This window comes from Paenibacillus sp. TY11, from assembly GCF_059772165.1.
In genome coordinates this window covers 57,672-115,342 of the sequence record NZ_JCBAIQ010000018.1, presented here as the reverse complement: position 1 = coordinate 115,342, position 57,671 = coordinate 57,672, and the positions used below count along the sequence as shown (strand labels likewise).

Here is a 57,671-nt window from a genome sequence, read left to right as displayed (position 1 = left end):
TTTCGTCATGATGGCACTGTCAATTATTAAGTGCTCAATGCTTTGACATGATGCCCAACAATGCAATTAGCCTGGCTTGTAAAGAGCTCTTTGAAAAGTTGAAGATTAAAATTGCTTATATGTGGTAACTTTTTTTCAATTTTTTACGTCTTATGTAATGAGTACAAAACTGATCTTGATTGAGGTGAGCCACTTGAACAAAATTACAAAGTATATCCTAGCAGCAATTGGCATCATTTTGGCCTATGCCGTTGGAGCATGGCTTTATCAAAAAGGAAGTCAAATTTTATTCAATCAAACAATTCATGAAAGCGAATATAGAGGGATCGTCATCACATCATTCCTCCTCTATTTGTTTATTATGGTACCAGCGATCTTTTTAGGCGCTTATGCCATCAACCGAGCAACAATTAACGTTGCATTGAAATGGCTCCTTACTATCATTGTATCCATTCTTGTGGGTCTTTTCTTTCCCTTCTTAGCATCTGGAGGACAAATAACATCCCCAGAAGGAAAGTTATTGTTATGCTTTTTTATCCCACCGGCGTTTATCTTAGGAATCATTTATAATTTGCTATTTTCGAAAAAAATACAACAGACTCAGTAAACGTAACAGAAGGCCCTACAAAGACGTAGGGCCTCTTTATTATTACAGAATTTTTCGAGACGTGGATACACCTGTGACATCCATTGGTGGTAACAAAGCCATTGACGTTTTGCCATGATCCCGAGGGTCGAAGAGATAAATATTTTGATAACCACCAGAGTTCGCTTGTGCGTACACTTCATAGGCCGGGAAGCCATCATGACTACCCTGTATGGAAATGGTCCCGTTTTTATAAACAAAGAGGGTAAATTCATAATCAATATTGCCGTTGAAGATATCCGGACTTGGAATGAATGGATTGCCCACACTGCATTTGCAAAGGAATTTCATATAGTCACTGCTGCTTCCCGTTAAGCTTGCAGCTGTGCGAGTAATGGTCAAACCACTATCCGATGCTTTGGCGGTTGATGTTTCTGTCTTCGCGGTCGTATTATTCAAGTAGTAAGCTGTGGTCGTGCCGACATTGCGATAGGATCCCCAGCTCCCTCCTGTATTCGTGAATTCAACATTAATTTGCTGTGCAGTACGAAAGTTTTCAGTGTTTGCAGTATTTTTGTCAAATCCCCGGTTATCACCTTTGAAAGATACAAAGTAGGTTGGTGCAGCGTATTGTACCGGGGACGGCACTTTGTCATGAGGGATAAAGGTTACCAGTCGGATATTAAAGTTAATTGCCATAATTAAAAACTCCTTCTTTATTTGTATTTTGAAAAATACGAGGGGTAATATGAGAGATCTGAGTACCCCATCTCAAATCTTTCATTCTCGCCTTTCACTTATATAGGAGTTTAAGAAGACTAAAATACAACCATACCTGAATATTTTCGAAGAAAATAATGACCCCTGAAGCCTTAAGCATTCAGGGGTCAGAGCGGCAAAACGATTACTCTCAAAGCAAGCTCAAACAAATCAATGGCGTAACCTATGCGCCGATCCGTATCGTCGGGGATGCCATCGGATATGAGGTTCGCTGGGATGCGAAAACGCGGACGGTCATTTTGCTCTCCAAAACCGGGGAAAGCAGCGCCCCGACCACTGCCAACGCTGAGGGTGGGCGCGGCTTCATGTGGGGAGTCGAAAGCAACGGCAATACGGTATACCTGGTAGGTTCCATGCACATTGCGGATGACAGCTTCTATCCGTTGCGCAGGGAGTTCGAAGAGGCATTTGCCGAGGCGGACTATCTCGGCGTAGAGATCGATATCAGCAAGTCTGCGGATGAAGCTCAGCAGAAGATGATCATGGACATGGGCATGTATCAGGACGGCACAACGCTGAAGGATCATGTATCCAGCGAGACGTATGCCAAGTGCGGCAAAATATTGAAGCAAGCCGGTTTGGAGCCAAACGCCCTGGACGCATTCAAGCCGTGGGTAGTCGAAACGACGATCAGCAGCCTAAAATCAGCCAAGGCTGAATACGAGGCGTCGGCGGGAGTCGATCTGTATTCATCCAGAAGGCAATTGAGCGCAAAATTCCGGTCATTGAGCTGGAATCCTACGAATCCCAACTCGGTATGTTCGATGACTTTTCCAAAGAGCTGCAAGAGAAAACCCTGAATGCAACGCTGGACAACTTTGACGTGCTCGACCAGACGGTGGACCAAATGGCTGAAATGTGGAAAACGGGCAATGACGAGCAGTTGCTGGAGCTGACGAACAGCTTCTCCGATGATGAGGAATACAATAAAGCGTGTGACTTATCCCATAAAGGGATCAGTTATTTACCCATAAGTGTGGCGTATATTGCCCAAATTAAGGTGTATTCACGATTTCTTCAACGCAACTGGAAGCATAGTTTGCTGTGAGTCCCCAATAGAACGCTGAATGATAACTCAAGTAGTCAGTCGGCTAATTAGTCGGCTGTCTTTTCGTTAAGCTAACAGGCAGTTTACAGTAACGTAACGGATACATTTTGGATCTTGAAACCGTCTTTATACTGAAGTAGCGAAAGGAGGGAGGGGCTTAGGCTAGCCTGGCAGGTAAGATTGTAACGAACGAAAATGGAAACTTTTTGAAAGGAGACTTGAGGTGAGATTGTTTGAACTGTTGCTTTTATTGTCAAACATCGGCTTGTTTGCATTAACAGTCGTATTAAAAAACGGACGGCGTAGAATTCCAGTATTCGTTGCAAGCGGAGCCGCCACGCTGTTACTGCTCATTCATTGGACCGTGGAAGGATACAGAGTTCAGCTATTTTTCCCCTATTGCTTGACGATCCTTTTTTTAGCTGTGACAGGTTATCGCTATTTTAAAAAAAACGGTCAAATGAGAATCCCCCGATTCCTGGTGGGTTCAGCTTATACCGCTATCGCGATCATGCTGGTCGGAACAGCGGGTCTCATGTATGCTTTCCCCGTATTTAAACTACCTGAACCGACAGGCGAATTTAAGGTGGGAACGCAAACTTTTCATTTCGTGGATACAAACAGGAAAGAGATTTTCGACGAAACTAGAGATGGTAAGAGAGAATTGATGGTTCAGGTATGGTATCCGGCTCAAGCTGGCATCGGTAAGTACGCTCCCTTAGTGCCCGATCCCCAGATTTTACGTTATATGGCCGCGGACTATGGCCTTCCCGGGTTTACTTTTCAACACCTGAAGTACGTATTCAGTCATGCTTATTCAGGGGACGAAGTCTCTTCGGCACAGACTTCATACCCGCTGATCCTGGCGAATCCCGGCAACGGTTCTTCCAGGTTTCTCCACACGTCGCATGCCGAAAATCTCGCGAGTCACGGATATATTGTGGCCGTGATCGACCACACCTACAATACATTTGCAACCGAGTTTCCGGACGGGCGAATCACGACCAGCACAACGAACGACTTATTCTCGCCCGACCAGGATTACCGGACGAGTAGAGGAATTCGCGACAAGTTGGGAAAAGTTCTAACCGAAGATGTGGCGTTCGTGCTGGACCAATTCGAGCTCATCCAATCGGGGAAGATTCCAAGTCATCTCAAAGGGAGGATGGATCTCGGTCATGTCGGGGTGTTCGGCCATTCCATCGGCGGAGCGACGGCCTATGACGCTTCTTACGATCCGCGCATCGCGGTTGGAGTCGACCTTGATGGAGGGCTTTATCGACTGCGTGACCGAGAGGGTCTGCGAAAGCCGTTTTTGTTCATCAACTCGGAAAGCTATTTCGAACAATTAAAAAGGGTGATGGATAACCGGGTATACACGGATGCAGAGCTTATCCGTATGGGCTCAACAAGAGAGTGGGAAGATCAAGTAACGGAAGATAAAAAGTTGGAGCTTGAACGGATGCGCGAAACGGTCGACGAAGGGGGACAAGTTCTCTATATCGAAAATACAGAGCATTTGAATTTTGCCGACGTCCAGTTCGTTTCTCCGATTTTCAACATGCTGGGCATTACAGGAAAGATTGCGCCCGAAAGAGCGAACTCCGTTATCAATGCCTACATATTGGATTTTTTCGATATGTATCTGAAAAATCAAGGCGGAATCTTAATGAAAGGACCGGATAGCCGCTTTCCGGAGGTGAAATTCGTAATCTTATCATTGCGCTAACGGGACACGCTAGTTCAATACAACATGCAGATTAAAACCTCCCCTTGGAAGCAAACTAGATTTAATAGCTTCTAAAGGGAGGTTTTGTTTATGAACTTAAGTGAGTTATGGAGGTTGTATGAAGCTGACAAACGTATTCAAGGGTTCAGTCCAAAAACATTAAAAGCATACTCGCTTCAGCAAAAATGTTGATGTTGGAGCTAGGCGACCTGGCTATAACGGAAGTAACGTTAACAATGCTGAAGGAATACTTGGCAAAACAAGCAGACCGATTAAAGCCAAGCAGCCTAGGCCATCGAATTCAGTTTGTTCGCTCTCTTTTCCGTTACGCTTATGAAGAGACGTATCTGACTTCGAATCCCTCTCTGAAATTAAGAGAACCAAAATTAGATAAGCGTATCCCTAAGTTCTTAATTAAGGAAGATGTTATACACTTGAAGATCTCATGCCAGTCACTCAGGGAAAGAGCGTTGCTTGAGTTTCTCTACTGTACCGGCTGCCGTGTCGGGGAGGTGGAGAAGATCAACATCGAGGATCTGAACTGGGAGAACTGCTCAGCGATCGTTAATGGCAAGGGATCGAAGCAGAGAGAAGTTTACTTTACGACAGAGTGCAAGGTATGGTTAAAGAAGTATCTGGCCAGCCGTGAGGACTCCTGTAAAGCCTTATTTGTAACCGTTACCCATCCAACAAAACGAATGGCCATACCTACGATTAGATGGGCATTAAAACGGCTTGCAGAGCGGGGAGAGATTGAAGCGAATGTATACCCACATCGCTTTCGACATACCTATGCATGCCAACTCCTTGATAACGGCGCCCCTCTAGATTTCATCCAAGGTATGCTGGGTCATGAGAAAGCATCCACCACGCAAATCTACGCGCAGCTCCGCGGCGAGCGCCGGAGAGAACTTTATAGACGATTTTTTTAGTGCTTATTGGCGGCGGATATCTTTTTTTTAATCCGCCGCTGTTCAACTAAAGGGCAGGATAGCGTAATATTTTGGTTGTAGTTATAATGTTTAATAGGGATATTTAATGGCTCCAATTCATCAGGAGTTACCAATGACCTGTATCGAAATATTCGAAAAGGGGCAAGTTGTGTGAAAAAGACTGAAAAAATTTACAACACTGCAGTTGAGGCAACTTTAGAGGTGATTGGTGGGAAATGGAAACCTGTTATTCTCTTTCATTTGACATTCGGTAAGAAACGTAATAATGAATTTAAGAGCTTGATTCCCGCAATTACTCAAAAGATGTTAACGCAGCACCTTCGGGAGCTTGAAGAAGAGGGCGTCATCTTACGTATTTCCTATAATCAGGTACCACCTAGAGTTGAGTATGAGTTGACAGACTACGGCTGGAGTCTAAAGGAACTCCTACATCTGATGTGCCGTTGGGGGGATTCGCATATAGAGAGAAAGTACGAGGGAAAGGCTACTGTTCTGGCTAATCCAATGATTACAGACGTAAATAACAGTTAGAAACCGACCCAGTACAAGGTCGGATTTCTTATTTTATACGGTAGTTTACGGGATGACTTTACGCTTGCGGAAGTCGTTGAAGATGTTCATAAACATTGCTTCGGTATCGACAAATTCGTGAAAGCCTAAACGACGAGCCTTAGTTCCGTCGGCAAAAAAATCGTAATCCCATGCAAACACGAAATCGCCGAATAGCCAAGAGGATACGTCTTTATAGGAATTCCGAGCAAGCCCATGCTTCTCAACCATTTTGTTCCAAAGCTGCTCCTTGTCCTCCATGACAACGTCCAGAGACATCTGTAACGGAGGCGCTGTTTCCATACCAAAGTATTGAGCGATCTTCGGCCATAACTCATTCCAACGGAACAGATCGCCGTTCGTAATGTTGAATGCCTGATTCGCACAGCGCTCGTCGGTCGCCGCCCATACTGTTGCCTTTGCGAGAAGCCCAGCGTCTGTCATCTCCAAGAGGCTGTTGTAAGCTCCCGACTTACCTGGAAACCGCAAAGGTATTCCAAGTTCCTTCGAAATTGAAGCGTAAATCGCTATGACCATTGCGAGGTTCATCGGATTTCCAAGTGAGAAGCCGCAGACTACAGAAGGACGGAGTGCAGACCAAGTCCAAGCCTTACCTTTTTGCCGTTGTTCTAAGAAATCTTGCTGATCAATATTGAACTCAGGAGGCATGTGGTTAGCGTCCGTCTCACGAGCAGGAGTTTTGAACGGGCCGAGATGTGCGCCGTATACCTTGTATCCCTGCATCAGACTGACATGTTTCAAGCCTGACGCGATTGGTTCGATCACTTCTACGATGTTCACTAACATGGCGAGGTTCGGTGGAACAAGTTCAGCCCAAGTTTGACGGTCTTGGTAAGCAGCATAAAAAATGTGTGTTACCCCAGTTAAATCGCTTAACTTCTCGTGAAGATCGTCTATATTGAGTAGATCCGCAGCCACATATCGAACATGGTTGCTAGATTCTCCACCGCGACGCGATACGCCGATCACGTCCCAATCAGGAAGAGAGATGAGGTAATCAATGAGGTTGCGACCGATAACACCATTCGCACCTACGACCAAGGCGACTTTGCGTGTTGTTGTAGATTCATTATTCATAGTGTTTCAGCTCCTTCTGTACTATTCTTTGTACAACATTATTTTGCATCAACTAACCATACATAGGAAGTACGCACTATAAAGTGACATAAGCACTTTAAAGTAATCGAGGTATATTCAGACGAAAAGAAGTCAGTCAACTCTCTCTTTGCTTTCTTAATCACTTATGGTAGATGGGTATACTCGGCGCTAGCTTTCAAAGGTAGTTTAAGTTAACGGGACACGTTAGTTTAATAAAACAGCGGTAGTCTAAGACTGCCGCTGTCTTTTTGTTGGCGCCAGTCTAATACTTATTTTATGGGATCTGTCGGTTTTTAAAATTCAAAAGCCGCTTGGAGCAGCAAATCTAGTCTAATACTTTATTTTCTTCTGACACTTTTTTCTTTGACAAAAGTATACTTATCCTATAGGATTAAAAATACAAAACTGACTGACTGATCAATCGGGAGGAGGAAACCCATGCAGCCACGTAAGGCGAAGCAGTCCGAGACCGTCTCGAATGACCAACCTACTGATCACGCGGGAGAAGAAACAGACCGCAGAACGCAGCTTCTTCACATTGCGTTGAAGCGGTTCGCCGAGCAGGGTTACCATCAAACGAAGATTTCAGATATCGTGGTGGAGGCGGGAGTAGCCCAAGGCACGTTTTATTGGCATTTTAAAAGCAAAGAGGCACTGGCGCTGGAGATTATCGCTACAGGCCGTGAACAACTACTGTCAGCGATCGGACAGGGATATCGTCGTGATGCGGGAACGCTGGCTGATATGGTTAAGGCTTCGGAAGCGCTATTTGTTCGGTTATTTGATTTTGCATTGGAGAACCGCTATCTGATGGGTTTGCTGCTGATCGGCAGTGGTGTCGATGAACCGGTGCGCCAGAGTATCCGAGAGACAAGGACCGCGATGGAGCTGGCATTCCGGCGCAATATGGAGAGAGCGATCGAGCTGAACATGCTGCCTGCCGAATTGGATGTCGAATTAAGGGCAGCACTGCTCATGAGCATGATCGAAGGTGTCATTATACGCTGGCTATTTGGTTCCGAGGGAACACATGACCACATCACGCAGATAACCGCTAAAAGATTGGCAGCAGAGGCGGCTAATTTTGAATTTTACGGACTATTAGGTCAAGGCTAGGCGCGCGATCAACATCGCATGAACAGGCAGTAGACGGGCTAATAATAGAGCCAAATCACATATATGAACTCAATCATTTACATCCAGACAGGAGAGAACGATACATGAAAACACGTAAAAAAGGGTTCTTGGGAACTACACTAATGGCTCTGACATTGTTCAGCCTTGTGCTGAGCGCTTGCGGTACTAAGCCAGAAGCTTCTAATACTAGCAATGGAGCGGGTAGCAGTAATGTGGCAGCGAGTAACCAGCTCGAAGCCATCAAGAAGGCTGGTGTAATTAAGGTAGGCATGATGGGCACCTATCCACCGTACAATTTTTTGAACGATAACAAGGAATTGGACGGATATGATGTGGATATCGCCAAAGAATTAGCGAAGCGGATTGGAGTGAAACCGGAGTTTACGGCACAAGAATTCTCGGGATTGGTTCCAAGTTTGCAAAAGAAAAAATTCGATGCAGTGATTAGTCAGGTGACGATTACAGAGGATCGTAAGAAGGCTATTGACTTCACAGAGCCTTATATCACAAACAATGTAAACATTATCGTAAACAGCAAAACAAATGGTATTACCAAGCTGGAGGACTTTAAAGGCAAAACCATTGGTGTCGGCTTGGGAACGAATGATGAATCTTATCTGCGGAATGAAGTACTGCCGAAGGTAGGCGATTTTGAGATTAAAACGTATGATGATGTCATTACTTCATTGAAGGATTTGAACTCTGGTCGCATTGACGCAACTATCAACAATCTGTATGCCCTCAAGCCCATTATCGACAAAAACGGGTTCCAGATTAAAGCCGTAGGCGAGCCGATTAAATCCGATCAAGCAGGTGTAGCCATTAACAAAAATACTCCTGAACTTAAAGAAGCCCTGAACAAGGCTCTGAAAGAAATGAAGGAAGACGGCACATACAAAACGATTTTCAAAAAATGGTTTGGCGAGGAGCCAAAAGAATAACGTAAGCCTGTTACAGGCGTCTGGCTCCGGTCTTGGCTTTTATGCTGACATGGGGCCAGTCGTCTGAAAGAAGGGAATATAACCGATGCTTGAATTAATGTGGGAGAACGTCCCTTTTTTATTGAAGGGCGCTTATTATACGCTGTATATTACGATTGTTTCTATGTTTTTTGGCCTAATCATTGGTTTGGTTGTTGCTGTTGCCCGGTTGAAGGGGAACCGACCTGTGCGGTGGCTGGCGCGCATGTATGTATCTATCATTCGGGGGACGCCCGTTTTGGTACAGATTGCAGTCATTTATTATGGGCTGGATGATTATGGGATATCGTTCGGATCGCTGACGGCTGCTTGTCTTGCACTCAGTATTAACACAGGGGCGTACTTATCGGAGACGTTCCGTGGAGCAATTTTAGCTGTACCACAGGGACAAACCGAGGCAGCTTATGCCACGGGAATGTCGCCCGGTCAAACGATGTGGCGTATCATTCTTCCGCAGGCGGTACGCATCGCGATTGCACCGATGGGGAATACGTTTGTTGGTATGCTTAAAGAAACATCGCTTGTGTCGGTTATCGGGGTCAGTGAATTGATGCGACAGGCACAGCTTTTACAGGCGCAGTATCTGCTCTACATGCCGTTTCTGCTCGAAATTGGCCTGATGTACTGGATTATGAGCATTGGATTCTCCGCTATACTGGAGCGGGTGGAAAAGCGTCTGGCTCGAGCTTATTAAGGTGGAGATGATAGATGATGATAACAACAAACGGATTAGGTAAACGATTCGGACAGGTAGAGGTTCTGAAAAGCATTGATTTTCAGGTTGCCGCTCGTGAAATCGTCGTATTGCTCGGCCCGAGCGGCTCGGGTAAAAGTACCTTGCTGCGCTGCCTGAACGGTCTGGAAGAGCTGTCTTCCGGCAAGTTTGAGGTGAATGGGATTGAGGTCGATGCTACGGCTCCCCTTCGTGTCCGCCAAGCAGGCATTCGTGATATTCGCAAGCAGACGGGGATGGTGTTCCAGCAATTCAATCTGTATCCGCACAAAACTGCAATCGGCAATGTCATTGAAGGACTGCTGACGGTAAAAAAAATGCCACGCGACAAGGCTATGTCCATCGGACAGCAGTTGCTGGAGCGTGTGGGGTTATCGGACAAGCAGGATGTACATCCGTCGCGTCTGTCCGGTGGACAGCAGCAACGAGTTGCCATTGCGCGTGCGCTGGCGATGGACCCGGCGATCATGCTGTTCGACGAGCCGACATCAGCGCTTGATCCCGAGCTGGTCGGGGAAGTGCTGGGTGTTATGCGAGAGTTGGCTCAAGACGGAATGACAATGGTCGTCGTTACTCATGAGATGAAATTTGCCCGCGAGGTGGCGGACAAGGTTGTATTTATGGCAGACGGTATCATTTTGGAGGAGGCAGCGCCACAGGCGTTTTTCGACGCTCCCCAGCATGAGAGAATACAGAAATTTTTGCGTCAAATCAGTGAATTTTAAAGTAAGATCGAGGATAAATCATAGATTATTAAGATGGAAAGAAGGACTTTGAACATGAAAGTATCTACAACTTGGCACGGAAAACGCGCGTTTACTTCGGAGGGACCATCCGGTTATTCCGTTGGGATGGATGCTACGGCGGCTTATGGCGGTGATGGTAAAGGTATGACACCAATGGAACTGCTGTTGGCAGGTCTGGCGGGATGTATTGGTATTGATATTACGATGATTTTGGATCGTTTCTTGTCGGACATTACTCGAATTGATATTGATGCAGAAGGTACGCGCAAGGAAGAAATGCCAACGGGCTTTACAGCGATTGATCTGAAGTTCCATGTAGATGGAGATATTCCGGATTACCGCGTGTGGAAGGCGATTCAGATGGGCAAGGAAAAGTATTGTGCAGTATCCGACTCCTTAAAAGCGGAGATTCGGATGCATCTCATTTTGAATGGAACAGAAGTACCACAACCAGCATAAATGCGGCAGTTTAGTAAAGGGAGTCAGCTTGTGTCATACACAGGGGACTCTTTTTTTCTTTTATTTGAAAATGTGACGCGAAATGAAACTTTTGCACTTCATTTTCGTGTAGAATAGAAACTAAGATATAAAAATGGAAAAGTAAACCTTTTTATGCAGTACTATGGTAGGAGGATTATAGTGAAACGAAAGCGGTTTATTATGATAGCAGCCAGCTCGGCTGTGGTACTCATCGTAATGGGCTTGGCGGTTGGATTATTATCTTTCAAGCTGGACCAAGCGGCTAATCTACTTGATACCGTCCAGCCCACAACTGCGATTTCGACTGAGGCTAAGGATGAAACGATGGAGCAGGATACTGCTCGACGTCTATTGCATTTTGTGGAGGAGCATCCAGAGAAAGCTTCGATTACGATTTTGAGAGATGGAGAAAAGCTGGCAGGCCAAGAGGAAAACCGAATGATGCCTTTGGCAAGTACAGTCAAAACGGTCATTGCGGTCGAATATGTCAAGCAAGCGGCGACGGGTAAGATTAATCCGGACGAGAGGGTCAAGTTGACTTCGCTGAAAAGATTCTATTTACCCCGATTGGACGGTGGCGCGCATCCGGCATGGCTACAGGATATGGAGGCCAAAGGGAGGATAAAGAATGAAACTGTATCTGTACGTGACGTCGTCAAGGGGATGATTCAATTTAGCTCCAACGCGAATACGGAATATTTAATGGACAAACTGGGTTTGGAAGCGATTAATCGGACGAGAGCCAACCTTGGTTTGCAAAATCATGATCCCATCTATCCGTTTGTATCCTCCCTTTTGATTCCCTATGAACGGATGAAGGAGAGCCAGGCAAAGATTTGGAATGATGCAAAGAACAGCAATTCTGCCAAAGAAGCCATCCAGGCGATGTCTGACGCTGAATTTCGTCGATATACCCGGATCATTCACAATAAGCTACGCCGTGATATTAGTGGCTCTTACAAGAATAGCGCTGCTATTACGACATGGTATGACCAGGAATATGACCGTATGAATACGGATCGTTTTATCGCCTCAACGACAGCCGAATATGTTTCCTTAATGAGTAAATTAAACCGTCGCCAAGGGTTCACAAAAGCGGAGCAAAGGTTATTGTCCGAGATCATGGAGAAGCAACTTATGGATCATCCTGAAAACCGGAAATGGCTGAAACATATTGGGCAAAAAGGTGGATCCACCGCTTATGTTTTAACGCTGGCAATGTATGCGACAGATAAGGAAGGGCATTCGACGGAGCTGGCCGTGTTTTTTGACGACTTGGACCCTATCGCAAGTGCCACCTTGCCCAACATGATAAATGATTTTAAAGAGCGGTTGCTGCATGATGAATCGTTCAGAAAAGAAATTAATCAGCATATCGGTGTACAGGTGGGGAGGTAACGCAGCTAAACGCTACGGTATAGTGCAGCGTTAGCTGCGAAGCGCAACTCCCTATCCTTATCCTATCCGTTGCCTTTTTGTTTGCGTTCCCGCAGCAATAGATATAGAAAATATGGCGCGCCAACGACGGCTGTCACGATGCCAGCGGGAATTTCGAGCGGCGGCTTCAAACCTCGTCCCAACGCATCGGCGAGGACGAGAATGAGGGCGCCGATCATCGCCGCGCCGGGCAATAGATAGCGGTGGCGGTTGCCCAACAAGCGCCGTGCCAGGTGCGGTGCCAGCAGTCCGATAAAGCCGATGGAGCCGATGGCAGCGACACAGGAGGCAGCCAAGGCCACTGATACGGCCAGCAGTCCTGTCCGCACACGCTTTACGCTAAGTCCCAGCCCAGCAGAGCTTTCCTCATCCAGGCTCATAATATCCAGCTTGCGCTGTAGCGTATAGGCGAGAGGCAACAACACGATCAACCACGGTAGTAGACCGTATACTTCGTCCCAGCCTTTGCCCCACAGACTTCCAGCTAGCCAAGTCAGCGTATCGCTCGCTTCAAGTGGATATTTGACCAGAATATAATCGGTCGCAGCCTGAAAAATAGCGCCCACCGCCAGCCCGGTCAAGGCTAGCATATTGGGGCGCATGCCTCCCTTCATCGAAAGCTGTACGAGCAGTAGCGCAGCTATCCCGGCTCCCATAAAGGCGGCTACAGGCAGCAGCGCCACTGGGGATGAGGGTAGCAGCACGATGACGAGAACCGCCGCGAAGCCGGCTCCTTTCGATACTCCAACCACGTCCGGCGAAGCTAGCGGGTTGCGGATCATGCCTTGCAGCAGTACTCCGGCTACCGCCAGTCCAGCACCGGCCATAATGGCCAGCAGGCCGCGAGGCAGCCTATAGTGGTGAACGATGAACCCTGATGAGGCATCCCGGTCAGTCAGAGCCGTGATTAGCTCAGAGGGCGTAATGTAGGTGCTGCCCACGCCAATAGCTATAAAAGAAACACCCAGCATGAGCACGAGTAAAATCCACAGCTTTTTCATCGTGAAGTCCTCCCGTTCTTGTATGCCAGATATAAAAAGAAGGGCGCACCCACCAGCGCGGTTACAATACCAACGGGCGATTCATAAGGAAAGGCAATAAATCGTCCAAGCACGTCTGCATATGTCAGCAGCAGAGCTCCGCAGATTGCAGACAAGGGGATGACCCGTTTGTAATTGTCGCCTGTAAACATCTTGATGATATTTGGCACCATCAGGCCCACAAAGCCGATGGACCCGGCTACCGCTATGGCAGAGCCTGCGAGCATAATAACTGAGGCCGAGGCCAGTAGGCGGACAAGACGTACGTTTTGTCCCAACCCCTGTGCGACCTCTGTACCGAGGCTCAGCACAGACAGCGAAGGGGCCAGCGCCAGCGCAAGGATCATACCCATGGTGAACCATGGCAGCACCAGACGCGTGTCGGCCCAAGTGGACCCGTCGATGGCTCCGGCGAGCCAATACAACACATCGGATATTTGCTCGTTGAACACGAGAAGTCCCTGGGTGACGGAGGCCAGCAGCAGATGCACGGCCATCCCGGCAAGGGCCAACTTGACCGGCGTCATGCCCGCCGTTCCGGCCAGTGCATATACGAAGGAACCGCCCGCGATGGCCCCGGCAAAAGCAAAATAAATGCTGCCGGACGATCCGATATTCGGCAGCAGCACAACCGACAGCACGACAGCCAGCGAAGCGCCCGAGCTGACCCCGAATACCTGCGGCGAAGCCAGCGGGTTGCGTGTAATGGCCTGCATCAGCGCTCCAGCCACGGCAAGCCCAGCCCCGACAATTAGGCCAATGACGGCACGCGGCAGGCGAACCGTCAGGATAATGAGCTGATCCTTGGACGGATGCTCGGTGAACAGCGCAGTCAGCATGGTGGGGATATCCATCCTGACCGGGCCAATCGCTACGCTCAGCAATAGTCCAGCCAGCAGCGCGATTATAAGTGCAAAGAAGACCGGCTTATTCAGCCGGTCGCGTGAGGCCTGTCCGATCAACGGGAGCCGTCTCCTTTACTTTGCGCGGGATACAGAAGCGAAATAGCTTGCTCCAGTATTTTCTCGGCTGAGCCGAGTCCACGGTACCGGGTCCACAGTGCCCGGTTCACTTCATAAACTTCCCCTTTTTTAACGGCCGTAATGTTTTGCCACAGTGGATTTGGCTTCCATTCTGAAATCAGCTTCTCATCGGCTTCAGCCATAAAGATTACATCCGGATCGGCTTGTGCTATCTGCTCCAAGGTCAGCTTGACAGTAGGTTCGCTTGTATTTTGAAGGGCATTATGGATGCCTGCTAGCTCCAGTAGTTGTCCATCAAAGGAAGATGCAGCATGACCAGTCAGTGAATCGGAGCGAAATACCCCTACCAGTACACTGCGTGGCTCACCAGCTTTGACTCCTTGTTCCAGCTTTTCCATTTTAGCTTTATGAGCAGCTAGAATCTGTTCACCTTTTTCCTTTTCGTCCAACGCATCGGCAATGACACCGAAGGATGTCAGGTTTTGTTCATAGGAAGAATTCCGGCTTTTCAGAACAATGGTCGGAGCGATTTCACTCAGTTCTTTGTATATATTTTTATGACGATTCAGATCGGCAATGATTAAATCCGGCTTCAAGGAGCTGATCGTTTCCAGGTTCGGCTGTTTGCGCGTGCCTACAGGCGTGAAGTCGATTTTCTTACCGAGCAGCCCATCAATATCATCGTCATTTTCCTGAGCTATCCCGACAGGCGTTACGCCCAGTTGGGTTGTGGCATCGACAAAAGAGAATTCCAGCGTTACGATTCTTTTCGGCTTACCCGTAATTTGGGTTTCTCCCATCTCATGCTTAATGATTCGGGTATCGCCTGTTGCTTGAGATGTTGCTGCGCTGTTATCTTTTGACTGGCTACCACATCCCGCCATAATGACCGTCAGTAGTACCAGGATCGCTGCAAGAAGCATGCCTGTGCGCAGTGGTTGTTTCAGTGTTGCCATATGTTGTCCCCCGTTCCAAGTATGCTTACCAGAGAAATTGATAATCATTATCAATTGACTAACTGTTGATCATTCTAGCAATCGGGAGGAGGGACGTAAACAATGTGATCATTTAAACCATTTTGGCTTATAAAGTGAATTAAGTTCATTAAAATTACCTTTATTCATCTCCCCGCTGTCGCCGATAGATACGCTCCGGTCTGCCGACGGTTCCGTACACTTGATCGTGGTGGGCGTTGCCACTTTCTACTAAGTACTCCAGATACCTTCTGGCTGTCGAACGGCTCATGCCCAGTTCAACCCCTACTGTCCCCGTGGTCAGCTCCCCCCGCCGATTCAGGAGATCAAGCACCTTGTCGCAGGTTACTTTATCAATGCCCTTGGCCCATAGCTCTCCCACTCCGTTGCCTGCCATCCGACCGGTGCCCGCGCTTTTAAGCAGATTGTCAATTTCGGATTGCTCTACCGTCGCTGGCTGCTGCTGCCATGCCTTGACCTGCCGCTGAAAACGGGCATATTCCTCCAGCGTTGCACGCAATCTTTCGAACACAAGCGGCTTCACGATAAAATCAAACACACCTGCACGGACGGCTTGTACCACGGTTTCTGTTTCTTTGGCGGCAGTCAGCATAATGACATCTGTGTCCGGATAGTGTTGCTTGATAAACGATAGCAGAGCTAGACCGTCGGTATCAGGAAAATAAACATCCAGCATAACCAAATGGGGACGCAGCACGTCCAATTGAAGTTTGGCCTCAAATTCGTTCGTTGCTATTGCGCATACGGTGAACCCGTCCACCTTTTCAATAAATCGTCGGTTAATTTCCGCAATTCGCGGATCATCTTCAATAATAAGAACCTCAATATCCGATAAAATCCGCTCATTCATGGGCGTAACCTCCTTTTGCATCATCACTCATTACTGACCTATTGAAAGGTATGCGTATTTCAAAAATGGTACCTCCACCTGTCCGTTCAAGTACTTTTATTGAGCTGCTCATTCGCTCTGCATACTCATTCACGAGAGCAAGGCCGTACCCATGTCCTGCTTCTGTTTTGGTTGATGCTCCTTTGACGAACAGCTTTTCCCGGATATTTTCCGAAATTCCCGACCCGTTGTCCGCAACCTCCACGGTTATTGCCTCCGCCGTTTCTTCAAGCCGGAACCAGACCTGTCCCTCAGGAGCGGAGTGCATCGCGACAGCTTCCATGGCGTTATCCAGCAGGTTTCCGGCCATGGCAGCGAGAAGCGACCACTCCAACGCAGGAGAAAAGGTAGAGAACACACCGCTAATAGTAGAATGTAATACAATCCCCTTGTCCAGCGCCTGTTTTTTCTTGCCGATCAGCAGGCTGGCGATGATTGAATCAGGTAAAAGAGTAGAGGAAACGGACCTGTGCACACGATACTCCTCCGATTCCTGAGTAATAAAGTCCACCGCTTCGTCATAACACTCCAACTGAAGCAGACCGGATATGAGATACAGCCGATTGGTGTATTCGTGTGTTTGTGATCGCAGCACTTCCGCGTAATCTTTGACCTCTGTCAACTGCCGCGTCATGCGAAGCAGCTCTGTTTTGTCACGCAGACTGGCAACCGTGCCAATCCTTCGACCGGATTTATCCTTAATTGGAACACAGCTAACCACTACAACCCGTTGCAGCACCTCAATTTCCTCATTGAATACGATCACTTCATGGTCTGGCTCCATGATTGGATTTTCCGCTGTTGGATTGGTGACAAGTACATCTGCCAGTTTACCTGCGGCACCCGGTAAGTGACGAAGCTCGCAACCGTCTATGGTAGTTTCCAGAGGAAGGCCGAGCAGGCGGACGGCTTGAGGATTTGCAAGTGTGACTTGTCCATTGCTATTAACCGCGATAATCCCTTCACCTATGGATTCGAGAATGGCTTGCTTTTCCTGGTACAACCGTCCAATCTCCACTGGCTCCAGCCCATGCAGTTCGCGGCGTACTCGTTGCGCTATAAGCAGGCTTCCCAAAATGCCGATCATCAGCGCACCCACCATGAACCAAAGCCATGCATATGTGTAGGTACGAATATTTTGCTGCACATCTGTGATTAAAAAACCTACAGAAATGAGCCCGATGGCCTTACCTTGCTTATCATAAACCGCAGTTTTGGCCCGCAGTGACGGTCCGAGAGAGCCCGTGGACTCGGTGATAAAAGACTGCCCTTGCAGCACCTTATCATTCATAGGGTCCATCATAGGCTGTCCGATGCGCTCCGGGTTTACATGCCACTGCCGGATGAGATGACGATCAGCAATGGTAATAAAATCAGCGCCGGTGCTGGCTTGGACTGGCTTTACTGCCTCGTTGATTCGCGAACGCATTTGCGTCGTGTCGGTCCTTTCCAGAGCGTCCCTAATCTGCGCATCTACCGCAAGCGTATTGGCAACGGTTAGCGCCCTTTTTCCGATTTCATCATATAGAGCGGTGGTGATCATATATCGAAAGGATAATCCCAACAGCCCGGTGACCACCAGTACTAAAAGGGATATGAATACCATTAGTTTTGTCTGAAAACGCACATGCCTTCACCGCCGTTAAGCAAAATATAGGAGGAGCTGATCAGCCGATAAACTCCCCAATACGATTCATTTTACTGTATTACAGGAACAGCCGCACTTTTAATCTGTCGAAAGAATGGTCTATAATAGAAATAGTTACATAATACAAGGAGGAAAATATTATGATTATTATTCATGCCGATATGAAAGTTTTACCTGAAAAAAGAGAGACTTTTCTGCAACAAACCCAAGGGTTGATCAGCGCATCACAAGCTGAAGAAGGCAATGTACGCTACACGTTAATGCAGGATCTGAATGATCCCAACGCATTTACTATGGTTGAAGAGTGGAAAGATGCTGCTGCTGTAGATTTCCATAACAAGTCTGCCCATTTCCAGGCATTTGTTGCCGCGGCTAAAGAATTGTTGGCTGCTCCGCTTCAAGTGAATGCTTTTCAGGATGCGACTAAACTGTAATCATCCCGTTGGATAATTCATAATCAGGAACAGGAGGAGATAGGTATGGGGAACATTGCGGATACAACTGTACTGAATAACGGAGTTCAGATGCCTTGGCTGGGTTTTGGTACTTACAAGGCGGAAGGCAATGAGGTCTACGAAGCGGTCAAAACAGCTATTGAGGTCGGCTACCGTCACATTGATACAGCGGCGATCTACGGCAATGAGGAACTGGTTGGACAAGCCATTCGTGACAGTGGGGCGGTCAGAGAAAATCTGTTTGTTACTACCAAGCTATGGAATCAAGATCAGGGGTTTGATTCAACACTGCGTGCCTTCGAGGAAAGCCGTAAACGGCTGGGTCTGGACATCATTGATCTGTATCTCATTCATTGGCCTGGCAAGGACAAGTACAAGGAAACCTGGAAGGCGTTCGAACGACTGTATGAAGAAGGAAGCGTACGCGCTATCGGAGTAAGCAACTTCCAAGTTCACCATCTCGAAGACCTCCTCAAAGATAGCAACATTGTTCCTGTCATCAACCAAGTGGAGCTTCACCCGCGTCTGACACAGCAAGAGTTGCATCAATACTGCCGGGAGCACCAGATTCAGCTTGAATCGTGGAGTCCGCTGATGAAGGGGAAATTAACCGAGCAAGCGGATATCGTTGAGATTGCTGCAAAATACGGTAAAACCTCTTCGCAGGTTATTTTGCGTTGGCATTTGGATCGGGGTATTGTGACGATTCCCAAATCTGTAACCGCGCATCGTATCCGCGAAAATGCCGATTTATTCGATTTTGAACTGACGGCCGAGGATATTGATCGAATCAATGGTCTTCATCTGGATGAGCGTGTAGGCACCCATCCCGATAAACTGTTGTTCTAATATTAAAATGCACAAAGAACCTCCAGATCTGCGTTATCGTAGCTAGGAGGTTCTTTTTTTATTTAGCATTGGGATCGTCTCATACGCTTTTGTCCGTTTGGACAGAGTTACTACGTCCTGTATCCTACTGTTGATTAAATTTGCGATGCAGGAGGAAGGAGTAGAGGATGGGCGTGACGACGGATATACCCAGCCCGGTGAGAAAAATGACCGTCCCCGCCACTCCACCGACCCATGCCGCTACCAAACCCGAAGCACCACCGAGCATCATCATAGGTCCGCCGAAACGGTGCGTTTTACGCCATACCTCCGGGTTGGACAGAGTCCACGGCGTGCGGATACCGAAGGTATAGTTCGGCTGTACCTGTGTCATATAATTGCCCAGCACCAACAGCATCAGGCCTATTCCCCCGCAAATTATAGTATTCATTTGCAGTCGTATGTTCAGGTTATACAGCAGCATTCCCCAACCGGCTATAGCGAGAATGAGGGAAGTACCTATACGCGTAACCTCATAGGCTTTAGCAAATTTCTCGAAATTTGCCCTGTTGGGGTCCATGTAGCGGGCTAACCGAACGACCAAAGGCACCAGCCCCAATAGCACCAGCATGAGAATAGAACTGTTTTTACTCATATACCTGTCTGCTGTATTGTCAAAGCTAAAATGAGAGGCCAGAACATTGGGAAGTCGGTCGTACAGCAGCAAAGCCCCTATAGCAGGTGATAAAGCAATCAAAGTCGTTAAAACATCCGTAAAGTTCCAATGTATCCGAAATTTCATTCAGATCCCTCCGTATCCTTAATATCATTCAAATGTTTCTTTGCAGGCATATCAGATTGAGCGATGCTGAACATCCAACCGATGACATCTGCGACCACCGTCGTATGCAGGGTGTAAATAATGTTTTGTCCCTGTCGTTCATCTAGCACCAGTCCAGATTGCTTCAAAACACTCAGGTGGTGGGATATGCTGGGCTTGCTGATTTGAAAATGCTCGGCGACGTCGCCCGCGCTCATGCTTTTCTCTTTCAAAAGCTGTAATATTTTACGCCGGGTCGGATCAGCCAAAGCTTTGAACGCATCATTCAAAATTTATTTCCTCCTTTAGATATTTAGATAATATTCTAAATATCTAATATCATATTAAATTAAAGCTATAATACATGTCAACGGAACAATACATCATTTTAGAAAAAAAGATTTAAATCAGGCTGATTGTGTTTGTAAAAGGTAGAGAAGTTGGCTATAATCAAATTAACACAAAAATAAGAATCTTAATTTCGAGCAAAAATGAAGGAGGGAATATATATGAAACACGTATTTCGTAAAGGAAATCATCCACAAGCCCCGGTTATTTTGCTGCTACACGGTACCGGTGGGAACGAACAGGATCTGATTCCATTGGCTGACATGGTAGCACCGGGAGCGTCTGTGTTAGGCGTGAGAGGAAATGTGCTGGAAAATGGGATGCCGCGTTTCTTTCGCCGATTGGCAGAAGGCGTGTTCGATATTGAGGATCTCGTATTTCGTACCAAAGAACTAAGCGAATTTGTGGATTCAGCTGCAGAGCAATACGATTTTGACCGTAACAACGTTGTGGCTCTTGGCTACTCCAATGGGGCAAACATAGCCGCCAGCATGCTCTTTCACGATGCAAAAGCGCTGCGTGGAGCTATTTTACACCATGCGATGGTGCCGCTGCGTGGGCTGAATTTGCCTGATTTAAACGGTATCCCTGTATTTCTGTCTTCCGGTGAAAATGACCCGATCGTTCCGGTCACGGAATCTCGTGAGCTGCAAGCTTTACTGGAAGGTGCTGGTGCGCAGGTGAATGCGTATTGGGAACGCAATGGTCATCAATTGACTCGTACTGAGGCCGAAGCCGCAGGACGTTGGTTTGGGGAGCATTTTAGCCCAAGTGGAGAGCAGGTATAAGCACTAAATATAAAAATGTGAGGAATAGGGCGAGTGACCTGGCTAAGGTTTCTCTACAGAGAGCCGATTGCTTTCAAGCAGTCGGCTTTTTCACTCGCACATAGAAGGTCGGATCTATTTACCCGGATACTTTTGCCCGCCATGCCTCCTATTGGGCTTACACTTACCCCAGTAACATTCCTCCCGCTGCACCGGCAAGAACAACCACCCAAGGCGGAAGCTTCCAAAAGACCAGCATCATAAACAAAATGATCGCCAGGGCAAAATCCATCGGTTTCAAGATGGCGGTAGTCCAAAGTGGATCATACAGCGCAGCCATCAAAATACCAACCACGGCTGCATTAATCCCCACCAAAGCTCCTTGGATTTTCGGATTGTTTCTTAATCCATTCCAAAACGGGAGTGCACCGACAACAAGAAGAAATGCCGGTAAGAAAATGGCGAGAGTGGCAACCACTGCTCCTGGTACTCCCCCGGCGATAGCTCCAAGGTAACCTGCAAATGTGAACAACGGCCCTGGCACTGCTTGCGTAGCTCCGTAACCTGCCAAGAAATCCTCTTGGCTAACCCATCCTGTTGGAACAACTTCTCGTTCCAGAAGCGGCAGTACGACGTGCCCCCCGCCAAATACCAGAGAGCCTGAACGATAAAAGCTATCAAACAGCGTTAACCATCCCACTTCCTCCGAGGATGTGACAAGCGGAAGTGCCACAAGCAGTGCACAAAATAGAACCAAGGAACAGACCGCAAAAGTACGACTAACCGCAATTTGAAGATTAGACGTAATCTCTGCCCTTTTCTTTCGATAGAGCCATAAGCCAACTACACCGGCAGCAACAATGATGAGAATTTGGCTGTAAGCTGTATGCCAGGACAATGTAATCACGGCGGCAATCACGGCGATTGTTGCTCTATCCCGATCAGGCGTCAACTTGTGTCCCATCCCCAGAATAGCATGGGCCACAATCGCTACAGCTACGATCTTCAGTCCATGAATCCACCCCGCACTCGCTATATCGTATCCTTGAAGCAGGAAAGCAAACGCAACCAACAGAAGGAGCGACGGCAGTGTGAAACCAATCCAGGCTAACAATCCGCCAAGTAATCCTGCTCTTACAACTCCAATTCCAATGCCAACCTGACTGCTGGCCGGACCGGGGAGGAACTGGCAGAGCGCTACAAGATCGGCGTAACTTTGTTCATCCATCCACTTTCGACGGCGTATGTACTCATTATGAAAGTACCCTAGATGTGCAACCGGCCCTCCAAAGGAGGTTAGACCTAACTTTGTAGACACCCCCAGCACTTCAAGAAGAGTCGCTAACCGTCCCTTTGGAATATCTTCTAGCGGGTCTAGCTTACTCGTTTCCATATAACAGGTTGCTCCCTTTTCTTTTTTTCCCAATTTCAATATAACTGAATAATGTAATCTAAATTACTCTATTTTATTAATTGCCACAAGAATGCATAAAATCATTCGATAGCGATCAAGCTACGGTTTAGCGCTCAGTGAGCGATTCCATAACTAGGAGGCGATAAACGATGGCAAAACCGGATAATCGGGCCGATAATGTTGAACATTTGCAACAAAGTATTCAGAACACACAGCAGAACCTGCATGAAGCTGAAGGATATCTAAACGAGTTCTCCTCTGAAATCAGCAGCGAGGAGCGTAAGCAGATCGAAGAAAAGAATGAGCGTCGTAAGGAAAGTATTAAAGCATTTCGGGAGGAAGTTAAGGACGAGGCAGCACATTCCCGAGAGTAGTTAAAATAGCGAGGCCCAACTTCGAGTTTCAATTCGAGTTGGGCCTTCTTTTTATGCAAAAATCGTCATAGTCCCATTCAATTCATTTTCCCCCTATAATGCAATGAAGATGCTAGTTCTGCGTTAAAAATGAATATTTTATAAATAATATTGTTGTAAACCAATTTAGGTTGATGTTAAATAGAAAAGAAAGCGCAATCATTAACGAATTGTATTTCATCATGCGAAGGGGGAAGGATATGCTGCTGCGAAGAAAAAGCATGGCTTTGATGCTAATGGCGGTGGTTTTGATGGCTGGACTGCTGCAAGGCTGTTCTTTCAAGACCGATGAAAAGGATGGACCGGGAACAGAACTTGTATTGTGGACGTTCAATGAACTGCATGAGAAGTTTTTTCTGCAAATGGCTGACCAATGGAACCAACAGCACCCTGATGAACTGATTAATTTGAAAGCGAATACATTTCCTTATGACAACCACCACAGCAAGCTGTCGATTGCGCTGCAATCGGGGGTGGGAGCGCCGGATATCGCGGATATCGAGGTGAACAAGATCGGTAATTTCCTCAAAGGGATACCGCAACTGGTCCCACTCAATCCGGTGATTGACCCAGAGATCAAAAACATTGTGCCTTCCAGAGTACAGATTTACGGTAAAGACGGGAAGTATTACGGCATTGATTTCCATGTCGGGGCCGAAGTGATGTATTACAATAAAGAAATTTTGGATCAGGCGGGGGTAGACCCGGATTCCATCGTCACTTGGGCAGACTATGCTGCTGCAGGCAAGCAAGTGCTGGCGAAAACAGGCAAGCCGATGGCGACCCTGGAAACGAATGACCTGTGGAACTATTGGCCGATGATCTCCCAGCAGAATTCGGATTTTCTGGATGACAAGGGCGAGTTAACGCTGGATAACGAAACGAATATTAAAACACTCGAGTTTCTTCAGCAGATGGTAAAAGACAAAATCGCTATTCCCGCACCGGGCGGTGGGCACCACATGGAGGAATACTACGGGTTTATGAACAAAGGTGGGGCTGCTTCGGTATGGATGCCGATGTGGTATATGGGACGTTTTACGGATTACATGCTTGACCTGAAAGGGAAAATCATCATCAGACCGTTGCCGGCGTGGGAAAAAGGCGGCTATCGCTCAGCGGGTATGGGCGGGACCGGTACGGTGGTCACGAACCAGTCGAAGCACCAGGATTTGGCGATGCGGTTTCTGGCCTTTGCCAAGCTGTCCAAACAAGGGAATGTGGAGATTTGGAAGCAGCTAGGTTTTGATCCTATCCGCAGTGAAGTGTGGACGATGCCGGAAGTCAAAGCCAAGAATAAATTTACGGAGTATTTCGGAACGAATATTTTTGACACACTCATCGAAGTAAAAGATGAAATCAATGCGGTGCATATCGGACCGAAAACGCCTGATATCGCCAGTGCTGTGCGCAATAAAATACTTTATCGGACACTGCTGAATGGCGAAGATCCAGCCACGGTGCTGCATGAGCTAGCAGATGAACTGAGATAGACCCCAACAGGAAAGGGAGTGAGATTCATGGCAACGCCCGTTCATACGAACGCTAATGTACCGACAGGTCAGCCGCCAAAACCTCAGCGTCCGACCAGAAGCCGATGGAGTCGCTTTATTCATTCCAGCCGTACGGCACCGTATGTGTTTGTCCTTCCATTTTTACTGTCCTTTGCACTATTTTTTGCGTATCCGGTCATCTCGACGGTCATTATGAGCTTTCAGGAAGTACTGCCAGGGATAACAACTTATGTCGGACTGGAGAATTATAAAGACTTAATCAATCCTACGTTTGGAAAAGCGATATTGAACAGCGTCCTGTACACTCTGCTTACACTGGTCGTGCTGATTCCTCTGCCGCTGGTACTGGCGGTATTACTGAATTCGCCTAAAATGCCGGGTAGAGGGCTGTTTCGCTCCGTGATGTTTATACCTGCACTAACTTCAGTGGTGGTAGCAGGGACGATTTTCCGACTCATGTTCGGGGAATTGGATGGTTCGCTGATGAACTCCCTGTTGGGGGTATTCGGTCTCGAACCTTACAAATGGCTTATGAATGCAAACACCGGCTTTTTAGCTTTGATCGTACTGGCCTTGTGGAGATGGCTGGGCGTGAACATGCTGTACTATATGTCAGGACTACAGAACATTCCTCCCGAGTTGTATGAAGCTGCACAGATTGATGGAGCCAGTCGCTTCGATTCTTTTTGGCGGATTACGATTCCCATGTTGAAACCGGTGACGATCTACGTATTTACGATTAGCATTTATGCGGGGTTGTCCATGTTCACGGAGAGTTACATGCTGTGGAACGGAAATAACTCCCCGAATGATATTGGTTTAACGATTGTTGGCTATCTCTATCGCCAAGGTCTGGAGCAGAACAGTATGGGCTTCGGAGCCGCGGTGGGCATTGTATTGCTCGTATTTACATTGCTGCTGAACCTGATCCAGCTCAAATTTTTTGGTTTGTTTCGGAAGGAGGATTAAGCGATGGCTCAGAAACAAAAAGGCCCGTTATCCGCATTGCTCGTTGTCCTGTTCATTCTGTTTGCCGGGTTTGCTCTGTTTCCGTTATTTGCCGTGACGCTTGCCTCGTTTAAGCCATCGACGGAGCTGCTGCGCTACGGCTTGAATCTTAAGCTGGAGTGGGGCATCATGTCCTTGAAAAACTATGCGTTCATCTTTCAAGGGACGACGGATTATTTTCAATGGTACTGGAACAGTATTGTCATTACCGTCTTGTTTACGGTGTTATGTCTGATATTGTCCGCGATGGTCGGGTACGGTCTGGAGATGTATCGTTTTAGACTGAAAAATGTGATTTTCACACTGGTGCTGGTTGTGATGATGATCCCGGTAGAAATTATCATGCTGCCGCTTTACAAACTAATGATCGGCATGAAGCTGATTAATACGGTATGGGGTGTGATTCTGCCATTCGTCGTCGCGCCGATTCCGATCTTTTTCTTCCGTCAATATTTGAGTGGAGTACCCAAGGACTTTATGGATGCTGCACGGGTTGACGGATGTTCAGAGTATGGTATTTTCGTGCGGATTATGATGCCTCTGATGGCGCCTGCATTTGCGGCAATGGCTATTTTGCAGGCGATGAACAGTTGGAATAACTTCCTGTGGCCGATGATCGTATTGCGCACCAACGACATGCTGACACTGCCAATTGGTCTGTCCAGTCTGCTGACGCCATATGGCAACAATTATGATGTATTGATCGCCGGATCAGTTTTGGCTATCTTACCGATTCTCGTCGTATTTCTGTTCTTCCAGCGTTACTTTATTGAGGGGATGACGGCAGGCGGGGTAAAAGGATAATCGTTACGGTATTATGGAGCGATTGAATACAAGAAATGTGTAACGTGAGGAAAGGCAGGTCGGGCATTGTCCCGGTCTGTTTTTTTGAATTCAATTGATTTTCATTCTCATTTTCATGCTATAATCTGCACAAGCTATAGGTAAACGTGGTATGATATTTGAAAGATTTCAAATAAGAAATATTCAGGCGGAGCGTGGAGAACCTATGGAACCAACAGAAACCCAGAAAACCGACTCGGACACGTTATCAACCGTTGGCATGGAGGATATTGTACGGGCGCATCATATGCTGCGTGAGGTGATTGTACGTACACCTTTACAGAGGGATGCCGTTCTATCGGCCAAATATAACTGTAATGTGTATCTGAAAAGAGAGGATCTCCAAGTCGTGCGGTCCTTTAAAATCCGTGGAGCCTACAACATGATCCGTAGCTTGACTCCTGAGCAAATGGAAAAAGGCATCGTGTGCGCGAGTGCAGGGAATCATGCACAAGGTGTGGCTTTTTCATGTAATGCGCTTGGCATCCACGGTAAAATATTTATGCCGAGTACAACGCCCAATCAAAAGGTGAAGCAGGTTCGTCGCTTTGGCGGTAACAGTGTGGAGGTCATTCTGACCGGAGATACGTTTGACGATGCCTATGACGAGGCCATGAAGGTGTGCAGCGAGCAGGCAATGACCTTCATCCATCCGTTCGATCAGCCGAAAATTATTGCGGGCAATGGTACGATTGCGATGGAAGTGATGGAGAGTCTGGATGCACCTGCGGACTATGTGTTCGTGACGATTGGCGGCGGCGGTTTGGCAGCAGGCATAGGTACGTATGTTAAAACCGTGAGTCCGTCCACCAAGGTAATCGGCGTGGAACCCCTTGGCGCGGCGTCGATGACGGAAGCGATGCGTTTGCACAAGGTGGTTACACTGGATCAAATAGACAAGTTTGTTGACGGAGCTGCGGTGAAGCGTGTCGGTCAGCTGACATACGATATTTGTAAACATACCTTGGACGATATTGTGAAGGTACCGGAAGGCAAAGCATGTACCGCGATTCTGGAGTTGTATAATGAAAATGCGATTGTTGTGGAGCCTGCGGGCTCACTGCCTGTAGCAGCACTTGATCTGTATCGTGAGCAGATTCGAGGCAAAACGGTTGTCTGTATCGTCAGCGGTGGTAACAACGATATTGATCGTATGCAGGAGATTAAGGAACGGTCCCTGATTTACGAAGGACTGAAGTATTATTTTATGGTCAATTTCCCGCAAAGAGCCGGGGCACTGCGTGAGTTTCTTCAGGATGTGCTTGGACCGGACGACGACATTACAAGGTTTGAGTATACGAAAAAGAATGATAAGGAAAATGGACCAGCTCTGGTCGGCATTGAGCTGTTCCACAAGGAAGACTATCTTCCTTTAATTGAACGAATGAACCGCAAAGGGCTTCAATATACAGAGCTGAACAAAAACGAAAATCTGTTTAATATGCTAATTTAAGAAAGAGGCCTAAGGGCTTCTTTTTTTGTGTAAATAGCGTTATGCGTAGTTTATGAATTTCTTTTTATTTGAAATAAAGCGTTTACAAAACGGGAGTTAATAGGTTAATATATGTGAAACTTCATAAGTATAAACACTAATGTAATAGGTGTGTCACCTGATTTTCATCATATGATACTAATTCGGAGGTGCGTAGAATGTTGAAATACTGGAAAAAATCAGTACGGGGTAAATTAGCCCGAACGGCGTTTGCGGCTGTAACCTCGGCTGCTTTATTGCTGTCAGTGATGCCGTCCGCATCAGCAGAGCATTGGGCGCTAACTGGCGATGTGGCGGTACACGATCCGTCCATCACGAAGGAAGGCAACGCATGGTATATTTTCTCCACAGGGCAGGGGATACAGGTTCAAAGATCGGACGACGGACGCAATTTTTACAGATTGCCGCAAATATTCTTGTCGCCGCCATCATGGTGGAAATCGTATGTACCTAAGCAAAAGCCAAACGATGTATGGGCACCGGATGCTCAAAAGTACAATGGACGAGTATGGGTTTACTACTCCATTTCTACTATGGGGTCCCGCACTTCGGCCATCGGATTGACTTCTGCGACGAGCATAGGAGCGGGAAGCTGGAGAGATGACGGATTGGTGCTGCGTACGACACAATCTGACGATTATAATGCCATTGACCCGAATTTGGTCATTGACACTTCCGGTAATCCATGGCTTTCCTTCGGTTCATGGAATACGGGTCTGAAAATTACTCGTTTGGACAAGAATACGATGAAACCTACGGGCCAGATCTATTCTATCGCCAAGCGTACCGCTGGTGGTTTGGAAGCGCCACATGTTACATACCGCGACGGCTATTACTATCTGTTTGCTTCCATTGATAACTGCTGCCAAGGGGCAAATAGTAATTACAAAATCATTTACGGTCGCTCCAAGAATATCACCGGACCCTATGTAGACAAGAGCGGTAAGAATCTGATGGATGGCGGCGGAACCGTACTGGATGCAGGGAATGACCGTTGGAAGGGACCGGGCGGACAATCTATCTATAACAACAGTGTAATTGCGCGTCATGCCTATGATGCCACCGATGACGGAAATCCAAAGCTTCTGATTAGTGATTTGAAATGGGATTCGGCAGGTTGGCCTACGTACTAAACAGAGGGTTGCTTGAAGTCATCCGTGTAGCGATCTCACATAGATATAGCCAAAAACTGTTCCTCCTAAGGGGGAGCAGTTTTTGGCTTGCAATGTCATAGAAACATGCTATTATGTATCAAGTTGATAATAATTATCATTATCGTTATGAGAGCCGTGGTGGTTTTCAGGTATGGAGGGAGTGACCTCACGAATGCAGTTTAAAGACAGCATGGACAAACATATAGCTCCGACAGAGGGCACAGTTCCTGAAGTAGCCTTTGCAGCCCGCCCGGTACTCCGAGCTAGTAGAATTCGGCAGGCGTTGTTGTTCACAGCTTCTGCTGTATTCTTGGCCTTGGCCATATTCGCCGCTATTTCTCTCGGAGCCAAGGACTTGACCGTAAGCACAGTGTGGTCGGCAGTATTTCATTATGATCGTTCGCTGATGACACATCAGATCATTCATGAGCTGAGATTACCGCGTGTGCTCGGTGCAGCTGTCATTGGAGCTGCGTTGGCGGTGGCAGGCTCTCTGATTCAGGGCATTACACGCAACCCGCTGGGAGATACAGGTGTGCTAGGCATTAACGCAGGAGCAATGTTTGTGGTCGCTGTGAGTTTTGCCTTTTTTCCCGATCTACCTTATGGGACGTTAATTGTATTGTCGTTCCTGGGGGCGCTGATGAGTACCTTACTGGTATTCGGTCTGGGAGCTTCCGCACCGGGGGGATTGACACCGATGAGATTAACGGTGTCTGGAGCTGTGACGGCTGCGCTGTTAGGTTCCATGACTTCGGGGATTGCGATTTATTTTGATCTAAGTCAGGATTTAGCCTTCTGGTATGCGGGTGGTGTTGCCGGAATCAAATGGTCGCAGCTTGAGATTCTTGCACCGATTTTGCTTATTGTAATCGCTTGGTCTATGGGGCTGGCCCGCTCCATTTCGCTGATATCGATGGGCGATGAGGTGGCGTTAAACCTTGGGTTAAATCTCAGGCGTATCCGGCTTTTGGGTCTGCTGACCGTGGTGGTACTGGCGGGACTGTCCGTATCGGCTGCTGGGGCCATCGGCTTCGTAGGTTTGGTCATCCCACATATTGCTCGCAAGCTGATCGGTGTGGATTATCGCCAGATTGTACCGTTGTCTGCGTTATTGGGAGCCGTGCTGCTGGTGTTGGCTGATTTGGGAGCGAGAATGGCGAATCCGCCGGAGGAGCTAGCTATTGGAATTATGGTGTCTTTTATCGGAGTGCCCTTTTTTCTCTTTCTCGCCCGTAAGGAAAGGAGGGATTTGTAGTGAGTCGCTCTTTAGGGAACGGGGATACAAGAACGACAAAGGCTTGGCTCGTCTGTTTGGTATTGGCGGGAATCAGCTTTGTTGTCATTGTTCTGGGTTTGAATACCGGAACCATTCGTATTCCACCGCTACGCGTGCTGGATACGTTGTTTGGCGGTGGTAGCGGACGTGATCATATCGTTCTGTTCGAATATCGTCTGCCACGTATCGTAGTAACGGTGCTGGCTGGAGCAGGACTGGGTGCAGCCGGAGCAGTCATGCAGGGCTTGTCACGGAACGCGCTCGCTGACCCCGGAGTGCTGGGACTTCATGCGGGGGCTGCGTTGGGGCTGGTGATGTTCGTCAGCTTTTTTCGCGACCTGGAGGGCTCGGCAGCTGTGCTGATCCCCTTGTTTACCTTTGCAGGAGGTGTCGTTGCGGCGGTGCTGATTGTTTTGTTGTCCTATAACCGCAGCAGAGGAATCGTGCCCGTGCGTCTGATCCTGTCCGGCATCGGTGTAGCCTCGGGCCTCAGTGCCATAACGCTGTACTGGTCGTTGCGGTTGGATGAGGATACGTACGCATTTACTGCACGCTGGCTGGCTGGCAGCGTATGGGGCCGGGACTGGATACATGCAGCGGCTTTGCTGCCGTGGATTGTCATTGTATTGCCCTACGTTCTGTCGCAGACGCGCAGCCTGAATAACCTGTCGCTGGGTGACGAGACCGCAGCTGGAATCGGTACAAGTGTGAAGCGTCAGCGGCTGATACTGCTGGGCGCAGCCGTGGCTTTATCCAGTGCCAGCGTATCCATGGCCGGAGGCATCGGCTTTATCGGGCTGATCGCGCCTCATCTGGCTCGCCGTCTGGTCGGACCAATGTATCAGCATTTGCTGCCAGTAGCCTGTTTGGTCGGAGTCGTCATTTTGGTCACCGCAGACACGATTGGGCGTTCGGTGTTTCAGCCGAATGCGATTCCCGCAGGTGTGGTGGTTGCTGTGGTAGGAGCCCCGTATTTTTTATTCCTGTTGTCCCGAACAAAATGACAGAAGGAAATAGCATAGGAGAGAATAATCATGAGAAAATATGGATTTAAGGATTCAGGTTTTAAGCGTTCATGGGTAGCCATGGCTTTAGTTTTATGTATGATCATGCTGTCCGCTTGTGGACAAGCAGCCGACAACAAAGCTACCGATACGAAAGCGGCCGACAGCGCCCAGACAACCATTAGTGCGGATTCGCGTATTGCTTCGATGTCTATTCATTTGACGAACAACCTGCTGGCACTGGGCATTACTCCGGCTGGTTCGGTCATTGGTGGAGATGTAAAGGATTTTCTGCCCCATGTAAAAGATCGTCTCCAAAATACCCGCAAGCTAGGTGTTGTCACAGACCCGGATATGGAAGCGGTACTGGAGCTTCAACCTGATCATATTTTCCTCGACAAAAAATATTCGGGAACCGATGTGGCTAAATTTGAGAAAATTGCGCCAACTGAGATTTTTGATCTGGATGAAGGCACATGGAAAGACCAACTGAAAAAAATAGCTGTCATGGTTAACCGTGAGACACAGGCGGACACTTTTCTAAAAGATTATGATACACAGAGGGAACGGGTCAAAAAGCTGATTCACTCAAAAATTGGAGACGGAACAGTTATGGCTGTGCGTGTGACGGCGAAAGAGGTTCGTGTCATGGGGATGAAGCGTCCGGTAGGACCGCTGTTGTATCAGGACTTGGGCTTGAAGCCAGCCAAGGGTGTAGAAAAAATCAACAAGGCCTATCAGGTCGTTTCCCAAGAGGTTTTACCAGATTATGATGCCGATGCCATCCTTGTTATTATCAGTAAAGGCGCGGATGCCCAAAAGGTATACAAGCAACTGGAAGGAAATACAGTATGGCAAGGACTCAAAGCGGTGAAGCAAGGGCATGTCTACATGTTGGACGGGCAGCCTTGGCTGGACTATTCCGCGATGGGACACAAAATTGCCATGGATAATGCAGAACAACTATTTTCCAAATAAGTTCTAAAGTACATCAAGCCGTATTCTCCATGCCTCTTCTTGCAGGCGAGGAATACGGCTTTTTGGCGAACACCCAGGCTGCAAGTCGGATGCCTGATCGAAAATGAAAAGGAGCTGCTACGATCCGAAATGAGGCAGCTCCAGTACAATGAGAATTGCGGGTTATGAACGTTTTTTACGCAGAAAAATCGGTTTGAGTCCAATGAAGCCGATGGCCGCGAGAATTAAATTCACCCAGGGTGAGATCCTAAATTCCGGCAGTACACTGCGCAGCGCCAGTCCGGCGACAAGAATCACGATAACTAACACAACATACGTCAAGATGGATTTAAGATTCATCTGGGGCTTTACGGGAGCATGGTCTGGCTGTTGTGTCTCCTCGCCTTCTTCCGGACGGTCCATAAAATTCATCAGTGCTTCAACCAGCAGAATGGCTCCTGCGGCGATGATGATAAGGGTGGATAGGCTAACTTTTTCAAAGGGTTTGATATCCCCGCCTGTGAATGTGACAAACCATCCAATGATCGCCTGTGTCAAGAAAAACATGGATAAGGCAATCCATGCAATAAGCGTATAATTTTTGGCTTTATTCATTTCTTCCTCCTGCTTTATAAGCGTATCCCGGGCTGATGGAACGCCATTTCGTAACAAAGACAGTATACGTGAGGAAGCGGTGGATGGCAAAAGGCTTTAGCTATGGAATGTATATTACCGCTGCATTCTCCTCAAACTGGATAAAGGGGAGCACATGGAGCAACCTGAATATAAACGTTGAGAGGATGTGGCATCATGAAACTGGAGAACCAGGCAGATTATTCAGTCCAGAAAAGACTGGCGGGCGCTCCGAACGGGTATAGCGGGGCAGTCTCGGCTGCAAACGTGAGTCACCGGAGCGTTCAAGGGACATCTCCAACGTACCGTATACTGGACGATACCGAAGTGGCAGGGGATACAGAATTTGCAGGTGAACTGGGTGAAGAGAGCTACCGAAGCTTATGGCATGAGGATCAAAATTGCGGCGCCTCCTGTAAACTGGAGTGGGAAGGACGAGCCGAGACCCATCAAATGTTCAGGCACAGCTACGAATAGCGGATCGTCTACTCAATTGTGAGAAATCACCCTAATAAGTGTGTAGTATGGCGTTCTCCGGTATCATATCGGGGAGCGCCATTTGTTTACTTCTTTATCGGTGTGAACTGACAGGTTGACAAGGAATCAGGGCGATGATAGACTGATTTTATTATAAAACACATTAAACTTATCGGAATTAAAGTGAATGAATATCCTCGTAGGTATTCATGTTAAATATGAGTTTGAATTATTAAGTGGTGAAGTGAAGCTTCAGACAGGAGGAATCATGATGGAACGGCAAATTGGAATTCGCTATGAACATGAGGAGCTGGCCGCAACAATTCATTATCCAAACAATGCGAATGAGGGAGATCGTCAGAGACGGGTTCCCCTCGTTGTCATATGTCACGGTTTTGTAGGCAATCGTATCGGAGTAGATCGGTTATTCGTCAAGACTGCGCGTGAACTGGCGGAAGGGGGATATTTTGTCCTGCGCTTTGATTTTGCCGGTTGTGGAGAAAGCACGGGTGAATATGGCAAGCAGGGGTTAGAGTCGATGATTAACCAGACACGTACCGTGTTGGATTACGCCTTGAATTGCGCGGACATTGACCCGACCAAGGTGACGCTGATCGGTCACAGTCTGGGAGGCGCTGTTGCCCTGCTCACAGCCGTACGGGACAAGAGAGTACAAAACCTGGTCCTTTGGTCAGCTGTCGGCTATCCGTTCAACGACATCGTCAAAATTACGGAGCGAAGCGTGTACGATGAGTCTGTTAAAACCGGTCATGCCGACTATTTGGGCTATAAGTTCACACCTGCTTATTTTGAGTCGTTAGCTCAATTCCAGCCGTTCCAGGAGGCCGTTAAATTCAACGGGGATGTACTCGTGATTCATGGAACCTCGGATGATATCATTCCTGTGGATTATGCATTTCTGTTTCAAAAGGTATTCTGGATGCGTCCAGAGGGACGTTGTGATAAAGAGATTATTTTCCAGGGAGATCACACTTTCTCGTCAGGTAAAGAGCGGCAACGGCTGATTGACCGGACGCTTGAATGGCTGGATGAGCAGGAAAATATTCAACGGGATTGGCAGCACTGGATGATCTGATTTCAGGGTGTAACGGATTGTATTGGAAATTGCGCCTCCGCCGGAGTAAAATGGAAGAGTAACACTATACTGGCGTGTGGAGGTTGGCAGCGATGACATTACCCTCAATTTTTGTTGCGCATGGTTCACCGACACTGGCTGTAGAAAATAACGCATACACCAGCTTTCTTGCAAAGCTGGGCGCGAGCCTGCCTCGACCCAAAGGAATTGTCATTTTTTCCGCGCATTGGGATAGCCCCGATCAATGTATCGGCGCGGATGATCAGCATGCAGCGTTGCACGATTTCTATGGCTTTCCCGAAGAAATGTACACACTTGATTACCCTGCACCAGGCGATCCGAAGCTGTATGAGGAGATAGAGCATCTGTTCAGTCAGCATAACCTGTTCCACCAGCCGGTTCGGAACCGGGGACTGGATCATGGAGCATGGGTGGTTTTGCGGCACATATATCCTGATGCGGACATACCAGTCGTACCCCTATCCATTGATTCTCGGCGCGCTCCCCAGGAGCAATATGAGATTGGACGGATGCTGGCGCCGTTGCGAGAACGAGGGATTTTGATTATCGGTAGCGGCGGATTGGTCCACAACTTGCGGACACTTAAGCAGACGAGTGAGCCAGCAGAATGGGCGGTTCAATATGATGACTGGATTGCAGAGCAGCTTCAAGACTGGAATTTGCGTCATCTATTCCAATATGATAAGAAGGCTCCTTATGCCAAGCAGGCGGTTCCTTCTTATGGGATAGAGCATTTTTCACCTTTGTTTTATGCGATGGGGGCTGCGGATAATGAGCGCTCCGCGCGTAAGCTTTTTCAGTCGTATGTCCTTGGCTCGTTGAGTCTCAATTGTTGGGCTTTTGGTCAAGAAAGTGATACGTAAATGTGAAAAAGAACTTCCGAATCCACATGGTGTGTGGGAATGGAAGTTCTTTTGTGTATTCTGCTTCTTCGATTAATTAGAAGGCACGTGTATCCTGAGTATGACAGAGCAAAAAAATAACCATTAGCCCGGAGGGTAACGGTTATTTTTGGATAGTTAAGCTATTTTCCGAGTGGGATCCGCCGGAAAGGCATCTTTATTTTTACGAAACAGTCCACGCAGGAAGGGCAGTACCCAACGGTCAAAGCCAATTCTTCCGGCATTTGCACCAGCAACCACAAGGAAGATTTCAAACAGCAGATAGATTGCATTGGTGCTTACTGTACCCGAGAACAGGAACGAGAAGTTCATAACCATTGCCATCAAAGCAGCCAGTGTAGTCAATGTACCAAGAAGCAGGCCAACCCCGACCAAGAACTCACCCAGTGGGATCAGGACGTTGAACAAACCGACATTCGGCAGGGCAAAGGCTTCAAGGAACGATCCCCACCAGCCTTGTACAGCGGGATGGTCTCCACCTGTTTTAGCAATGGCCCCCGAGATAAATCCGCCTGCATCGAATCCACCAGTCAGCTTCTCAAATCCATGGGTCATCCATTCATATCCTAGATAAACCCGTACTACAGTCAGCAGCCACATTGCGACTTTGTTTTCACGTAACCAGTTGTTAAACATTCAAACCACTCCTCTTTCTTAATCTATAATGTTGGTTGTATTTCATTTTGTTTGGGATGATCATCTTTGCTACACCTTTATTGTAGTAGGTTCAGTTACAGTTATTTGTGATAAAAATCACAAAGTCTGAATATTTTTTAAATTTTAATGTCTTTAGATAAGTATTCTATAGAGTGGTCACGCTTCAATCAAGACAAAAACAGGAAATAAAGCTTATAATGAGAAAAATAACTAAGTGGAGGGATGAACTTGTCCGGGCCCATTTCCCAACGAAATCATTGGTTGCGTGTGATGGCCTCAGCTCTGTTATGCATGACGCTGATGTCTTGTTCTGCTATGTCCAATACGGGTGAATCTGAATCCGTTCCCCAACTGACCAAGCAAGAAACAGAGAAAGAGGCACTTGAAGCGCCGAAGGAGCAGTCTATTCCGGCATTTACAGCTCCGCTTACCGGTCTTCCTGTGGAGCAGCCAGTTTTGGAGCGACCGCTCGCTGTCATGATTAACAATGCTCCGGCTGCGCGTCCACAGGCAGGACTTAGCCAGGCAGACATGGTATATGAGGTTCTTGCAGAAGGCGGGATTACTCGTCTCGTCGCTTTTTTCCAAAGTCACGGCGGAGATGTAAAGATCGGTCCGGTCCGTAGCATTCGGCCGTATTTGATTGAGCTGGGCGAAACCTATGGTGCGCTGCCGATACACGCAGGGGGAAGCACAGATGCCTATGCGATTTTACAGCAGCAGCGGAAAGAACATCTGGATGAGATTTCAAATGGGGGAGCTTACTTCTGGCGAAGCAAAGATCGCCGTCCTCCACATAATTTGTACACAGATGTGAGTAGGCTGCGCAAAGGAAGCGATAGTAAAGGGTATGTCAAGCAGACGGAAGTTCCAGTATATCCTTACCTTAAATCCGGCGAAACTCCAGTTATGGTAGATGAGAGTGCAGCATCTTTGCAAATCCGGTTTTTGCTCAAAAGCTATCGCGTATCTTACACCTACGATCCAGGGGATCAACAGTATAAGCGTTTTGTGAACGAAAAGTCACATGTGGATCAAAATAATAACCAACAGCTCTCAGCGGCCAATGTCATTGTGATGAGCACTAGGCATCGAACGTTGGATGATGTAGGCAGATTAAGTGTTGAGCTGGACGGTAGCGGAGAGGCCATGGTGTTTCAACAAGGACAGTTAATACAGGCTGAGTGGCAGCATACACCCGGCGATGCGATTCGTTTTATGAAAAATGGAGTTGAAATCCCGTTAACGCCAGGTACATCCTATATACATGTGGTGCCTGCAGATACTTCACTAAAGGAACATGTGACCATAGAAGCAAAATAGAAAAGGAATACACCTTTTTAGGAAAAAATTGTCGGATAATGACCTTCCATGTCGGGCACTGTATACGTATATCATGAATTTTGCTTTTACAAACATACAAAAACATTGATGAGTGTGATAAGATAGCAAAGGTTGTCTATTGCAGTCGAAACAGGTTGCGGATATTTTCGTAAAGGGGTAATCGTTATGAGATTGAAGAAAAAGGATATATTCTTCGAGACGTTGGAAAATATGGCAGATACGATCGTGCAAGCAGCCGATTATTTTGCCCAACATACTTCAAATCTTCAAGATGTGACTTTGTTTACAAATGAGATGAAGAAGTATGAAAATAAGTGTGATGATTACACACACACGATTATTACTGAGCTGAACAAAACCTTCATTACGCCGTTGGAACGCGACGACATCATGGAACTGACAACAACCATGGATGATGTGCTGGACGGTCTTGAAGCGACGGCTTCCCGTTTTTATATGTACAACATTACGGAGCCGGACGAGTATATTGTGCAGTTCGCTGATATTTTGCGTCAATCAGCTTACGAAATTCAGAAGGCTGTACATTTGCTTTCACAGAAAAAATTGCTGGCCATTCGTGAATACACTATTCGCCTGAATGATTTGGAAAATCAGGGGGACGAATTATTGCGTATTTGCATCAAAAACCTGTTTGCAACTGTAACTGACCCTATTGAACTGATTAAACGCAAAGAATTGTACGAACGCCTTGAAACGACAACGGATTCATGCGAGGATGTTGCAAATATGCTGGAATCCATCATTATGCGTAACTCGTAAGGGAGCCCTTTTACATGGATACAAGTTTACTGGTATTGGGTATTGTTATTTTTCTTGCTCTGGCATTTGATTTTATTAATGGTTTTCATGATACGGCGAACGCTATTGCAACTTCGGTATCGACCCGTGCATTGACCCCACGACGTGCAATTATTATGGCTGCCGTCATGAACTTTCTCGGGGCAATATTATTTACAGGGGTTGCCAAGACCATTGGTGGAAGTGTCGCTGATCCAACCAAGCTTACGAATGGAATTGATATCGTGATTGCGACGCTGATCGCTGCGATTATCTGGAACCTCTTAACCTGGTGGTTCGGTATTCCTTCATCCTCTTCTCATGCATTGATTGGTGCGTTGGCCGGAGCGGTGTATGTAGGTGCGGGATCGGATAAATTAAACTGGAGTGGCTTTATCGGGATTGTCGAGGGACTTATTTTCTCCCCGTTGATTGCTTTTGTTGTCGGTTACATCGTGATGATGATTTTAAAATACATCTTCGCTCGTCGTAGTCCGCATACGGTGAACAAAGGGTTTCGTACAATGCAGGTCATTACGGCAGCGATTCAGTCGTTCACGCATGGTACGAATGATGCTCAGAAGGCGATGGGGATTATCACATTTGCTCTCGTTTCGGCGGGGTATCAGGACCATTTGGAAGTACCCATGTGGGTGAAAATTTCAGCCGCAACAGCCATGGCGCTGGGTACGTCTATTGGGGGCTGGAAAATCATCAAGACGATGGGAACCAAGATTTTTAAAATCGAGCCAATTAACGGATTCGCAGCCGACATTTCGGGAGCTTCTGTTATTTTCACAGCCACATTGCTTCATTTACCCGTAAGTACCACTCATGCCATTACTTCGGCTATTTTGGGTGTGGGCTCTGCGAAGCGCTTCTCCGCTGTGCGTTGGTCGCTGGCTGGTCGTATTATTATTACTTGGGTTATAACGATACCTATTTCTGCACTGTTAGCTGGATTGATTTTCAAAATTCTTTTCTAGTTCATTATTATTTCTTGAAAAAAAGGCACACACTAAAGGATACACAATAAGCTTCCGTCCGCTTTTTGCGGCAGGGGCTTATTGGCATTCTGGGGCAAAACGGCTTCTTCAAAGTTTACACCTCCAGATAGTTCCATGAAACATTTTTCAAAAATAGCTGACATCAAAGTAGTCAATTTTTAATAACTCCTGTAAAATAAACAGAAAACTTTGAACCGTTCAACTGACTGGAGGAACTTATGCAAAAATCTAGAAAACTAATAGCACTCATGATTTGTTTGTTTTTTGTGGTTGCCCTGGCTGGTAATTTCGGTGTAGTGGCACATGCAGAAAATAAAACAAAGTATGATATCGGCACGGATACAACGTTCGCGCCTTTTGAGTTTGAAGATGTAAATGGTAAATTCGTCGGAATCGACATGGATCTGCTGGCGGCTATTGCCAAGGATCAAAATTTTGAATATACCATTAAGCCTCTTGGCTTTAACGCGGCAGTGCAGGCCCTTGAAACGAATCAAGTGGATGGTGTCATTGCCGGGATGAGTATTACCGATGAACGTAAGCAAAAATTTGATTTTTCCGAGCCCTATTTTGATTCAGGTGTCGTCATGGCGGTCCGCAAGGATAATGATACGATTAAACGCTATGAGGACTTGAAAGGACAACGTGTCGCTGTCAAAACAGGAACGGAAGGTTACACGTTCGCGGAATCCATTAAGGCCAAATACGGTTTTACTACAGTACCGTTCGACGACTCTTCGCAAATGTATGATGAAGTTAAAACAGGTAATTCGGTTGCCTGCTTTGATGACTATCCGGTACTGGCGTATGGAGTAAACCAGAATAACGGCCTTAAGCTGGTAACGGATAAGGAAAAAGGTGCTTCATACGGATTTGCTGTCAACCAAGGCAAAAACCAGGAGTTGCTGGAGAAATTTAATGCAGGGCTCGTTAATCTGCGCAACAGCGGGGAATATGATAAAATTTTGGCCAAATATCTTGGCGAATCCGGCAAAGGTGTGGCACCTGTGGTGCAAAGCCGCTGGGAACTGATTTCTGCTTCGCTGCCTTCGTTGATCAAAGGAATGGGGAATACGTTGCTGTACACACTTGTATCTTTGCTCGTAGCCTTTTTCCTGGGGCTGGTGTTTGGCTTTATGAAGGTAAGCCATAACAAGGTGTTGCGTGGTATTGCAACTGTTTTCGTCGATATATTCCGCGGTATTCCGCTGATCGTGCTTGCTTTCTTTATTTACTTTGGTATTCCACAGGCACTGGATTTCAAAATGCCGCTTTTTGTCGCGGCCGTATTGACGTTATCCCTAAACGCGGGTGCTTATGTGACCGAAATTATCCGTGGTGGTATTCAGTCCATTGATCCGGGACAAATGGAAGCAGCTCGTTCACTTGGTCTACCATACCGGACGGCTATGCTTAAAATCATTTTGCCACAAGCTGTGAAAATCATGATCCCGTCGTTTATCAATCAGTTGGTTATTACGTTGAAGGATACTTCCATTTTGTCTGTTATCGGTCTGGTCGAATTGACCCAATCGGGTAAGATCATTATTGCGCGGACATTCCAATCCTTTGATATTTGGCTGGTCGTTGCGGTGATGTATCTTATCGTCATTACAGTCCTGACCAAAATTTCCAACCGTCTTGAAGGGAGAGTTCGCCGTGGGTAAAATTATCGTTAAAGACCTGAAAAAAAGCTATGGTAGTAACCAAGTGCTAAAGGGCATCGACATGCAAGTACGTGAAGGCGAAGTTGTATGTGTCATTGGCCCCTCTGGTTCGGGGAAAAGCACATTTTTGCGTTGTATGAACATGCTTGAAGAAATTACCGCAGGCGAGGTCATTGTCGACGACTACAACTTGAGTGACAAGAACGTGGACATTAACAAAGTCCGTGAAAATATAGGTATGGTATTTCAACATTTCAATCTGTTTCCGCATATGACGGTGCTCAAAAACATTATGTTCGCGCCGACTGAGCTGGGTAAACAGTCCAAGGCAGAGGCCCGGGAAACGGCTATGAAGCTGCTGGATCGTGTAGGTTTGGCCGATAAGGCAGATGCACTGCCAGGACAGCTTTCCGGCGGTCAGAAGCAGCGTGTGGCGATTGCACGCGCGCTGGCAATGAACCCGGACATTATGCTGTTCGACGAGCCGACCTCGGCGCTTGATCCTGAAATGGTTGGAGAAGTGCTGGGTGTAATGAATGATCTGGCTCGCGAAGGCATGACGATGATGATCGTAACGCATGAGATGGGTTTTGCACGCGAAGTAAGCGACCGTGTCGTGTTTATGGACGGTGGTTACATCGTAGAAGAAGGAACGCCACAAGAGGTGTTTGGTAATCCGAAAAACGAGCGGACCATTAGTTTCTTAGAGAAAGTATTGTAAGAGGATTAAAAGTGAGGCAGGGTTTGTGGGTGTAGGCAGAAATCTCGTTGTGATACGCTCCGCGTCCCATTTGATCTTTCGATCGCTGTTGCCCCTGAATTTTTGGACTGTATAAGACTTTATTAGGTGTTAATCAACTGCAAAGGCGAACGCTGCCGCTTCTACAGATTCAAATGGACCGCTGCGCTACTACTCGCTGATTGCCCTTTTCGTGCAAAGAGCCTGCCTCATTTTTGAATGAGTGGGTGCAGGGGGAAGAGGGCGAGATGCAGCGCGGTGCTTGCTGCGCCGATGGTAGGCTGAGAGTGAGTGCATTCGGTTAATGCGTGACTGGTGATTGTGTGCTTAGCTATATGATCCTGAACGGCGTTCGGGAAGACATTCATTACCTTGGTACATCCTTAAGAGGGAGTGGGTAATTTGAAGATCAGGGCTTCAAGGCAAGAGGATATTCCAGCATTGGCTTATTTGATGGAGGAGCTTGGTTATCCTACATCTGTAGAAGAAATGAAGCAGAGATATGATCGTATCGCTTCTGATCCTAACTATCATACCCTGGTGGCTGAAGATTAAGGGGAAGTTGTTGGGATGGTTGGATTACATTCCGATATCTTTTATGAAAGAAATGAAGATTACGCGCGTATCGTCGTTTTTGTGATGGATTCAAAACATCGTAATAAAGGCATCGGCAAGGCGTTAAATGAGGAAGCGGAAGCTTGGGCAAAAGAGAAGGGTTTGGTTGCCATAGCTTTGAACAGCGGTAATCGGAGTGAGCGACAGGATGCGCATCATTTTTATCGCCGATTAGGGTATGAAGCGACCAGCACAGGGTTTGTGAAAAAGATTTAATTTATAATGAATTGGTTATTTTATAAGGATATCTTGGGGAAGCATGTTGGCCCGGAGATATCCTTTTCTTTATTAAAGCATATGGAATATAGAACTTGAGATTTGTATAATGCTGAATAGCTTATATAGAATATAAATAACATAAAAGCTGGCAGTGTAAGCGAGGGGGACGTACGGTGATACGTACATTGGCTATAGGTCATGATCATCAGGTAACAGTGGGAAAACCATTGGAGCAGATTGTCATGGAGGATTACATATGGATATGGGCAGATTTTAACGAGCCTACAGATCGCGAGTCGGAACTGCTGACGAGTTATTTTCATTTTCACCCGCTGGCTGTGGAGGATTGCATGCATGTTCTGCAACGCCCTAAATTGGATTATTACGAAGATGTACAGTTTCTGGTCGTGCATGCACTTAATGTAGATACATTAGATGCGGAAGAAGTGGACATGTTTATTAGCAGCCGTTTTTTGGTTACATATCACCATCATGAACTGGAGGAGCTGGATCAAGCCTGGGAGCGGATTGTCCAGCATGCGAATGAACGCAAAATATGGTCGCGCGGACCGTTGGCTGCAGCCTACACGGTGATGGACAAGTTGGTAGATAACTATTTTCCGAGCCTGTTCATGATTGAGGATGAATTGGCCGAGCTGGAGGGCTTGGGCGAACACGAATCGGTAGAGGAATTAATGAAGCAGGTATTTGCCCTGCGTGGTAGGCTGCTCAAGCTGCGCCGTACTATTGTACCGATGCGTGATCTGATGTACCGAGTTTTGAATTCGCAGCACGTGCAGGGTCAAGGGGATCATATGGCTTATTTTACCGATATATATGATCATTTGTTGAAGCTGACGGACATGCTGGAGGCCGACCGCGAGATGACAGCCGACCTGAGAGACAGTTATATATCGCTCAATTCCAATCGTATGAATTCAATTATGAAGACGCTGACCGTGATTACGACCGTTTTTATGCCCTTGACGCTGATTGCAGGAATCTATGGTATGAATTTTTCGAATATGCCCGAGTTGGGCTGGAAATATGGATACTTTGGCGTACTGTTTTTCATGTTTTTGTTGAGTGTTGCGATGGTGATCTGGTTTATGCGCCGAGGCTGGTTCAAATAAGATAGCCTACTTTCTTTTGCGCTTGCGCGGACGTCTGCGCGGGGTAGTGGTGCTTTTGCGCTGTGTCTTTTTCCGGCGTGGGCGTGGTGGTGTGTATTCATCCAATTCCTCGGCGATATCTGTTGCAGAATTTTTGCTCGTGGATTTACCGAATGCCGGGATCGCGCCCATAATCAGCTTCGCCATTGGAGCAAATTGCTGCACACTGGACATGACCTTTTGCACCTTGCCGAAAGTAGCAACAATTCCATCAATGCCGCCCATACGGTCAATGAAGCCTTTGATTTCGTTGAGATTACCGAGGTTGCCAAGACCCCCAAGCAGTCCTCCTTTGGCTGGAACCGGGTCTGGTGTGACCACGGCAGAATCCGTAATACTCGCTGGCGCCTCGTAAGGAACCAGCCCGGAAGAACCGGCTTGCGGAACCTCGCTGTATGGATCGAGTCCGGGATAAGGAGATGAACTATACGGATCGGAAAGGGAACGCTGTAGCGGCCTCCGATGATAGTAGTGTCCAGGCATGAGATCACATTCCTTTGCAGGTTGATACTCTACTGTATGTTACAAACGCACAGTGGGTTTAGGCGCGTGTCCCGAAATCAGGTATAAAAGCGGATTTGGGCATTCGTACGGTATGTTTCTATGGTCATGTAATGTTGTTCTGTAATGCGTGAAACCGTTAATGCTTGAAAAACCGACTATTTCTCGAGTACAATGAGGAGAGATTGTAACCTTGGGAGATGATAATCCATGCAGCTCAAAAAGCTTAATGATAAAAGTATTGATCAATTGTTCGAAGCTATTTTAACTCTTAAAAATTTGGAAGAGTGCTATGTATTTTTTGATGATCTGTGCACGATTAATGAAATTCAATCCCTCTCCCAACGTCTAGAGGTTGCCCGTATGCTAGGCAAAGGCAGCACATATAATCAGATTGAAGCAGAGACGGGGGCCAGTACAGCCACGATTTCACGTGTTAAACGTTGTCTGAACTATGGTAATGACGGGTACAAAATGACTCTGGAACGTCTGGGACGCTAATGCGGAGCCCTGGGATACTGGTAATCAGCCATGGCTCTAGGGAGCCATATTGGGTGGAACAGGTGGATCAGGCAGTTGCGAAGCTTCATTTGCCGGAAGAAATGCCGATAGAGGTTTCATTTTTGGAAACGGTTAAAGGAAGATTGATTCAAAATGGTATTGATCGTCTGGAAGCCTTGGGGGTAACAGATTTACTGGTACTCCCTTTGTTTGTATCGTCCGGCAGTACGCATGTAGATGAGATTAGCTATGCGCTGGGAGTCAAAGATGCGCCGGACAAAGAAACAGATTTGGAGCCGTTTCGAATGAAGGCGCAAGTGCATTTTGGCAGCCCGTTGGATGACGGAGAAGATGTTGCCCACATGGTGTGGGACAAGGTTCGCCCGCTGTCGGTCAATCCTGCGCGAGAGGTCATTTTACTCGTGGGACACGGCAGTGTGCACAATGGCTTTCTTCAGCGCTGGGAGCGGGGAATTTCTTCGTTGGCCCATACGGTGCAAAGCGTGAGTGGTATCATCACGGACCACGCTTTGCTAAATCCCGAGAGTGTGCACGACAAGGCAGCGTATTGGAATCAGGAGCGGGGTCATGATGTTATTGTGGCACCGCTATTTTTGAGTTCGGGATATTTTACAAGTCATATGATTCCTAAACGCTTACAGGGGCTTGAATACCGTTATTCAGGAGTTCCTTTATTGCCGCATCCTTTACTCACAAGCTGGATGGACAGGCAAATTCGTGAACTACTGCAAAGCATGCAGAAGCAAGCAAGGTCAAGCAATAGGTAGTCTGATTCGGCTATAGCGTTACTCTAACCTTAAATTCCCTTATTTGGATAATAAATGGCTCCTTTTATTGTAAAAGAAGTCTTTTTCCAGTATGATGATATTTTGTACAGACTGAATGTGATGAACTGCAATGTGAATATAAATATCATTAAATATACGGGTGGCGTAACGGAATGAAAAGAGCTAGATTAATCTATAATCCGACCTCTGGGCGTGAGGAAATGAAGCGTCGTCTTGCGGATGTTTTGCAGCGCCTGGATGAAGGTGGTATTGAAGCCTCTTGCCATGCAACTACGGGTGAAGGGGACGCAACGCGTGCCGCAATAGAGGCCGTTGAGCGTGGGTATGATATGATTATCGCCGCTGGTGGCGACGGTACATTGTATGAGGTCATTAACGGGATGGCTGAAAGGGAAAACCGCCCGCCCCTGGGTGTGTTTCCTCTGGGGACGACGAATGATTTTGCCAGAGCACTGGGCATCCCCAAGCAGTGGGAGGATTATTGCGACCTGGTTATTCGCCAAAATCCGAAGCCGCTGGATATCGGAAAAGCCAATGACCGCTACTTTATCAACATTGCAGGCGGGGGGACTTTAACCGAGCTTACGTATGAAGTTCCGAGCAAGTTAAAAACGATGATTGGCCAATTGGCCTATTATTTTAAAGGTATGGAGAAGATGGTCAGCCTTGCTCCACAGGAGTTGATCATCAAGGCATCGGGTCAGGAAGTGATACACGACGAGTTTATGCTTTTCCTGATTGCGAATACGAATTCGGTGGGCGGGTTTGAAAAGCTTGCTCCCGGGGCGACAATAGATGATGGGCTGCTCGACGTCATCGCTGTGCGGAAATGCAATCTGGCGGAAATGATCCGATTGGTAACACTCGCGCTGCGTGGTGAGCATTTGCAGGACAAGAAGATTGTTTATTTCAAAACAGATTACATGGAAGTAACCTCACCCGGCTACGTGCAGCTTAATCTGGATGGCGAACTGGGGGGCACCTTGCCAGCGACTTTCAGGAATTTGCCGCATCATTTGAACGTTTTCCGGTGAGGAATGATGAGAAAAAGATTTTGTTTCCGGGCGGTATCGCAATGTAGTATACGGGATGCAGAGTAGGTAGTTGTTTTTTTGTGAACATATCGGTCCTTGCCGTTCTCCGTGGGGGAGTAACGGCATTTTCGAGTTGATGTTTGTATGCTTGGATAACGTTGGTATTGTGTGTATTTAACGAAATATGATGGGTATGAAAAGAAGATCAGAAAGAAGTGACAATCATGACGAATAACCGTAGCGGACGTGGAAAAAGCCGCCGGAATGCAACAACAGCAACTCCTGTTCAAGGAAAGCAGCACAAAAAGACCATGCAGGCGAAAAGGGAGAGAGAACCGGAACAGTCTCGAGTTGGAACTGGAAAGGGCCAGCTTCAAGTCGAAATCAAAAATGAAAATAAAAATGGAAATGTGAAAGATGTGGATCGGAAAAGAAGGGAAAACGGACGAGATTCTCGTCGTTCTTCCAACGGTGGACGGAGTCAGGATGCTTCCAATCGTAACCGATCCAGTATAGAGCGCGCAGACCTGCCTGTGCAAAAGAACGATGAGGTCGTGATAGACATCATCGGTATGAACCACGATGGCGAGGGTGTAGGACGTGTCGAGGGTTTTACGCTGTTCGTTCCAGGTGCGTTACCGGGGGAAAAGGTACGGGTAAAGGTGCTGAAAACGAAAAAGCAGTATGGCTATGCCAAGCTGCTGGATATCGCGCAGGCTAGCCCTGACCGGATTGCAGCTCCCTGCGCCATCTACGATCAATGTGGCGGATGCCAGATCCAGCATATGAGCTACGAAGCGCAGCTCAGCTGGAAACGCCAGCATGTCGTGGACGTGCTGGAGCGTATCGGGAAGCTGAGTGTGGCTGGTGACGACGGCACGCCCGTTGATTTGCCGCGTGTACAAGGCGTAGTCGTGCATCCTACACTCGGTATGAGTGAGCCTTGGCGATACCGTAACAAAGCCCAGGTGCCGATTGGTGTCACCGAGGGTGGGCTTGTCGGCGGTTTCTACGCACGTGGCAGCCATCGAATTGTGGATATGAACACCTGTCTCATTCAGGATGAGCGTAATGACGAAGTTGTCGCGCGCGTGAAAGAGATTGGCCGAATGCTGGGCATCAGTGCATATAATGAAGAAACCGGACGCGGGCTGCTACGCCATGTCGTTGTAAAGACCGCTTTTCGCACGGGTGAAATGATGCTGGTACTCGTCACGAATGGGCGAGATATTCCGCACGCTGATGCGTGGATCGGTAGTATCCGTGAGCATATCCCACACGTGGCAAGCATATGCCAGAACGTGAACACGAAGCGAACGAACGTTATTTTTGGCGACGAGACTCGTGTACTGTGGGGTCGTGACGTGATCTACGACTACATTGGAAACGTCCAGTTTGCGATTTCCCCAAGATCCTTTTATCAGGTGAATCCCGTACAAACAGAAGTGCTGTATAGCAAAACCGTCGAATATGCTGGACTCACGGGCAAAGAAACGGTAATTGATGCGTATTGCGGCATTGGCACGATTTCTTTGTTCCTCGCTCAGCATGCGGATCAGGTGTATGGGGTGGAGATCGTCAAAGAAGCCATCGACGATGCACGGAGCAATGCGCTGTTGAACGAAATGCGCAATGTGAAATTTGAGGTAGGCGCGTCCGAGAACGTCATTCCTGCATGGAAAGAGCAAGGGATCACCGCCGACGTTATCGTCGTCGATCCACCCCGCAAGGGCTGCGATCCACGCCTGCTCGACACCATTCTGGAGATGAAGCCAGAGCGCGTGGTGTACGTATCCTGCAATCCAAGCACACTGGCGCGGGATTTAAGGATACTGGAGGATGGCGGGTATAGAACAGTGGAAGTGCAGCCTGTAGATATGTTTCCGCATACGGTGCACGTGGAGTGCGTGGTAGTAATATATCGAGATAAGAAGCATTGATGTACGAGGGTTTAAGAGCGACTTGAATATGTTTCTGCATTCAAAAAATAGCATTAGGGTTGAGTGCGGGGACATATTTTATTTAAAAAGGTATGTGGAGTGTAAAGTGTTACTAGCTTTTAAGGATGCTACGGAGCAAAGAATCCTTTATTGCGCCTTTATTGGCAAAATTACACTCGATCCATTTGCATATAAAGAATATGACTATGTTAGGTATAGCCTTTGATGAGGTTTGGAGAGGATAAGTAGTATCTGGACTCAGTGTCTATCATTTGATTGAAATAATAGCTCTAAGGGAGTATTCGACAAAAGAAGATAGTGTAACCTATAAAAGTAAGTATAGAATGTTTAGATGAAGAGGATTACATATCTGGTATTCATATTAAGAGCGTCAACTGTTGAATACTTTGTAACAAAATCGTGCACTTCCATATATTGTAAACACGTTAGAATAAAATTTCTTGTACATACTAAGCTTTTTTACTTTGGATACTGTTCCACTCTCTGGCTTTCCTAGGTATAAAAGTACGCCCTAATTAATTTTAATATCATTGAATACAAAAGAATGATTCATCTGTAAAGTGATGTTATGGCTTTTCCATTTCCAGTTAAACAGGTCAGTGTTTGAGTTTTCGTTTAATTTTAAACGATTAAAATTAAGCGCTTGAGCAATTTCCTTTCGAATCAATTCTAGACGTGAGTCGGTCAACCATTTTTGCCAATGGAAAGGGACTTTATAATAGCTCAAATAAAGAGACTGTAAAAAAGAGTCAGGAAGCATATCATTGTAAAGAACTCGCTGATAAGAATAAATCTCCCCTTTACTAGTAGAAACAATTACAAAAGCATGATCAAAGTAAAAGCAAAAAGCGACCAAGCCTTGAGGAGTTTCTGTTTTATGGCTTTTGTTGAATTGCTCAATTAATAATTGACTAATATGCTCTTTTATAAATAAATCTGGTTCAACCTTAAAGAGTTGCTCGCTTACTGTCAGCAGTGTCATATCGAACCTCCTCAAAAGACAACCAACAAGAACAAATGTTCCTGTTGGTTTTTATTATATCATTTATTAACTTGAGATAACAGTTACTTTTTTCGAATTAATTTTTTTGTAAGTTTAGTTGTATTTAAAATCGGATAGCTTTCTGCAGCTATTTCGATATCTTCAAGCTGTTCATCAATATACTCTTTTGTAATAATGACATCATCTGTTGTAAATATGGCAGCGATTTGTTTATAAAAAATATCAGGTGTTTTATCGATTTTATCTTTATTAGCAATAAATTGATCGTATAAATAGGCCAAATCTCTGGAATTGATAAATACTGGTTTTGTATGGTGACCTTTAACAATTTCCTCACGTAAAAATTCAGCCATTGCTCGTGCCTGTTTCTCTCTAAATTTGTTGCCAATAAAAATATGAGAAGTTATTTCTCTTGAAGTGCAATAAGCTGAAATATTAACCAGTCTGTTTAACTGATTTATATAATGCAGGCTTTTTCGATTTTCAGAAGATCCTAGCTTATAGCCGGATTTTTCTAATGTGAATTTACAATCATAAGTGAATGCGTGTTTTATTTCGGTAGAAAAGGAGCCGCTATTTTCCTTATATTGAATTGCAAAAATTCCTTCAGGAACAGCATGACCAGTGTATTCTTTTCCCCATTTCTCGGAATTTGGAAAAAGATGTTTAATGATTGTAAATGTATCATCTTCAAGCATGTTTTCATCATACATATCTTCTAAAGAGGATGTTTTATCACCAATATAAGTTAGGTTTTTTGTTGCTTTCATTGCAGCAGTCACAACCAAATGATGAGTACGCTTTTCCAAATCCTTGAGATAATTCTCCATTAGATTAAAGAGTTGACCGGATTTATTTTGAACATAAATGTCACCAAATGTAATTTGTTCTACAGTTTCGATAGCATAGCGGTCACTTGTCTGCTTATCAATTCCATAACATATAATAATTGTCGGAATCAATTTTCGTTCTATCCATTCAAGGGTCTTTTTAGGTAACAGACTGTCTGTAACCAGTATTTGATAGGGTTTATCCTTATACAAAAAGCGCTTAAAGGTATATTTGCTTTTTTTATATGTTTGTGTAGATGTTGTTGGATTACCACAACTTTGATGATAGTTTACGAACGTATTAATCAATTGATGAATATAATTTTCAATGTTTTTTCCTTTTGGAACCAATTCCTCATTAGTAAATTGGTTAATAGGTTCATCACATTCCGGACAGATCAATTGTTGTTCCTCATCATCTACGGAGAGCACCTTAAGTGTCGCCCGATTTGTAGTAGTAAAGCTACAAGTTGGATTCGAACAATGAAAACTGTTTTCCTCATTCACAACGATTAATTGATGTGCATTCAATTCTTCGTATATTTTTTTATGCTCATGCGTGAATGGATTGGTACTGGCGAATCTGAAAATCTGGTCAACTTTGAAGGCCTCGCCACCATCAAATTTATTTCGAACAGGTTGATCAAGCGGAAAACCAAACTTCTTTAAAAATTTTTCTTTAATAGAATTTTTGGTTGAATCATCTAAATTACTGTCATTAAGCTTGAAGATTACATTTCCATCTTCGAGAACAATTGAACGAATGGACTTGGAATGTTTCTCCGAACGAAAACCAATTTTCTTAATATCCTTAAGGCTGTACAAGTCAACAATACCTCTATTAAAAGCATCATTAACGCTAGGCCAGATGTCACTGCCTTTGAGCTGTAAAATAACATCGGGTGATTTAATAAGCAAAGAGTTGGAAAATGTAATAGATTCGATGGAAAAATCATCAGGCTCTTCATCACCGACAGGTGTGCCTTCCCGAAAAAGCTGAACAATATCTTCCACATTATAATTACTGAATACGCTATTCTCCATTTTGCGAAGAATCGTATTAAATTGTTCATTAAAATATTTTTTTACGCCAATTGCATCGCTAGAAGATGCTTTAATTTCCAGTGTATGCTTGCTGTTGTCTAACGAGAATAGAATTTGATCACGGTCTTTAATCCGCTTGTTTTCGTCATAGCCGGGTCTTTTAGAGTCTTTTATCAATTTGTATAGGAGATAGATCGAATGTTTTTTATCTATATCACAGTGGGCTACCGTTCTGTACTCGCTACTATGACCTGAATTTCTATACAGGATATTGACAAGCTGCTGTTGAAAAACAGAATCCTTACTCAATTTGCTTCTTATATCAGGAAAATCTTTACCCGCTATATAAATATCACCGGAGATTTTATTCCTCCATTCGTGTAAAACAAATACCTCAAGTAGCCAGTCTGGATTGGTATAAAATAAATGAATCAGTTTGGTAAGTGGAGAGATAGACGGAGTAGCATAGTCCGGCACTTTACAGCGGAACACTTCTTCTACCGCCTTTTTCTTTCTCTTTAAAAATTCTTTTAAAAAGAGTAGATTCAGAAATTCTGGGTTATCTTTTAGATTTTGGGTCCATTTTTGTTCCTCTTTAAAATCAGACAGCTTCAGAATTGATTGCAGGCCTTCTTTATCTGTCGGACTTAAGTAAGCGATAAATGCTGATTTAGCGGCTTCTGCTTTTTGGGTATCTGAGTAAATTTCTGAAATTTTTTCGTGATTTACGAGTAGATTGTCCCAGTATACTGAATCAGCCTTAGCTTCATGGGCGATTTGCGGTGTGTTTGACATTCGATCAATTCCTCCGACGTTCTATAAGCTACAGGAAAGTAGTACATATAGACTAATAATCATAATTCTTTTATACTATAATCATGTAAAAAAATCCAATAATTCTAACAAAATAGAATCTGTTTTTGGTTTCATCTGACAGAGGCAGGTTATGCCTTTACTCACTTGTTCTTATCCTTTGTACTGTTCCATAGCATAAGTAAGATGTACTTTGATATCGGCTCGATGATCCATGTCTGGATACAGAGCAACTTTGAGGGAAGCGCCCATGTTAACAGAAGAAGTACATAAAAAAGTAGATATATTATGGTTGATAGTTTGAAAGCTCTATTAAAAAAAAGCTGTTTTTAGTGATTACAGAAATAAGATTAAAAGATTTAATGAGGAGCAAGAGTAGCATCGTTCCAAAAGGTATAATTGCCTTTCCTAAGTTTGTATTGTTTTAACTATCTAAAGTGTTGGCTGGTTCTTACTAGTCAATACTTTTTTATTTTGTTATTATTAATTGTTAAGAAAGCAGAGAATGAATTTTAAGATTTGAAATGTCTAAATTTGATTTGAGGTAGGATAAACAACAATGGATAATGCACCAACTATCTTTTCATTTTTTTCCGGAGCAGGTTTCTTGGATTTAGGGTTTGAAAAAACCGGATATAATGTTGCGTTCGTAAACGAGTATCATCGTCCTTTTATGGAGACGTATATACACTCACGCAGAGTTATGGGGATTCCAGAACCTGAATTTGGATATCATTTATGCGACATAACTGAGTTTGAGCAAGAGGCTGAAAGTGAGTCTTTATCAAGATTAATTAATAGAACAAAAAATGAAAAACGTTTAGTTGGATTTATTGGTGGTCCTCCTTGTCCTGACTTTTCTGTGGCTGGAAAAAACAGAGGTCAAGAAGGTGAAAACGGTAGGTTGTCTGCAACATACATTGATTTAATTTGCAAACAAAAGCCTGATTTTTTCTTGTTTGAGAATGTAAAAGGACTTTGGCGAACAACCAAACATCGAGCGTTTTATGAAGAGATGAAAACAAAACTGCATAGATGCGGATATTTAACAACTGAACGTTTAATTAATTCAATTGAATATGGTGCACCTCAACAGCGTGAACGTATTATATTAATTGGTTTTCAAAAAGGTGTATTAAAGAATCTAGGGATTAAGCTTGATGCAGGTCAATCTCTAACAGATATCTTCCCTTGGGAAGAACATTTGAAATATCGTATTGATGATATTAATGCTATGCCCTGGCCTGGAATGGAACCATTTCTTGAAGAAGGTGAGCGTGAAAAACCAGAAGGTATTAGTGAAGAATTGACAGCTGATTATTGGTTCAAAAAAAATGATGTTGAAAATCATCCCAATGCTCATCAATACTTCACTCCAAGAGCAGGACTGGCGAAATTTTTAGTTATTCCAGAGGGGGATGATTCTAAAAAGTCATACAAGCGTTTGCATCGATGGAGGCCCTCTCCAACAGTAGCGTATGGTAACAATGAAGTTCATCTACATCCATATAAAGCTCGCCGCTTGTCAGTTGCTGAAGCATTAGCACTACAAAGCTTGCCGAAAGAATATGAATTACCTCCAGCCATCACGTTATCAAACGCATTCAAGACAGTGGGAAATGGTGTTCCTTATGAAGCAGCCAAAGGAATTGCTGAAACTATTTTGGATTTTTTAAAGGTGGATTAGAATGAGTAGACTAACCGCAGCTAACCTTGTCCATGAAATTGGAATGTTGCCAAAAAGCAGTGTATATAATTACGTTCACAGCAAGACCCCTACACTTATCAAAATTGTTAATGTGGTTAAGCCAGAAGGACCAATTGTTATTCAAAGGATTCGCCCTAATAAAGGTGAGACCTGGAATAATGCTAAAGAAGAATCTATTTCTATGCAAATGATTTGGAGGTTAGCAAATACACTTGCTCCAAATCATCCAATCAACGTAGATAGAATATTTGGTGGAAGCTACAATACTCGTTCTGCTCTGGAAGCATTACTTGCTCACACACCTCAATTTTATTATTGTTATCCAGGTCGTATTGAGAGCATTAGTTCTAATAGTAAGATTAAACCCGGTCATAAGCATATCATGTGGTGTCCAGATAATCCTCATGCTCCAAACGTTATGGTCAAAGCAGAAGTGGATATAGTTATTTCAGAAGTTCCTAATACTGAAATTGTCTATGATGCATTAGTTCTACCAGACGAGATTCAAACTCCCGAATTAGACATTGAGATGAAACGTAGACACTGCCAAATGCAAATAGCTCTTATTGAAATTGGTCAACATCTTGGTTTTAAAACATGGATTGCTCAAAATGATAAAGGCATTGTTTATAAGAATCGAAAAATAGGGGAAATGGAAGATGTTATTACTTCGCTTAAAAAAGAAGAAAATGTGATGCAGAACTTTTATGATGCTCAAAAGGCGGCATTACTTATTGATTGTATTTGGTTTAAAAATGGAAAGCTAATGCCAGCTGTCATGGAAGTTGAACATAGTACAGGAGTTACAAGTGGTTTAACACGAATGAAAGGGCTACAAGATGCATTACCACCCTTCCCAACTCGTTATGTCATTGTAGCTCCTGATGAGGATAGGGATAAGGTTTTTAGAGAAGCATCTAGGCCTCAATTCCAATCCTTAAACACTAGATTTTTCCCTTATAGCGCAGTTGAAGAAATGTATGCCTTATTCAAACGACGTAAATTAAAAGGTATTACAGAAGAGTTTTTGGATAGCTATATGGAGCCAGTACTGACTCAGTTAGCTTAAAAAATAGGCCTGCCCTCATTTTATTGTGGGTAGGTTATTTTTTTTACAATTTCACTTTTGGGCCTGTTAAAAGCATTCAAATTGAACCGAAGCAGAGATTTACCAAAACAACGTACGAAGATTTATTTGAAAGTGATAAATATAAATACAGCATTTGTTAATAATCTAAGTTGCAACAATAATGATGTTGAGTTTACGCTGACGAAAGACTTGGAAAGTTCATCGATCTCTTCTTTATTCAACAAAATTGAACGAAGTAAGTATCTATGAAATTCTGAATAAGTTTTTGGATGTATTATTATGTTCAAGGCTTGTATTTAGTTAATATAATAAGTATCTGTCCTTGACTTTCTTGTTCCCTTTTAAATCTTTTCTTCTTAAGTTTGTCCAATCGTTGTCTTTTAAAGCGAAGGTATATGCGATATAATACATATAAGAACACTTGTTCTGTATCGACAATAATAATATCGGAGGATTCGTATGATCAAAAAAAGACAGTATCACATATGGCAATATCAACTTGACGATGTAACAGAGCAAAGTGGCGAATTTTTGCTGGCCTACACTTTAGCAGATGCCAAGCAAACAAGTGAAACTTTCATGTATTACATTTTGCACGAGAAAATAATGAATAAGAAATTCGATGCTACAGTAGAGTACATAACCAATCAAGATACTTCCAATCCAAAATCCAATAACAGCAAGCCGATCAGAAAAAAGAAGAATATTCTCTCTATCATGACCATCGAAACGGGACGTGGACGTAGCGATGAGGACAATGACAAACTCAAACGTTTGCTGGAAAAGGGCTTTACAGCCATCTATTCAAATACAAAAGGTCAAGAGATTGCTCGCCATACCTATGTATTTCTGGATAATATCCTTTCCGGTGCTCAAAACAAAGAATGTCGCCAGCTATTTGTACTGGAGAAGTACGCTGAAGCATTGAAGGCACATGTTTCCTTTGGAACCGAACCGACCCAATGTACGGTATCTAAAAATCTGACGCGCAATGCCCTAATGACGACAGATGTGTATCTCTGCCCTATAGATATGAAGCAGTTAACCATCTGTATTCTCCCCGACAAAGAAATACCCGTAACGGAAGATGTAGAGATGATCCTTCCATATCAGCGTACACCTGAAGAAGAAGGCAGGTATGTTAAGCTTCAAGCTTATATGGAAGAAGAAAAACACTATGAAAAGCAGCGCCAAAAAATCAACCAAAAGGTCAAAGAGCATAAAATCGAACTTCCTATCGCTCCTAACGATAGAGAGCAATACAAAACGACTGGTCGCTGGGAAAAAGAGAATAGCAGACGAGTGACTTTAGAGCATCTTAGTAAGCCTGCATGGAAAGTCGAAAAGAAAGATGGCGTTTCGGTTCCCGTATGGACTATCGACCAGACTGAGCCGTATGAGAAAAAAGAACTTCCAATCACACCATGGTCAACGGGCTTACACTTAGCCGAGGTGAAAAATCATACGGTCATGGAAAATGTGTTTGATGGTATGGGTTTGATCTCAAAAGAGTTAGGACGGCAAATGGAGTGTTTCCTTGAGGTAGACTATACGATTACAGGTTATCAATTACGTTTGCCAGCAATCAAAGGTTTCTTTCCCTGTGTGGATTTTCATGGATATTTTCGTAAGCATAACGTGAAGCGGATTCAGGATATATTTGGAACGTGGCATGATGCAGACAAGATCGATATCTTGACCACCGAGTCTACTTTTAAAGCAAAGCTACAAGTAGTCAGAGAAAAGCCAGACGGTTCAGAGGAGAAAGCCTGGTTATTTCCCTCAATAGCAGCATACCAGTCTAAATTGATCGAGTATGGCTACGATACGATTGGTATCTCCAATATTGCCAAGCCAGTAGATGAACAATACCGGAAATCATCGTACCAGTTATTGTTGGCTCTTGATCTTCAAGCCAGAGATATCTTGTGTTTATCCCATGTGCAGGGTGATCTCATATATCGGGCATTAAGTATCTATCGCAAAGAGGAGTTGGACTGGGAAGATCTCCGCTATTTGCAAGCCTTCCTGCACTTGATTCATCAAGAAAATTCAGATAATGGAATTGGTAAACAGTGCAGCGATGCTATTCATGCTCTGCACCTTAATAAAAAATTGGCATTCGATCATAAAGTAAGGCAAACGATTAAGGAAGTAATCGACCATAAAATAGATGAAATGGGCTTGGGAAAATTTTATGTTGAAGCCAAATATCTATATGTAACTCAAGACATTTTAGCGTTTTTGTCTTACGCTGCGGCAACGGATCATCATACTTGGAAATATACAGGGTTTCTATCTGCCAAGCAGAGTTACTGTGGCGGTGCGATATTAGGTCAGAATTTATTTGCGAGAAATCCGATCATGTCTTTCAGTGAAATTACCCGAACCACATTCGTGGATTATGAAGGTGAGGATGCTGAGTTTATTCGTCATCTCGACAACATTGTGCAGCTTCCTTTGGGGACAGAGCCAGATCGTCTTGGCGGCGCAGACAGGGACGGCGATGAATTACTAGTTCTGTCTACAGAATTAAATTTGGTCGAGACTCAGATTGAATATCTACAGCAGTACAATTTTAAGGTTAATAACGAAAAAAGTGAACACCACGGTAAAAATCGACTTGACCTGTTGAATGATAATATCCAGCAGCATTTTGCGGAACGTTTTCCCGCTGAGGCTAAAGTATCACTGGCAGACTATGTGATCAATTCACTGGTACAAGTCAACGATGCAGATAAATCTACTGCTCCTTCACAGGAATGGAACAAGGCAAATGTTATTGATTTTATTATTCGCTCTGAAGATAAAACGGGAGAAATCACCGATATCAATACGACGATAGAAAATATCGCTAACGCGCAAGAAAGGTTATTGCAATACAAGTTTCCAATTGCGATCA

55 protein-coding genes and 2 pseudogenes (1 of these 57 only partly in view) are annotated in these 57,671 nt (G+C 45.5%); 41 read left to right on the top strand and 16 right to left on the bottom strand.

Annotated elements, in window-relative coordinates:
• The first annotated feature begins 193 nt into the window (after nucleotides 1-193).
• Complete coding sequence (locus AC6EJC_RS19480) at nucleotides 194-607, top strand: hypothetical protein (protein WP_444955382.1); 414 nt, start codon at nucleotides 194-196, stop codon at nucleotides 605-607.
• Between the two features lie 42 nt (nucleotides 608-649).
• Here the strand turns inward: AC6EJC_RS19480 and AC6EJC_RS19475 are convergent, their stop codons facing one another.
• Nucleotides 650-1,285, bottom strand: coding sequence for a DUF3238 domain-containing protein (locus AC6EJC_RS19475; RefSeq protein ID WP_444955381.1), 636 nt, complete (start codon nucleotides 1,283-1,285; stop codon nucleotides 650-652).
• Between the two features lie 158 nt (nucleotides 1,286-1,443).
• Between AC6EJC_RS19475 and AC6EJC_RS19470 the strand changes: the two are divergent.
• From AC6EJC_RS19470 to AC6EJC_RS19455, 4 genes and pseudogenes are all read left to right on the top strand, one after another.
• Nucleotides 1,444-2,414 (top strand): annotated as a pseudogene (locus AC6EJC_RS19470) (TraB/GumN family protein).
• A gap of 223 nt (nucleotides 2,415-2,637) precedes the next feature.
• The gene (locus AC6EJC_RS19465) at nucleotides 2,638-4,143 is read left to right on the top strand and encodes an alpha/beta hydrolase family protein (RefSeq protein WP_444955380.1); all 1,506 of its coding nucleotides are present in this window, start codon (nucleotides 2,638-2,640) and stop codon (nucleotides 4,141-4,143) included.
• A 251-nt stretch (nucleotides 4,144-4,394) separates the two neighbouring features.
• On the top strand, nucleotides 4,395-5,075 hold the full coding sequence (locus AC6EJC_RS19460) for a tyrosine-type recombinase/integrase (RefSeq protein ID WP_444955379.1): 681 nt from the start codon (nucleotides 4,395-4,397) through the stop codon (nucleotides 5,073-5,075).
• 171 nt (nucleotides 5,076-5,246) lie between these two features.
• Nucleotides 5,247-5,627: a winged helix-turn-helix transcriptional regulator gene (locus AC6EJC_RS19455; protein ID WP_444955378.1), complete on the top strand. Its 381-nt coding sequence runs from the start codon at nucleotides 5,247-5,249 to the stop codon at nucleotides 5,625-5,627.
• 45 nt (nucleotides 5,628-5,672) lie between these two features.
• Here the strand turns inward: AC6EJC_RS19455 and AC6EJC_RS19450 are convergent, their stop codons facing one another.
• Nucleotides 5,673-6,743: an SDR family oxidoreductase gene (locus tag AC6EJC_RS19450; RefSeq protein WP_444955377.1), complete on the bottom strand. Its 1,071-nt coding sequence runs from the start codon at nucleotides 6,741-6,743 to the stop codon at nucleotides 5,673-5,675.
• Nucleotides 6,744-7,202: 459 nt separating this feature from the next.
• Here AC6EJC_RS19450 and AC6EJC_RS19445 point away from each other — a divergent pair, with 459 nt between their 5' ends.
• From AC6EJC_RS19445 to AC6EJC_RS19420, 6 genes are all read left to right on the top strand, one after another.
• Nucleotides 7,203-7,880 carry a TetR/AcrR family transcriptional regulator gene (locus AC6EJC_RS19445; protein ID WP_444955376.1) on the top strand — a complete coding sequence of 226 codons (678 nt, stop codon included), beginning with the start codon at nucleotides 7,203-7,205 and terminating at the stop codon, nucleotides 7,878-7,880.
• Nucleotides 7,881-7,984: 104 nt separating this feature from the next.
• Nucleotides 7,985-8,842 (top strand): substrate-binding periplasmic protein, encoded by an 858-nt coding sequence (locus AC6EJC_RS19440; protein ID WP_444955375.1) that lies wholly within the window; start codon nucleotides 7,985-7,987, stop codon nucleotides 8,840-8,842.
• Between the two features lie 85 nt (nucleotides 8,843-8,927).
• Nucleotides 8,928-9,575: an amino acid ABC transporter permease gene (locus AC6EJC_RS19435; protein WP_013308808.1), complete on the top strand. Its 648-nt coding sequence runs from the start codon at nucleotides 8,928-8,930 to the stop codon at nucleotides 9,573-9,575.
• 14 nt (nucleotides 9,576-9,589) lie between these two features.
• Complete coding sequence (locus tag AC6EJC_RS19430) at nucleotides 9,590-10,339, top strand: amino acid ABC transporter ATP-binding protein (RefSeq protein WP_444955374.1); 750 nt, start codon at nucleotides 9,590-9,592, stop codon at nucleotides 10,337-10,339.
• Nucleotides 10,340-10,393: 54 nt separating this feature from the next.
• The gene (locus AC6EJC_RS19425; protein WP_444955373.1) at nucleotides 10,394-10,819 is read left to right on the top strand and encodes an OsmC family protein; all 426 of its coding nucleotides are present in this window, start codon (nucleotides 10,394-10,396) and stop codon (nucleotides 10,817-10,819) included.
• Nucleotides 10,820-10,999: 180 nt separating this feature from the next.
• Nucleotides 11,000-12,238 (top strand): serine hydrolase, encoded by a 1,239-nt coding sequence (locus AC6EJC_RS19420; RefSeq protein WP_444955372.1) that lies wholly within the window; start codon nucleotides 11,000-11,002, stop codon nucleotides 12,236-12,238.
• Between the two features lie 62 nt (nucleotides 12,239-12,300).
• On the opposite strand, the gene AC6EJC_RS19415 is transcribed toward AC6EJC_RS19420, so the two are convergent.
• The 5 genes from AC6EJC_RS19415 to AC6EJC_RS19395 all read right to left on the bottom strand — a co-directional run bounded on the left by AC6EJC_RS19415 (nucleotide 12,301) and on the right by AC6EJC_RS19395 (nucleotide 17,811).
• The gene (locus AC6EJC_RS19415; RefSeq protein WP_444955371.1) at nucleotides 12,301-13,278 is read right to left on the bottom strand and encodes a FecCD family ABC transporter permease; all 978 of its coding nucleotides are present in this window, start codon (nucleotides 13,276-13,278) and stop codon (nucleotides 12,301-12,303) included.
• On the bottom strand, nucleotides 13,275-14,279 hold the full coding sequence (locus AC6EJC_RS19410; protein ID WP_444955370.1) for a FecCD family ABC transporter permease: 1,005 nt from the start codon (nucleotides 14,277-14,279) through the stop codon (nucleotides 13,275-13,277). The genes AC6EJC_RS19415 and AC6EJC_RS19410 overlap by 4 nt, the downstream gene beginning before the upstream one ends.
• Nucleotides 14,276-15,256 carry an ABC transporter substrate-binding protein gene (locus AC6EJC_RS19405; RefSeq protein ID WP_444955369.1) on the bottom strand — a complete coding sequence of 327 codons (981 nt, stop codon included), beginning with the start codon at nucleotides 15,254-15,256 and terminating at the stop codon, nucleotides 14,276-14,278. Before AC6EJC_RS19405 ends, AC6EJC_RS19410 begins: the two co-directional genes overlap by 4 nt.
• 160 nt (nucleotides 15,257-15,416) lie before the next feature.
• A complete protein-coding gene (locus tag AC6EJC_RS19400) occupies nucleotides 15,417-16,145 on the bottom strand; it encodes a response regulator (RefSeq protein ID WP_444955368.1) in 729 nt (242 codons plus the stop codon).
• Complete coding sequence (locus AC6EJC_RS19395) at nucleotides 16,138-17,811, bottom strand: ATP-binding protein (protein ID WP_444955367.1); 1,674 nt, start codon at nucleotides 17,809-17,811, stop codon at nucleotides 16,138-16,140. The genes AC6EJC_RS19400 and AC6EJC_RS19395 overlap by 8 nt, the downstream gene beginning before the upstream one ends.
• A gap of 161 nt (nucleotides 17,812-17,972) precedes the next feature.
• On the opposite strand from AC6EJC_RS19395, the gene AC6EJC_RS19390 reads away from it, so the two are divergent.
• Nucleotides 17,973-18,266 (top strand): putative quinol monooxygenase, encoded by a 294-nt coding sequence (locus AC6EJC_RS19390; RefSeq protein ID WP_444955366.1) that lies wholly within the window; start codon nucleotides 17,973-17,975, stop codon nucleotides 18,264-18,266.
• A 45-nt stretch (nucleotides 18,267-18,311) separates the two neighbouring features.
• Entirely contained in the window at nucleotides 18,312-19,136 is an 825-nt protein-coding gene (locus tag AC6EJC_RS19385) for an aldo/keto reductase (protein WP_444955365.1), read from the top strand.
• A gap of 124 nt (nucleotides 19,137-19,260) precedes the next feature.
• Here AC6EJC_RS19385 and AC6EJC_RS19380 read toward each other — a convergent pair whose 3' ends face one another.
• Nucleotides 19,261-19,917, bottom strand: a complete 657-nt coding sequence (locus AC6EJC_RS19380; protein WP_444955364.1) for an SdpI family protein — start codon at nucleotides 19,915-19,917, stop codon at nucleotides 19,261-19,263.
• A complete protein-coding gene (locus AC6EJC_RS19375; protein WP_444955363.1) occupies nucleotides 19,914-20,225 on the bottom strand; it encodes an autorepressor SdpR family transcription factor in 312 nt (103 codons plus the stop codon). Before AC6EJC_RS19375 ends, AC6EJC_RS19380 begins: the two co-directional genes overlap by 4 nt.
• Before the next feature lie 219 nt (nucleotides 20,226-20,444).
• Between AC6EJC_RS19375 and AC6EJC_RS19370 the strand changes: the two genes are divergently transcribed.
• Entirely contained in the window at nucleotides 20,445-21,071 is a 627-nt protein-coding gene (locus AC6EJC_RS19370) for an alpha/beta hydrolase (protein WP_444955362.1), read from the top strand.
• 163 nt (nucleotides 21,072-21,234) lie between these two features.
• Here AC6EJC_RS19370 and AC6EJC_RS19365 read toward each other — a convergent pair whose 3' ends face one another.
• Entirely contained in the window at nucleotides 21,235-22,443 is a 1,209-nt protein-coding gene (locus AC6EJC_RS19365) for a chromate transporter (protein WP_444955361.1), read from the bottom strand.
• Nucleotides 22,444-22,613: 170 nt separating this feature from the next.
• Between AC6EJC_RS19365 and tlp the strand changes: the two genes are divergently transcribed.
• From tlp to AC6EJC_RS19320, 9 genes are all read left to right on the top strand, one after another.
• Complete coding sequence (tlp, locus tag AC6EJC_RS19360; protein WP_444955360.1) at nucleotides 22,614-22,838, top strand: small acid-soluble spore protein Tlp; 225 nt, start codon at nucleotides 22,614-22,616, stop codon at nucleotides 22,836-22,838.
• Between the two features lie 239 nt (nucleotides 22,839-23,077).
• Nucleotides 23,078-24,370 carry an ABC transporter substrate-binding protein gene (locus AC6EJC_RS19355; RefSeq protein WP_444955359.1) on the top strand — a complete coding sequence of 431 codons (1,293 nt, stop codon included), beginning with the start codon at nucleotides 23,078-23,080 and terminating at the stop codon, nucleotides 24,368-24,370.
• 27 nt (nucleotides 24,371-24,397) lie between these two features.
• Nucleotides 24,398-25,360 carry a carbohydrate ABC transporter permease gene (locus tag AC6EJC_RS19350; protein WP_134911164.1) on the top strand — a complete coding sequence of 321 codons (963 nt, stop codon included), beginning with the start codon at nucleotides 24,398-24,400 and terminating at the stop codon, nucleotides 25,358-25,360.
• A gap of 3 nt (nucleotides 25,361-25,363) precedes the next feature.
• The gene (locus tag AC6EJC_RS19345; RefSeq protein WP_444955358.1) at nucleotides 25,364-26,203 is read left to right on the top strand and encodes a carbohydrate ABC transporter permease; all 840 of its coding nucleotides are present in this window, start codon (nucleotides 25,364-25,366) and stop codon (nucleotides 26,201-26,203) included.
• 205 nt (nucleotides 26,204-26,408) lie between these two features.
• Nucleotides 26,409-27,695 carry a threonine ammonia-lyase IlvA gene (gene ilvA / locus AC6EJC_RS19340; RefSeq protein ID WP_444955357.1) on the top strand — a complete coding sequence of 429 codons (1,287 nt, stop codon included), beginning with the start codon at nucleotides 26,409-26,411 and terminating at the stop codon, nucleotides 27,693-27,695.
• 197 nt (nucleotides 27,696-27,892) lie between these two features.
• On the top strand, nucleotides 27,893-28,867 hold the full coding sequence (abnA, locus tag AC6EJC_RS19335) for an arabinan endo-1,5-alpha-L-arabinosidase AbnA (protein ID WP_444955356.1): 975 nt from the start codon (nucleotides 27,893-27,895) through the stop codon (nucleotides 28,865-28,867).
• A gap of 193 nt (nucleotides 28,868-29,060) precedes the next feature.
• The gene (locus tag AC6EJC_RS19330) at nucleotides 29,061-30,146 is read left to right on the top strand and encodes a FecCD family ABC transporter permease (RefSeq protein WP_444955355.1); all 1,086 of its coding nucleotides are present in this window, start codon (nucleotides 29,061-29,063) and stop codon (nucleotides 30,144-30,146) included.
• Complete coding sequence (locus AC6EJC_RS19325; RefSeq protein WP_444955354.1) at nucleotides 30,146-31,171, top strand: FecCD family ABC transporter permease; 1,026 nt, start codon at nucleotides 30,146-30,148, stop codon at nucleotides 31,169-31,171. The genes AC6EJC_RS19330 and AC6EJC_RS19325 overlap by 1 nt, the downstream gene beginning before the upstream one ends.
• Before the next feature lie 30 nt (nucleotides 31,172-31,201).
• Nucleotides 31,202-32,149: an ABC transporter substrate-binding protein gene (locus AC6EJC_RS19320; protein ID WP_444955353.1), complete on the top strand. Its 948-nt coding sequence runs from the start codon at nucleotides 31,202-31,204 to the stop codon at nucleotides 32,147-32,149.
• Between the two features lie 162 nt (nucleotides 32,150-32,311).
• On the opposite strand, the gene AC6EJC_RS19315 is transcribed toward AC6EJC_RS19320, so the two are convergent.
• On the bottom strand, nucleotides 32,312-32,743 hold the full coding sequence (locus tag AC6EJC_RS19315) for a hypothetical protein (protein WP_444955352.1): 432 nt from the start codon (nucleotides 32,741-32,743) through the stop codon (nucleotides 32,312-32,314).
• Nucleotides 32,744-32,938: 195 nt separating this feature from the next.
• Here AC6EJC_RS19315 and AC6EJC_RS19310 point away from each other — a divergent pair, with 195 nt between their 5' ends.
• The 3 genes from AC6EJC_RS19310 (at nucleotide 32,939) to AC6EJC_RS19300 (ending at nucleotide 35,218) form a co-directional block, all read left to right on the top strand.
• Entirely contained in the window at nucleotides 32,939-33,238 is a 300-nt protein-coding gene (locus AC6EJC_RS19310) for a hypothetical protein (protein ID WP_444955351.1), read from the top strand.
• Nucleotides 33,239-33,509: 271 nt separating this feature from the next.
• Nucleotides 33,510-34,334, top strand: a complete 825-nt coding sequence (locus AC6EJC_RS19305; RefSeq protein ID WP_444955409.1) for an alpha/beta hydrolase — start codon at nucleotides 33,510-33,512, stop codon at nucleotides 34,332-34,334.
• 92 nt (nucleotides 34,335-34,426) lie between these two features.
• Complete coding sequence (locus tag AC6EJC_RS19300) at nucleotides 34,427-35,218, top strand: dioxygenase family protein (RefSeq protein ID WP_444955350.1); 792 nt, start codon at nucleotides 34,427-34,429, stop codon at nucleotides 35,216-35,218.
• Nucleotides 35,219-35,374: 156 nt separating this feature from the next.
• Here the strand turns inward: AC6EJC_RS19300 and AC6EJC_RS19295 are convergent, their stop codons facing one another.
• The gene (locus AC6EJC_RS19295; RefSeq protein WP_444955349.1) at nucleotides 35,375-35,893 is read right to left on the bottom strand and encodes a DoxX family membrane protein; all 519 of its coding nucleotides are present in this window, start codon (nucleotides 35,891-35,893) and stop codon (nucleotides 35,375-35,377) included.
• Nucleotides 35,894-36,142: 249 nt separating this feature from the next.
• Here AC6EJC_RS19295 and AC6EJC_RS19290 point away from each other — a divergent pair, with 249 nt between their 5' ends.
• The 3 genes from AC6EJC_RS19290 (at nucleotide 36,143) to AC6EJC_RS19280 (ending at nucleotide 39,042) form a co-directional block, all read left to right on the top strand.
• Entirely contained in the window at nucleotides 36,143-37,237 is a 1,095-nt protein-coding gene (locus AC6EJC_RS19290) for a DUF3048 domain-containing protein (RefSeq protein ID WP_444955348.1), read from the top strand.
• A gap of 186 nt (nucleotides 37,238-37,423) precedes the next feature.
• Nucleotides 37,424-38,038 (top strand): DUF47 domain-containing protein, encoded by a 615-nt coding sequence (locus AC6EJC_RS19285; protein ID WP_007428879.1) that lies wholly within the window; start codon nucleotides 37,424-37,426, stop codon nucleotides 38,036-38,038.
• A 14-nt stretch (nucleotides 38,039-38,052) separates the two neighbouring features.
• Complete coding sequence (locus AC6EJC_RS19280; RefSeq protein ID WP_444955347.1) at nucleotides 38,053-39,042, top strand: inorganic phosphate transporter; 990 nt, start codon at nucleotides 38,053-38,055, stop codon at nucleotides 39,040-39,042.
• Nucleotides 39,043-39,074: 32 nt separating this feature from the next.
• On the opposite strand, the gene AC6EJC_RS19275 is transcribed toward AC6EJC_RS19280, so the two are convergent.
• Nucleotides 39,075-39,218: a hypothetical protein gene (locus tag AC6EJC_RS19275; RefSeq protein WP_341162233.1), complete on the bottom strand. Its 144-nt coding sequence runs from the start codon at nucleotides 39,216-39,218 to the stop codon at nucleotides 39,075-39,077.
• Nucleotides 39,219-39,281: 63 nt separating this feature from the next.
• Between AC6EJC_RS19275 and AC6EJC_RS19270 the strand changes: the two genes are divergently transcribed.
• From AC6EJC_RS19270 to corA, 5 genes and pseudogenes are all read left to right on the top strand, one after another.
• On the top strand, nucleotides 39,282-40,730 hold the full coding sequence (locus tag AC6EJC_RS19270; protein WP_444955346.1) for an amino acid ABC transporter substrate-binding protein/permease: 1,449 nt from the start codon (nucleotides 39,282-39,284) through the stop codon (nucleotides 40,728-40,730).
• Nucleotides 40,723-41,451, top strand: coding sequence for an amino acid ABC transporter ATP-binding protein (locus AC6EJC_RS19265; protein ID WP_039272400.1), 729 nt, complete (start codon nucleotides 40,723-40,725; stop codon nucleotides 41,449-41,451). Before AC6EJC_RS19270 ends, AC6EJC_RS19265 begins: the two co-directional genes overlap by 8 nt.
• Nucleotides 41,452-41,871: 420 nt before the next feature.
• Nucleotides 41,872-42,024: a GNAT family N-acetyltransferase gene (locus AC6EJC_RS19260; RefSeq protein WP_444955345.1), complete on the top strand. Its 153-nt coding sequence runs from the start codon at nucleotides 41,872-41,874 to the stop codon at nucleotides 42,022-42,024.
• A 12-nt stretch (nucleotides 42,025-42,036) separates the two neighbouring features.
• Nucleotides 42,037-42,300, top strand: a pseudogene (locus AC6EJC_RS19255) (GNAT family N-acetyltransferase); the annotation flags it as partial.
• 176 nt (nucleotides 42,301-42,476) lie between these two features.
• On the top strand, nucleotides 42,477-43,436 hold the full coding sequence (corA, locus tag AC6EJC_RS19250; RefSeq protein ID WP_444955344.1) for a magnesium/cobalt transporter CorA: 960 nt from the start codon (nucleotides 42,477-42,479) through the stop codon (nucleotides 43,434-43,436).
• A 6-nt stretch (nucleotides 43,437-43,442) separates the two neighbouring features.
• Here the strand turns inward: corA and AC6EJC_RS19245 are convergent, their stop codons facing one another.
• Entirely contained in the window at nucleotides 43,443-43,958 is a 516-nt protein-coding gene (locus AC6EJC_RS19245; RefSeq protein WP_444955343.1) for a tyrosine protein kinase, read from the bottom strand.
• Between the two features lie 228 nt (nucleotides 43,959-44,186).
• On the opposite strand from AC6EJC_RS19245, the gene AC6EJC_RS19240 reads away from it, so the two are divergent.
• From AC6EJC_RS19240 to rlmD, 4 genes are all read left to right on the top strand, one after another.
• Nucleotides 44,187-44,477: a YerC/YecD family TrpR-related protein gene (locus tag AC6EJC_RS19240; protein ID WP_007428885.1), complete on the top strand. Its 291-nt coding sequence runs from the start codon at nucleotides 44,187-44,189 to the stop codon at nucleotides 44,475-44,477.
• A complete protein-coding gene (locus AC6EJC_RS19235; RefSeq protein ID WP_444955342.1) occupies nucleotides 44,477-45,265 on the top strand; it encodes a sirohydrochlorin chelatase in 789 nt (262 codons plus the stop codon). Before AC6EJC_RS19240 ends, AC6EJC_RS19235 begins: the two co-directional genes overlap by 1 nt.
• A gap of 173 nt (nucleotides 45,266-45,438) precedes the next feature.
• Nucleotides 45,439-46,320: a diacylglycerol kinase gene (locus tag AC6EJC_RS19230; RefSeq protein WP_444955341.1), complete on the top strand. Its 882-nt coding sequence runs from the start codon at nucleotides 45,439-45,441 to the stop codon at nucleotides 46,318-46,320.
• 224 nt (nucleotides 46,321-46,544) lie between these two features.
• On the top strand, nucleotides 46,545-48,260 hold the full coding sequence (rlmD, locus tag AC6EJC_RS19225; RefSeq protein WP_444955340.1) for a 23S rRNA (uracil(1939)-C(5))-methyltransferase RlmD: 1,716 nt from the start codon (nucleotides 46,545-46,547) through the stop codon (nucleotides 48,258-48,260).
• Nucleotides 48,261-48,792: 532 nt separating this feature from the next.
• Here the strand turns inward: rlmD and AC6EJC_RS19220 are convergent.
• Together AC6EJC_RS19220 and AC6EJC_RS19215 are read right to left on the bottom strand one after the other, a co-directional pair.
• A complete protein-coding gene (locus tag AC6EJC_RS19220) occupies nucleotides 48,793-49,263 on the bottom strand; it encodes a hypothetical protein (protein ID WP_444955339.1) in 471 nt (156 codons plus the stop codon).
• A gap of 83 nt (nucleotides 49,264-49,346) precedes the next feature.
• Nucleotides 49,347-51,953, bottom strand: coding sequence for a hypothetical protein (locus tag AC6EJC_RS19215; protein WP_444955338.1), 2,607 nt, complete (start codon nucleotides 51,951-51,953; stop codon nucleotides 49,347-49,349).
• 577 nt (nucleotides 51,954-52,530) lie between these two features.
• On the opposite strand from AC6EJC_RS19215, the gene AC6EJC_RS19210 reads away from it, so the two are divergent.
• The 3 genes from AC6EJC_RS19210 to AC6EJC_RS19200 form a co-directional block, all read left to right on the top strand.
• Nucleotides 52,531-53,658, top strand: a complete 1,128-nt coding sequence (locus tag AC6EJC_RS19210; RefSeq protein ID WP_444955337.1) for a DNA cytosine methyltransferase — start codon at nucleotides 52,531-52,533, stop codon at nucleotides 53,656-53,658.
• A gap of 1 nt (nucleotide 53,659) precedes the next feature.
• Complete coding sequence (locus tag AC6EJC_RS19205; protein ID WP_431090385.1) at nucleotides 53,660-54,748, top strand: type II restriction enzyme NmeDI-related protein; 1,089 nt, start codon at nucleotides 53,660-53,662, stop codon at nucleotides 54,746-54,748.
• 480 nt (nucleotides 54,749-55,228) lie between these two features.
• Nucleotides 55,229-57,671, top strand: the 5' portion of a protein-coding gene (locus AC6EJC_RS19200) for a hypothetical protein (RefSeq protein ID WP_444955336.1). Its footprint extends 725 nt past the window's final position; only the first 2,443 of its 3,168 coding nucleotides appear in the window; it begins with the start codon at nucleotides 55,229-55,231; its stop codon lies off the right edge, out of view.

Excerpts from the sequence above, each read along its gene's own strand:
- AC6EJC_RS19445 (WP_444955376.1), top strand. The coding sequence starts at position 7,203 with ATGCAGCCACGTAAGGCGAAGCAGTCCGAGACCGTCTCGAATGACCAA.
- AC6EJC_RS19245 (WP_444955343.1), bottom strand. The coding sequence starts at position 43,958 with ATGCCTGGACACTACTATCATCGGAGGCCGCTACAGCGTTCCCTTTCC.
- AC6EJC_RS19440 (WP_444955375.1), top strand. The coding sequence starts at position 7,985 with ATGAAAACACGTAAAAAAGGGTTCTTGGGAACTACACTAATGGCTCTG.
- AC6EJC_RS19430 (WP_444955374.1), top strand. The coding sequence starts at position 9,590 with ATGATGATAACAACAAACGGATTAGGTAAACGATTCGGACAGGTAGAG.
- abnA (WP_444955356.1), top strand. The coding sequence starts at position 27,893 with ATGTTGAAATACTGGAAAAAATCAGTACGGGGTAAATTAGCCCGAACG.
- AC6EJC_RS19390 (WP_444955366.1), top strand. The coding sequence starts at position 17,973 with ATGATTATTATTCATGCCGATATGAAAGTTTTACCTGAAAAAAGAGAG.
- AC6EJC_RS19205 (WP_431090385.1), top strand. The coding sequence starts at position 53,660 with ATGAGTAGACTAACCGCAGCTAACCTTGTCCATGAAATTGGAATGTTG.
- AC6EJC_RS19425 (WP_444955373.1), top strand. The coding sequence starts at position 10,394 with ATGAAAGTATCTACAACTTGGCACGGAAAACGCGCGTTTACTTCGGAG.
- AC6EJC_RS19365 (WP_444955361.1), bottom strand. The coding sequence starts at position 22,443 with ATGGAAACGAGTAAGCTAGACCCGCTAGAAGATATTCCAAAGGGACGG.
- ilvA (WP_444955357.1), top strand. The coding sequence starts at position 26,409 with ATGGAACCAACAGAAACCCAGAAAACCGACTCGGACACGTTATCAACC.
- AC6EJC_RS19235 (WP_444955342.1), top strand. The coding sequence starts at position 44,477 with ATGCGGAGCCCTGGGATACTGGTAATCAGCCATGGCTCTAGGGAGCCA.
- AC6EJC_RS19475 (WP_444955381.1), bottom strand. The coding sequence starts at position 1,285 with ATGGCAATTAACTTTAATATCCGACTGGTAACCTTTATCCCTCATGAC.
- AC6EJC_RS19270 (WP_444955346.1), top strand. The coding sequence starts at position 39,282 with ATGCAAAAATCTAGAAAACTAATAGCACTCATGATTTGTTTGTTTTTT.
- AC6EJC_RS19450 (WP_444955377.1), bottom strand. The coding sequence starts at position 6,743 with ATGAATAATGAATCTACAACAACACGCAAAGTCGCCTTGGTCGTAGGT.
- AC6EJC_RS19435 (WP_013308808.1), top strand. The coding sequence starts at position 8,928 with ATGCTTGAATTAATGTGGGAGAACGTCCCTTTTTTATTGAAGGGCGCT.
- AC6EJC_RS19370 (WP_444955362.1), top strand. The coding sequence starts at position 20,445 with ATGAAACACGTATTTCGTAAAGGAAATCATCCACAAGCCCCGGTTATT.
- AC6EJC_RS19405 (WP_444955369.1), bottom strand. The coding sequence starts at position 15,256 with ATGGCAACACTGAAACAACCACTGCGCACAGGCATGCTTCTTGCAGCG.
- rlmD (WP_444955340.1), top strand. The coding sequence starts at position 46,545 with ATGACGAATAACCGTAGCGGACGTGGAAAAAGCCGCCGGAATGCAACA.
- AC6EJC_RS19415 (WP_444955371.1), bottom strand. The coding sequence starts at position 13,278 with ATGAAAAAGCTGTGGATTTTACTCGTGCTCATGCTGGGTGTTTCTTTT.
- AC6EJC_RS19305 (WP_444955409.1), top strand. The coding sequence starts at position 33,510 with ATGGAACGGCAAATTGGAATTCGCTATGAACATGAGGAGCTGGCCGCA.
- AC6EJC_RS19315 (WP_444955352.1), bottom strand. The coding sequence starts at position 32,743 with ATGAATAAAGCCAAAAATTATACGCTTATTGCATGGATTGCCTTATCC.
- AC6EJC_RS19355 (WP_444955359.1), top strand. The coding sequence starts at position 23,078 with ATGCTGCTGCGAAGAAAAAGCATGGCTTTGATGCTAATGGCGGTGGTT.
- AC6EJC_RS19320 (WP_444955353.1), top strand. The coding sequence starts at position 31,202 with ATGAGAAAATATGGATTTAAGGATTCAGGTTTTAAGCGTTCATGGGTA.
- AC6EJC_RS19385 (WP_444955365.1), top strand. The coding sequence starts at position 18,312 with ATGGGGAACATTGCGGATACAACTGTACTGAATAACGGAGTTCAGATG.
- AC6EJC_RS19310 (WP_444955351.1), top strand. The coding sequence starts at position 32,939 with ATGAAACTGGAGAACCAGGCAGATTATTCAGTCCAGAAAAGACTGGCG.
- AC6EJC_RS19220 (WP_444955339.1), bottom strand. The coding sequence starts at position 49,263 with ATGACACTGCTGACAGTAAGCGAGCAACTCTTTAAGGTTGAACCAGAT.
- AC6EJC_RS19285 (WP_007428879.1), top strand. The coding sequence starts at position 37,424 with ATGAGATTGAAGAAAAAGGATATATTCTTCGAGACGTTGGAAAATATG.
- AC6EJC_RS19380 (WP_444955364.1), bottom strand. The coding sequence starts at position 19,917 with ATGAAATTTCGGATACATTGGAACTTTACGGATGTTTTAACGACTTTG.
- AC6EJC_RS19240 (WP_007428885.1), top strand. The coding sequence starts at position 44,187 with ATGCAGCTCAAAAAGCTTAATGATAAAAGTATTGATCAATTGTTCGAA.
- AC6EJC_RS19330 (WP_444955355.1), top strand. The coding sequence starts at position 29,061 with ATGCAGTTTAAAGACAGCATGGACAAACATATAGCTCCGACAGAGGGC.
- AC6EJC_RS19345 (WP_444955358.1), top strand. The coding sequence starts at position 25,364 with ATGGCTCAGAAACAAAAAGGCCCGTTATCCGCATTGCTCGTTGTCCTG.
- tlp (WP_444955360.1), top strand. The coding sequence starts at position 22,614 with ATGGCAAAACCGGATAATCGGGCCGATAATGTTGAACATTTGCAACAA.
- AC6EJC_RS19280 (WP_444955347.1), top strand. The coding sequence starts at position 38,053 with ATGGATACAAGTTTACTGGTATTGGGTATTGTTATTTTTCTTGCTCTG.
- AC6EJC_RS19230 (WP_444955341.1), top strand. The coding sequence starts at position 45,439 with ATGAAAAGAGCTAGATTAATCTATAATCCGACCTCTGGGCGTGAGGAA.
- AC6EJC_RS19210 (WP_444955337.1), top strand. The coding sequence starts at position 52,531 with ATGGATAATGCACCAACTATCTTTTCATTTTTTTCCGGAGCAGGTTTC.
- AC6EJC_RS19300 (WP_444955350.1), top strand. The coding sequence starts at position 34,427 with ATGACATTACCCTCAATTTTTGTTGCGCATGGTTCACCGACACTGGCT.
- AC6EJC_RS19350 (WP_134911164.1), top strand. The coding sequence starts at position 24,398 with ATGGCAACGCCCGTTCATACGAACGCTAATGTACCGACAGGTCAGCCG.
- AC6EJC_RS19400 (WP_444955368.1), bottom strand. The coding sequence starts at position 16,145 with ATGAATGAGCGGATTTTATCGGATATTGAGGTTCTTATTATTGAAGAT.
- AC6EJC_RS19295 (WP_444955349.1), bottom strand. The coding sequence starts at position 35,893 with ATGTTTAACAACTGGTTACGTGAAAACAAAGTCGCAATGTGGCTGCTG.
- AC6EJC_RS19215 (WP_444955338.1), bottom strand. The coding sequence starts at position 51,953 with ATGTCAAACACACCGCAAATCGCCCATGAAGCTAAGGCTGATTCAGTA.